57 protein-coding genes and 1 tRNA gene (2 of these 58 cut by a window edge) are annotated in these 55,130 nt (G+C 64.0%); 20 read left to right on the top strand and 38 right to left on the bottom strand.

The genetic code is table 11. The features are described from left to right. Together JJE66_RS17180 and chrA are read left to right on the top strand one after the other, a co-directional pair. Positions 1–518: the 3' portion of a chromate resistance protein ChrB domain-containing protein gene (locus JJE66_RS17180; RefSeq protein ID WP_200515505.1), read on the top strand. 301 nt of this gene lie to the left of the window's left edge; only the last 518 of its 819 coding nucleotides appear in the window; the start codon falls outside the window, past its left edge; it ends in the stop codon at positions 516–518. Then, positions 518–1,903 (top strand): chromate efflux transporter, encoded by a 1,386-nt coding sequence (gene chrA, locus JJE66_RS17175; RefSeq protein WP_200515504.1) that lies wholly within the window; start codon positions 518–520, stop codon positions 1,901–1,903. Before JJE66_RS17180 ends, chrA begins: the two co-directional genes overlap by 1 nt. A gap of 99 nt (positions 1,904–2,002) precedes the next feature. Here the strand turns inward: chrA and JJE66_RS17170 are convergent, their stop codons facing one another. The 14 genes from JJE66_RS17170 to rpoZ all read right to left on the bottom strand — a co-directional run bounded on the left by JJE66_RS17170 (position 2,003) and on the right by rpoZ (position 16,335). After that, entirely contained in the window at positions 2,003–2,164 is a 162-nt protein-coding gene (locus JJE66_RS17170; RefSeq protein WP_200515503.1) for a hypothetical protein, read from the bottom strand. Positions 2,165–2,607: 443 nt separating this feature from the next. Continuing rightward, entirely contained in the window at positions 2,608–2,790 is a 183-nt protein-coding gene (locus JJE66_RS17165) for a hypothetical protein (protein WP_200515502.1), read from the bottom strand. Between the two features lie 918 nt (positions 2,791–3,708). Next, positions 3,709–5,253: a GMC family oxidoreductase gene (locus JJE66_RS17160; RefSeq protein ID WP_200515501.1), complete on the bottom strand. Its 1,545-nt coding sequence runs from the start codon at positions 5,251–5,253 to the stop codon at positions 3,709–3,711. 229 nt (positions 5,254–5,482) lie between these two features. Continuing rightward, entirely contained in the window at positions 5,483–7,741 is a 2,259-nt protein-coding gene (gene parC, locus JJE66_RS17155; RefSeq protein ID WP_200515500.1) for a DNA topoisomerase IV subunit A, read from the bottom strand. Positions 7,742–7,801: 60 nt separating this feature from the next. Further along, positions 7,802–8,080 (bottom strand): hypothetical protein, encoded by a 279-nt coding sequence (locus JJE66_RS17150; RefSeq protein ID WP_200515499.1) that lies wholly within the window; start codon positions 8,078–8,080, stop codon positions 7,802–7,804. A 123-nt stretch (positions 8,081–8,203) separates the two neighbouring features. Then, positions 8,204–8,956: a DNA repair protein RecO gene (recO, locus tag JJE66_RS17145; protein WP_200515498.1), complete on the bottom strand. Its 753-nt coding sequence runs from the start codon at positions 8,954–8,956 to the stop codon at positions 8,204–8,206. Between the two features lie 83 nt (positions 8,957–9,039). Beyond that, positions 9,040–9,420, bottom strand: coding sequence for a hypothetical protein (locus JJE66_RS17140; protein WP_200515497.1), 381 nt, complete (start codon positions 9,418–9,420; stop codon positions 9,040–9,042). Between the two features lie 21 nt (positions 9,421–9,441). Next, positions 9,442–10,368: a GTPase Era gene (gene era, locus JJE66_RS17135; protein ID WP_200515496.1), complete on the bottom strand. Its 927-nt coding sequence runs from the start codon at positions 10,366–10,368 to the stop codon at positions 9,442–9,444. Beyond that, positions 10,358–11,224, bottom strand: a complete 867-nt coding sequence (gene rnc / locus JJE66_RS17130; protein ID WP_200515495.1) for a ribonuclease III — start codon at positions 11,222–11,224, stop codon at positions 10,358–10,360. The genes era and rnc overlap by 11 nt, the downstream gene beginning before the upstream one ends. Beyond that, complete coding sequence (gene lepB / locus JJE66_RS17125; RefSeq protein WP_200515494.1) at positions 11,221–11,985, bottom strand: signal peptidase I; 765 nt, start codon at positions 11,983–11,985, stop codon at positions 11,221–11,223. Before lepB ends, rnc begins: the two co-directional genes overlap by 4 nt. A 249-nt stretch (positions 11,986–12,234) precedes the next feature. Next, positions 12,235–12,654, bottom strand: a complete 420-nt coding sequence (gene acpS / locus JJE66_RS17120; RefSeq protein ID WP_200515493.1) for a holo-ACP synthase — start codon at positions 12,652–12,654, stop codon at positions 12,235–12,237. Continuing rightward, positions 12,651–13,403 carry a pyridoxine 5'-phosphate synthase gene (locus tag JJE66_RS17115; RefSeq protein ID WP_200515492.1) on the bottom strand — a complete coding sequence of 251 codons (753 nt, stop codon included), beginning with the start codon at positions 13,401–13,403 and terminating at the stop codon, positions 12,651–12,653. The genes acpS and JJE66_RS17115 overlap by 4 nt, the downstream gene beginning before the upstream one ends. Before the next feature lie 44 nt (positions 13,404–13,447). After that, positions 13,448–15,733 carry a bifunctional (p)ppGpp synthetase/guanosine-3',5'-bis(diphosphate) 3'-pyrophosphohydrolase gene (locus tag JJE66_RS17110; RefSeq protein WP_200515491.1) on the bottom strand — a complete coding sequence of 762 codons (2,286 nt, stop codon included), beginning with the start codon at positions 15,731–15,733 and terminating at the stop codon, positions 13,448–13,450. Between the two features lie 209 nt (positions 15,734–15,942). Beyond that, entirely contained in the window at positions 15,943–16,335 is a 393-nt protein-coding gene (gene rpoZ / locus JJE66_RS17105) for a DNA-directed RNA polymerase subunit omega (RefSeq protein ID WP_014494742.1), read from the bottom strand. Positions 16,336–16,668: 333 nt separating this feature from the next. Between rpoZ and JJE66_RS17100 the strand changes: the two genes are divergently transcribed. Beyond that, positions 16,669–17,322: an NYN domain-containing protein gene (locus JJE66_RS17100; RefSeq protein ID WP_200515490.1), complete on the top strand. Its 654-nt coding sequence runs from the start codon at positions 16,669–16,671 to the stop codon at positions 17,320–17,322. Beyond that, positions 17,303–17,977 carry a uracil-DNA glycosylase gene (locus JJE66_RS17095; protein ID WP_200515489.1) on the top strand — a complete coding sequence of 225 codons (675 nt, stop codon included), beginning with the start codon at positions 17,303–17,305 and terminating at the stop codon, positions 17,975–17,977. Before JJE66_RS17100 ends, JJE66_RS17095 begins: the two co-directional genes overlap by 20 nt. A gap of 55 nt (positions 17,978–18,032) precedes the next feature. Here JJE66_RS17095 and JJE66_RS17090 read toward each other — a convergent pair whose 3' ends face one another. The 4 genes from JJE66_RS17090 to dapA form a co-directional block, all read right to left on the bottom strand. Beyond that, the gene (locus JJE66_RS17090) at positions 18,033–18,614 is read right to left on the bottom strand and encodes a peroxiredoxin (RefSeq protein WP_200515488.1); all 582 of its coding nucleotides are present in this window, start codon (positions 18,612–18,614) and stop codon (positions 18,033–18,035) included. Positions 18,615–18,618: 4 nt separating this feature from the next. Continuing rightward, on the bottom strand, positions 18,619–19,092 hold the full coding sequence (smpB, locus tag JJE66_RS17085; protein ID WP_200515487.1) for an SsrA-binding protein SmpB: 474 nt from the start codon (positions 19,090–19,092) through the stop codon (positions 18,619–18,621). 73 nt (positions 19,093–19,165) lie between these two features. Then, on the bottom strand, positions 19,166–19,582 hold the full coding sequence (mscL, locus tag JJE66_RS17080) for a large conductance mechanosensitive channel protein MscL (protein ID WP_200518512.1): 417 nt from the start codon (positions 19,580–19,582) through the stop codon (positions 19,166–19,168). 54 nt (positions 19,583–19,636) lie between these two features. Further along, positions 19,637–20,527, bottom strand: coding sequence for a 4-hydroxy-tetrahydrodipicolinate synthase (gene dapA / locus JJE66_RS17075; protein ID WP_200515486.1), 891 nt, complete (start codon positions 20,525–20,527; stop codon positions 19,637–19,639). A gap of 296 nt (positions 20,528–20,823) precedes the next feature. Here dapA and JJE66_RS17070 point away from each other — a divergent pair, with 296 nt between their 5' ends. Beyond that, a complete protein-coding gene (locus tag JJE66_RS17070) occupies positions 20,824–23,265 on the top strand; it encodes a lytic transglycosylase domain-containing protein (RefSeq protein ID WP_200515485.1) in 2,442 nt (813 codons plus the stop codon). A gap of 392 nt (positions 23,266–23,657) precedes the next feature. On the opposite strand, the gene JJE66_RS17065 is transcribed toward JJE66_RS17070, so the two are convergent. After that, the gene (locus tag JJE66_RS17065; RefSeq protein WP_200515484.1) at positions 23,658–25,193 is read right to left on the bottom strand and encodes a porin; all 1,536 of its coding nucleotides are present in this window, start codon (positions 25,191–25,193) and stop codon (positions 23,658–23,660) included. 612 nt (positions 25,194–25,805) lie between these two features. Between JJE66_RS17065 and JJE66_RS17060 the strand changes: the two genes are divergently transcribed. Continuing rightward, positions 25,806–26,519, top strand: a complete 714-nt coding sequence (locus JJE66_RS17060) for a hypothetical protein (RefSeq protein WP_200515483.1) — start codon at positions 25,806–25,808, stop codon at positions 26,517–26,519. Between the two features lie 148 nt (positions 26,520–26,667). Here JJE66_RS17060 and JJE66_RS17055 read toward each other — a convergent pair whose 3' ends face one another. After that, positions 26,668–27,468 (bottom strand): tetratricopeptide repeat protein, encoded by an 801-nt coding sequence (locus JJE66_RS17055; RefSeq protein WP_311979928.1) that lies wholly within the window; start codon positions 27,466–27,468, stop codon positions 26,668–26,670. 603 nt (positions 27,469–28,071) lie between these two features. On the opposite strand from JJE66_RS17055, the gene JJE66_RS17050 reads away from it, so the two are divergent. Further along, positions 28,072–28,164: transfer RNA gene (locus JJE66_RS17050), tRNA-Ser, on the top strand. Positions 28,165–28,291: 127 nt separating this feature from the next. Here JJE66_RS17050 and JJE66_RS17045 read toward each other — a convergent pair. The 9 genes from JJE66_RS17045 to JJE66_RS17005 all read right to left on the bottom strand — a co-directional run bounded on the left by JJE66_RS17045 (position 28,292) and on the right by JJE66_RS17005 (position 36,278). Further along, a complete protein-coding gene (locus tag JJE66_RS17045; RefSeq protein ID WP_200515481.1) occupies positions 28,292–28,513 on the bottom strand; it encodes a hypothetical protein in 222 nt (73 codons plus the stop codon). A 95-nt stretch (positions 28,514–28,608) separates the two neighbouring features. Continuing rightward, the gene (locus JJE66_RS17040; protein ID WP_200515480.1) at positions 28,609–28,875 is read right to left on the bottom strand and encodes a hypothetical protein; all 267 of its coding nucleotides are present in this window, start codon (positions 28,873–28,875) and stop codon (positions 28,609–28,611) included. 1,489 nt (positions 28,876–30,364) lie between these two features. Then, positions 30,365–31,843 carry an Asp-tRNA(Asn)/Glu-tRNA(Gln) amidotransferase subunit GatB gene (gatB, locus tag JJE66_RS17035; RefSeq protein ID WP_200515479.1) on the bottom strand — a complete coding sequence of 493 codons (1,479 nt, stop codon included), beginning with the start codon at positions 31,841–31,843 and terminating at the stop codon, positions 30,365–30,367. Next, on the bottom strand, positions 31,840–32,142 hold the full coding sequence (locus JJE66_RS17030; RefSeq protein ID WP_200515478.1) for a hypothetical protein: 303 nt from the start codon (positions 32,140–32,142) through the stop codon (positions 31,840–31,842). The genes gatB and JJE66_RS17030 overlap by 4 nt, the downstream gene beginning before the upstream one ends. Then, positions 32,133–33,608 carry an Asp-tRNA(Asn)/Glu-tRNA(Gln) amidotransferase subunit GatA gene (gatA, locus tag JJE66_RS17025; RefSeq protein WP_200515477.1) on the bottom strand — a complete coding sequence of 492 codons (1,476 nt, stop codon included), beginning with the start codon at positions 33,606–33,608 and terminating at the stop codon, positions 32,133–32,135. The genes JJE66_RS17030 and gatA overlap by 10 nt, the downstream gene beginning before the upstream one ends. Then, positions 33,605–33,820, bottom strand: a complete 216-nt coding sequence (locus JJE66_RS17020; RefSeq protein WP_014494728.1) for a hypothetical protein — start codon at positions 33,818–33,820, stop codon at positions 33,605–33,607. Before JJE66_RS17020 ends, gatA begins: the two co-directional genes overlap by 4 nt. Before the next feature lie 21 nt (positions 33,821–33,841). Then, entirely contained in the window at positions 33,842–34,129 is a 288-nt protein-coding gene (gene gatC, locus JJE66_RS17015) for an Asp-tRNA(Asn)/Glu-tRNA(Gln) amidotransferase subunit GatC (protein WP_200515476.1), read from the bottom strand. 77 nt (positions 34,130–34,206) lie between these two features. After that, positions 34,207–35,283, bottom strand: coding sequence for a nitronate monooxygenase family protein (locus JJE66_RS17010; RefSeq protein WP_200515475.1), 1,077 nt, complete (start codon positions 35,281–35,283; stop codon positions 34,207–34,209). 17 nt (positions 35,284–35,300) lie between these two features. Continuing rightward, positions 35,301–36,278: a nitronate monooxygenase family protein gene (locus JJE66_RS17005; protein ID WP_200515474.1), complete on the bottom strand. Its 978-nt coding sequence runs from the start codon at positions 36,276–36,278 to the stop codon at positions 35,301–35,303. Between the two features lie 96 nt (positions 36,279–36,374). On the opposite strand from JJE66_RS17005, the gene JJE66_RS17000 reads away from it, so the two are divergent. The 3 genes from JJE66_RS17000 (at position 36,375) to JJE66_RS16990 (ending at position 38,753) form a co-directional block, all read left to right on the top strand. After that, complete coding sequence (locus JJE66_RS17000) at positions 36,375–37,265, top strand: LysR family transcriptional regulator (RefSeq protein ID WP_200515473.1); 891 nt, start codon at positions 36,375–36,377, stop codon at positions 37,263–37,265. A gap of 69 nt (positions 37,266–37,334) precedes the next feature. Beyond that, positions 37,335–37,826, top strand: a complete 492-nt coding sequence (gene ruvX, locus JJE66_RS16995; RefSeq protein WP_200515472.1) for a Holliday junction resolvase RuvX — start codon at positions 37,335–37,337, stop codon at positions 37,824–37,826. A gap of 3 nt (positions 37,827–37,829) precedes the next feature. Then, positions 37,830–38,753: an AEC family transporter gene (locus JJE66_RS16990; protein WP_200515471.1), complete on the top strand. Its 924-nt coding sequence runs from the start codon at positions 37,830–37,832 to the stop codon at positions 38,751–38,753. 3 nt (positions 38,754–38,756) lie between these two features. On the opposite strand, the gene JJE66_RS16985 is transcribed toward JJE66_RS16990, so the two are convergent. The 4 genes from JJE66_RS16985 to JJE66_RS16970 all read right to left on the bottom strand — a co-directional run bounded on the left by JJE66_RS16985 (position 38,757) and on the right by JJE66_RS16970 (position 42,833). Further along, entirely contained in the window at positions 38,757–39,509 is a 753-nt protein-coding gene (locus JJE66_RS16985) for a CPBP family intramembrane glutamic endopeptidase (protein ID WP_246756444.1), read from the bottom strand. Between the two features lie 109 nt (positions 39,510–39,618). Next, on the bottom strand, positions 39,619–40,383 hold the full coding sequence (locus JJE66_RS16980; RefSeq protein WP_200518508.1) for a CPBP family intramembrane glutamic endopeptidase: 765 nt from the start codon (positions 40,381–40,383) through the stop codon (positions 39,619–39,621). Between the two features lie 23 nt (positions 40,384–40,406). Next, entirely contained in the window at positions 40,407–42,050 is a 1,644-nt protein-coding gene (locus JJE66_RS16975) for an acyl-CoA dehydrogenase family protein (RefSeq protein WP_200515470.1), read from the bottom strand. Positions 42,051–42,068: 18 nt separating this feature from the next. Beyond that, positions 42,069–42,833: a M15 family metallopeptidase gene (locus JJE66_RS16970; RefSeq protein WP_409362847.1), complete on the bottom strand. Its 765-nt coding sequence runs from the start codon at positions 42,831–42,833 to the stop codon at positions 42,069–42,071. 199 nt (positions 42,834–43,032) lie between these two features. Here JJE66_RS16970 and JJE66_RS16965 point away from each other — a divergent pair, with 199 nt between their 5' ends. The 4 genes from JJE66_RS16965 (at position 43,033) to JJE66_RS16950 (ending at position 47,284) form a co-directional block, all read left to right on the top strand. Continuing rightward, positions 43,033–43,980, top strand: a complete 948-nt coding sequence (locus tag JJE66_RS16965; protein WP_200515468.1) for an aspartate carbamoyltransferase catalytic subunit — start codon at positions 43,033–43,035, stop codon at positions 43,978–43,980. A gap of 5 nt (positions 43,981–43,985) precedes the next feature. Further along, positions 43,986–45,287, top strand: coding sequence for a dihydroorotase (locus tag JJE66_RS16960; protein ID WP_200518506.1), 1,302 nt, complete (start codon positions 43,986–43,988; stop codon positions 45,285–45,287). Between the two features lie 32 nt (positions 45,288–45,319). Beyond that, positions 45,320–45,916 (top strand): glycerol-3-phosphate 1-O-acyltransferase PlsY, encoded by a 597-nt coding sequence (plsY, locus tag JJE66_RS16955; protein WP_200515467.1) that lies wholly within the window; start codon positions 45,320–45,322, stop codon positions 45,914–45,916. Between the two features lie 150 nt (positions 45,917–46,066). Next, entirely contained in the window at positions 46,067–47,284 is a 1,218-nt protein-coding gene (locus tag JJE66_RS16950) for a patatin-like phospholipase family protein (protein ID WP_200515466.1), read from the top strand. On the opposite strand, the gene JJE66_RS16945 is transcribed toward JJE66_RS16950, so the two are convergent. Continuing rightward, on the bottom strand, positions 47,276–48,520 hold the full coding sequence (locus tag JJE66_RS16945; protein WP_200515465.1) for an amidase: 1,245 nt from the start codon (positions 48,518–48,520) through the stop codon (positions 47,276–47,278). The genes JJE66_RS16950 and JJE66_RS16945 overlap by 9 nt on opposite strands. 322 nt (positions 48,521–48,842) lie before the next feature. Here JJE66_RS16945 and JJE66_RS16940 point away from each other — a divergent pair, with 322 nt between their 5' ends. From JJE66_RS16940 to dprA, 3 genes are all read left to right on the top strand, one after another. Further along, positions 48,843–49,268: a DoxX family protein gene (locus JJE66_RS16940; RefSeq protein ID WP_200515464.1), complete on the top strand. Its 426-nt coding sequence runs from the start codon at positions 48,843–48,845 to the stop codon at positions 49,266–49,268. A 135-nt stretch (positions 49,269–49,403) separates the two neighbouring features. Beyond that, positions 49,404–49,892 carry a cupin domain-containing protein gene (locus tag JJE66_RS16935; RefSeq protein WP_200515463.1) on the top strand — a complete coding sequence of 163 codons (489 nt, stop codon included), beginning with the start codon at positions 49,404–49,406 and terminating at the stop codon, positions 49,890–49,892. Between the two features lie 46 nt (positions 49,893–49,938). Then, the gene (gene dprA / locus JJE66_RS16930) at positions 49,939–51,081 is read left to right on the top strand and encodes a DNA-processing protein DprA (protein ID WP_200515462.1); all 1,143 of its coding nucleotides are present in this window, start codon (positions 49,939–49,941) and stop codon (positions 51,079–51,081) included. 229 nt (positions 51,082–51,310) lie between these two features. On the opposite strand, the gene JJE66_RS16925 is transcribed toward dprA, so the two are convergent. Next, positions 51,311–51,721 carry a helix-turn-helix domain-containing protein gene (locus JJE66_RS16925; RefSeq protein WP_200515461.1) on the bottom strand — a complete coding sequence of 137 codons (411 nt, stop codon included), beginning with the start codon at positions 51,719–51,721 and terminating at the stop codon, positions 51,311–51,313. An 83-nt stretch (positions 51,722–51,804) separates the two neighbouring features. Here JJE66_RS16925 and JJE66_RS16920 point away from each other — a divergent pair, with 83 nt between their 5' ends. After that, positions 51,805–52,413 (top strand): FMN-dependent NADH-azoreductase, encoded by a 609-nt coding sequence (locus tag JJE66_RS16920; RefSeq protein ID WP_200515460.1) that lies wholly within the window; start codon positions 51,805–51,807, stop codon positions 52,411–52,413. A gap of 73 nt (positions 52,414–52,486) precedes the next feature. Here JJE66_RS16920 and JJE66_RS16915 read toward each other — a convergent pair whose 3' ends face one another. After that, positions 52,487–52,669: a hypothetical protein gene (locus tag JJE66_RS16915; protein ID WP_200515459.1), complete on the bottom strand. Its 183-nt coding sequence runs from the start codon at positions 52,667–52,669 to the stop codon at positions 52,487–52,489. Positions 52,670–52,845: 176 nt separating this feature from the next. Beyond that, positions 52,846–53,619: an SDR family NAD(P)-dependent oxidoreductase gene (locus JJE66_RS16910; RefSeq protein ID WP_200515458.1), complete on the bottom strand. Its 774-nt coding sequence runs from the start codon at positions 53,617–53,619 to the stop codon at positions 52,846–52,848. A gap of 142 nt (positions 53,620–53,761) precedes the next feature. On the opposite strand from JJE66_RS16910, the gene JJE66_RS16905 reads away from it, so the two are divergent. After that, entirely contained in the window at positions 53,762–54,229 is a 468-nt protein-coding gene (locus JJE66_RS16905) for a helix-turn-helix domain-containing protein (protein WP_200515457.1), read from the top strand. A 105-nt stretch (positions 54,230–54,334) separates the two neighbouring features. Next, on the top strand, positions 54,335–54,943 hold the full coding sequence (locus JJE66_RS16900; RefSeq protein WP_311979927.1) for a flavodoxin family protein: 609 nt from the start codon (positions 54,335–54,337) through the stop codon (positions 54,941–54,943). A 176-nt stretch (positions 54,944–55,119) separates the two neighbouring features. Here JJE66_RS16900 and JJE66_RS16895 read toward each other — a convergent pair whose 3' ends face one another. Beyond that, on the bottom strand, positions 55,120–55,130 hold the final stretch of the coding sequence (locus JJE66_RS16895) for a hypothetical protein (protein ID WP_409362838.1). The gene runs 274 nt beyond the window's last position; 11 of the gene's 285 nt are visible here — the last part of the coding sequence; the start codon falls outside the window, past its right edge; the stop codon is at positions 55,120–55,122.

The raw sequence follows: 55,130 nt of genomic DNA, 5'->3' as shown, positions 1-55,130 counted from the left end.
CAAAGCTGCCGCTGCTCGACACTCGCAAGTTGCCACCGCGCGACGCCAACGGACGCACCGTCTGGGTGACGCGGGCGCGGCCGAAGGTCGACCGTATCGCCTGTCCCTGGCTAATCCGCCGTTTCGTCGATCCCAACGCGGTGTTTCTCTATGTGGCCCCGTCCGAGGTGGTCGCCGTCGGCGAGCGCTTCAAAGCCGCGCCCTTCGACATCGAGAACGTGTTCTGGAGCCACCGAGGCGAACTCTGCACCTTCGACGTCATGATCGAGGAATTCGGGATCGCGACCCCGGCCCTGCTCCGGCTCGCGACATTGGTACGCGGCGCCGACACCGCGCGGCCGGACCTCGCACCGGAAGCGCCCGGACTGCTGGCGGCCTCGCTCGGGCTATCGCGGATGTACGATGACGACCTCGAACAGCTCGAGGCCGGTATGCTGCTCTACGACGCTTTCTATCGCTGGTGCCGCGACGCCACGGGCGAGACCCACAACTGGCCGACCAACAAAGTGAAGGCGTAATGGATATCCGCGCCAATCAAACGAGAGCTGATGCCGGTCACGGCATCAGCTTCGGTGAAGCTTTCCGCGTCTGGCTCCGCGTCGCCTGCCTCAGCTTTGGCGGGCCCGCGGGCCAGATCGCGGTGATGCATCGCATTTTGGTCGAGGAGAAGAACTGGATTTCCGAAGGCCGCTTTTTGCATGCGCTGAACTACTGCATGCTGCTGCCGGGACCCGAGGCGCAGCAGCTCGCGACCTATGTCGGCTGGCTGATGCATCGCACCGCTGGTGGGCTGATGGCGGGCGGGCTGTTCATCCTGCCCGGCATCATAGCCATCATGGGCCTGAGCTATATCTACGCCGCGTTCGGCAATGTCAGCTTCGTCGAGGCGCTGTTCTTCGGCCTGAAGGCCGCCGTGCTCGCCATCGTGGTCGAGGCCGTGGTGCGCGTCGGCAAGCGCGCGCTGAAGAACCGCATCATGATCGGGCTCGCCGCAATCGCCTTCGTCGCGATCTTCTTCTTTGAGGTCCCCTTCCCGATCATCATTATTGCTGCCGGCGTGATCGGCTATGCGGGTGCGCGGGCGGGCTGGCCGGAGTTCGCGCCTGCCAGTCACGGCCATGGCGGTAGCAGCGCCGCGATCGACAGCATGCTCGGTGACGCCGTGCCCGATCACGTCCGCGCCAATACGGCGCGCGCAATCCGCGTCGGTGCGCTCTGGCTCGCGCTATGGCTGGTACCCGTGATCGCGCTGCTCCTCGCGCTCGGCCAAGCCAGCGTGTTCAGCCAGATCGCGCTGTTCTTCTCGAAGATGGCGCTGGTCACCTTCGGCGGCGCCTATGCGGTGCTGGCCTACGTCGCCCAGCAAGCGGTCGAGCATTATCACTGGCTCAAGCCGCACGAGATGCTGGACGGCCTCGGCATGGCCGAGACCACGCCGGGCCCGCTGATCATGGTGCTTCAGTTCGTGGGCTTCATGGCCGCCTATCGCGACCCGGGCGGACTATCGCCGATGCTCGCCGCGACGCTCGGCGGTCTGCTCGCGACCTGGGTCACCTTCACGCCCTGCTTCCTCTGGATCTTCGTCGGCGCGCCCTATGTCGAGCGCCTGCGCGGCAACAAGGGCCTTGCCGGCGCACTCAGCGCGATCACCGCCGCCGTCGTCGGCGTGATCCTCAACCTCTCGATCTGGTTCGCGCTGCACACGCTGTTCCGCGAGACCGTGCCGGTACACGCGTTTCCGCTGGACTTCGATAGACCGGTGCTGACCAGCGTCGATATTCCGGCACTCGTGCTGGCGATCGCGGCCGCGACTGCGATCTTCCGGTTTAAGCTGGGTATGCTGACGGTGCTGGCAGGCAGCTGCGCGGCGGGTTTGGCGTTGCGGATGGTCGGGGTGATCTAGGGCATGTACTACGCGTGGGCTCGTCGCATCTGACTTGCCATCAGGAGCCGGCGTTGACGCCCACAGCGCTGCATGGCGGCCTTAAGCCATGTGGGGACATCAGGGCGCGATGCGCATCGGATGTTTTGGGTTGCGGCGCATGAAATCATCAACGTCCTGCATTCGGTCGGGCAATGGTTCGGCGTCGGGGTAGCTCCGGTAGCTCCAGAAGCGGAAACCTGCTGACCAGAGGGCCTGCACTTTCTGCCCACTGTTCGGCATCGGACCGCTTCGAAGCCTTGAACAAGCGGCCCATCTCATGGAGACAAGAGCTGCACTGTGGACAAGCCGCGCTCGTGTCTGCCCGGACCTTCCATGATTTCTGACACTCGAAGCAAGCATGGGCTATGAGGTAGTCGGGTCCCCGCACCGCTTTAGGCGCACGCGCGTCGGCGCGTGCCTGTGGAACGCCGCAAATGCATTCGCCGAGCTTTTTCCGCGCCGCCTACCATCCGAACAGAATGACAGCAGACCTTAGTGTCCGCAACGGGTCAAAATGCGCCACTGAGGGCTTCGGATCACCGCTTCCGGTCTACCCTGAAGAGCCGACCAGCAGTGAGCCTTGCGGCGTGGCCGCGAAGGGCCACAAAAAAGAGACATCAGCTAAGACGGATATCCACAGTGGGAAGTCGTCGCGCTGATATTCGACGACACTTCAGGTGGTATTACTTTTTTGGCAGCAGCCCCAACACGAACCATTGAGCTGGAAAGAGGGGGAAGAACAGCGCTCCCAAGATGAACCAAATGCGCTTAGACCGTCCTCTCTCTGCCGCGAAGCTAGCGGTTACGCCGCCGCACCAAAACATCAACGCGATAACGACCAAACTAAACATGATCGAGCCGGGCATGACTAGCTCCTGCTGATGGGTCTCTCCCAGATAATATAGGATTGGTCTCTCCGCGGCCATAGGGCTCGCCCAAAATCCGCATGAGGCGTCCTCAAAGCCGACCGCTACTCACCACGCCCCGTCGACCGTCACCCGTCGGGCAAAACAGCCGCGACCGGCGCGACGCCATTGCTTGTCAAGTCCCGGGATCGTAAATATTCCACTTTACCGAAATTCGGATTTGTCGTACAAGCGAAACACCTGGCCCGAGACAAGGGGCGGATCGCGATCGTCACGAACCGCGGGCTGGGACGCGACGGCGTCGGGCGCGAGCGGCGTTGCAGGGCGGCTTTGGCCGTGAGCAGCAGCTCTCGTGCCGACGACACGACGCTGACAGCGTCTTCGCATGGCTTCGGGTGTGAGCACACGCCAGCACTCGGAGTCCCAGCGAAGATGTGCGCGGACGAAGAAGTCGTGTGGTCCTGACGCCTGGAGCCTGTGCGTCAAGCCCTGTGGTGATGTGGCGGCCCGACCGGACCGCGCGCATCAGCCATCCGCAGGACGACGGGGGCAATAGTGCATCGCTCCCCGGGGAGAGCACGAAGTAAGCCGTAAACCATCGCGCAGGGAAGGCCGGGCGATCCGGCGAACCTGTGGTCCACCCCGTGTGCATTTCTACGGCGCACGGACCTGCGGGTGCCAGCCGGCGCCCAGCCTTCCCTGCGCCCCTCGTCTCTGCGAGGGCGCTGCGAGAGACATAACTCGGGCGAAGGCGCCGCGAGAACGCGAAGATGTGTCTGCTGTTTGAAATGTGAATTGGTGAGCAATGGCCTCGCCGCTTGCTCCGTCATTGCGAGCGGAGCGAAGCAATCCAGACTGTCTCCGCGGAAGGATTCTGGATTGCTTCGCTCCGCTCGCAATGACGCGGATGCAGTAGAACTACCCCATCATCATCCGCGCGATCGCTTCCCCAATCACTACCGTCGTGAAGTGGGTATTAGCCCGGCAGTCGGACGGCATGATCGAGGCGTCGGCGATGCGCAAGCCCGAGATGCCCTTCACCGTGCCGTCGGGATTGACCACGCCATCGGCATCCCCAGCGCCGCTCATGCGGCAGCTGCCGGCGGCATGCTGGATGTCGCCGGTTTCGCGGCGCAGCAGCGCATCGAGTTCGTGATCCGGCAACGCCGATGCCTGCGGCAGCGTCAGGTCGGTGTCGGTCAACCTGATCCAGTCGGCGATGCCGGCGAGCGCCGGCTGCGAGGTGATCACCGCGAGCCGTTTCACTGCGTCCTTCATGCGCAGCATGTCGCGGGGATCGGCCAGCATGTTTTCCTCGACGACGGGATCGACGGAAGGATCGGTCGAGGCCAGCTTGAGCGTGCCGCGCGAATAGGCGTTGAACAGCCCGGCGCCGATGGCTCCGGGCACGCCGATGCCGCGGTGGTTGAAGGCGATCAGGATCATGTCGCGCTTGCCGCCATTGGCCAGGCCCGACGAATAGGTCACGCAGCAATTGGTGTGGCGGGTGTCCGGATCAGTAGGACGCAGATTTTCGTGAAGCTGGATCGTTGCGCGAAACAGCGGATGATCGAAGAAGTGGCGGCCGACGGGCAGATCGCGCTCGACCGCAATCCCCATCGACGTCAGCTCATCCGCAGGTCCAATGCCCGAGCGCAACAGGATCGCCGGGCTGTGGATGGCGCCGGCGCAGAGCACGATCTGGCGGGCGCTGATCACGTGGATGCCCTGCCCATCGATGTGAACCCGGAGGGCGGTCGCCCTTCCGTCGCTGATCAGCACGCGATCGACGAGCGTCTTGCCCCGGATCTCCAGATTGGCGCGGCCGCGCGCGGGCTCCAGATAGCCTTCATTGGTCGTGATACGGCGGCTGTCGCGGCTGTTGATGGGATAGCAGGCGACGCCCTCGCCATCAGGCCCGTTGACGTCGGCGCACCAGGGATGGCCGCTCGCCAGCGCCGCATCGCGCAAGCCGCGATCGACCGGGCCCCATTTTTCGGGCGGCGCGCGATAGACCGGCAACGGGCCGCCGCGTCCGTGGCCTGCGGCGTCGCCGAACTCAAAATCGTCCTCGATCACCGAGAACAGCGGCATCACGTCCTTGGCCGACCAGCCGGTGCAGCCATTGGCGGCCCATTCGTCGAACGCATCGGCAACGCCGCGGATCGCGATCTGGCCGTTCATCATCGATGAGCCGCCGAGCCCCTTGCCGCGCCAGTAGAAGCGCGGCTCCTGCCCCGCCACGCGGCGCGTCAGGAGATCGGGCCACTGCCATTTCTCCTGGTATTCGCGCTTGTGGATGATCGGGATCGGATTTGGTGTCCGCACTTCCCAGGGCGCTTCATCAGCGCGCCAGTCGAGGCCTGCTTCGAGCAGCAGGACGCGCCGTGCGGGATCCTCGGAGAGCCGGGCCGCAACCGCGGCGCCGGCCGAGCCGCCGCCGACAACAATGACATCGTACATCGCACTATTTCTCAACGTTCGAGAACATCGGGATGATGAACGATATCAGACCAGTGGCGGAATGCGAATTGGAGAGCAATGCTCGCTCGTGCCCCGGACCCAGCGCAGCGTCACTTCGACGGTGCGCCGCTGAGCCAGGCCCATGTCGCCAAGCAATCCATGTGGCGTAGGTCCCGGCTCCGCGCAGCAACGCGAAAAACGTTGCTGCGCGTCCGGGCAAAGAGTGCCCCTACCCGATCACCCGGCCGAACTTGTTCGACTTCGGGAATCCCTTCGGCGGCAGGCGGCCGGCGTCGGCGCGGGTGCCTTGCCACTCGGCGAGCTCCTTCATGGTCGCCGAAAATTCGCGGCCGGCAGAGTCCTTCCAGGTCAGGCCTGCCTTGGCCTCGAACACGGCGATGTCGGAGAGGCCGCCGTCCTTGTACTTCTGCAGGCGCACGCCGCGACCGCGCGCCATCTCCGGCACCTGGTCGAGCGGGAAGATCAGCATCTTGCGGTTCTCGCCGATGACCGCGACGGTGTCGCCGATCACTTCGGTGACCGTGCGCGCCTCGTTCGGCATGTCGACGTTGAGGACCTGCTTGCCCTTCTTCGTGGTGCCGACGCAATCGTCCTCGTTGACGACGAAGCCCTGGCCCTCGTGGCTCGCGACCAGGAATTTGCGCCCGCCTTTGTTGACGAACAGCGTGACCGGCGCAGCTTCCGGCTCGAGATCGATGAACTGGCGGATCGGCTCGCCGTGACCGCGGCCGCCCGGAAGCTTCGCCACATCGATCGAGTAGAACTTGCCGTTGGTCGCAAACAGCAGCAGCTTCGAGGTCGTCTCCGCAAAGAACGCGAAGCCGAGCTTGTCGTCCTGCTTGAAGGCGAGGCTCGAGAGGTCCTCGACATGGCCCTTCATGGTGCGGATCCAGCCCTTGTCGGAGACCACGACCGTGACCGGCTCGCGCTCCACGAGGGCCTCCTCCATCGCGGCGAGATCGTGCTCGGGCGCATCGGCAAAGGTGGTGCGGCGCTTGCCGAGCGGCGTCTTCGGTCCGAACATGTCACGGACTTTGCCGACCTGCTCGGCGACCTTCTTCCACTGCTCGGGCTCGGACGCGAGCACCGCATTGATGCCCTTGAGCTCGGCACGGAGGTTCTTGTCCTCGGTGCGGATCTCCATCTCTTCGAGCTTGCGCAAGCGGCGCAGGCGCATGTCGAGGATGGCTTCAGCCTGGACTTCGGTGAGCTTGAATGTCTTCATCAGAACCGGCTTCGGTTCGTCTTCGGTGCGGATGATCCGGATCACCTCGTCGATGTTGAGGAATGCGATCAGATAGCCACCGAGGACCTCGAGCCGATTCTCGATCTGTGTCTTGCGGTAGTTGCTGCGCCGGATCAGCACGTCGCGCAGATGGTCGAGCCATTCGCGCAGGCACTCCGCGAGTCCCACCACCTTGGGGACGCGGCCCTTGATCAGAACGTTGAGGTTGAGCGGAATCTTGTTTTCGAGCTCGGTCAGTCGAAACAGCGATTCCATCATCAGCGCCGGATCGACGTTCTTCGACTTCGGCTCGATCACGATGCGGACGTCTTCCGCCGACTCGTCCCTGATATCGCCGACCAGCGGCAGCTTCTTCTGGTCCAGCAGCTCAGCGATCTTCTCGATCAGGCGGGACTTCTGCACCAGGAACGGGATCTCGGTGACGACGACGACCCAGGTGCCGCGCGTACCCTCTTCCTGCTCCCATCGGGCGCGGACGCGAAACGAGCCGCGGCCGGTCGTATAGGCTTCAGCGATCGCCTGCTTGGAATCGATGCAGATGCCGCCGGTTGGGAAGTCCGGTCCCTTCACCCACTTCAAAAGCGCCTTGGACTTCGCGTCGGGCTTCTCGATCAGGTGCAGCGCGGCGTCGCAAAGCTCGGCGGCGTTGTGCGGCGGGATCGAGGTCGCCATCCCGACCGCGATGCCCTGCGCACCATTGGCGAGCAGGTTCGGAAAGCCGCCCGGCAACACGACTGGCTCTTTCGACTGGCCGTCGTAATTGGGACGGAACTCGACGCCGTCCTCGTCGATGCCGTCGAGCAGAAGCCGCGCGACGTCGGTCATGCGGGCTTCGGTGTAGCGGTAGGCGGCGGGGTTATCGCCGTCGATATTGCCGAAATTGCCCTGGCCGTCGACCAGCGGATAACGCGAGGAGAAATCCTGCGCGAGGCGCACCATGGCGTCGTAGATCGCCTGGTCGCCATGCGGATGGAACGAGCCCATCACGTCGCCGACGATCTTGGCGGATTTCTTGAAGGCCGTGCCGGGGTCGAGCCTGAGCAGGCGCATGCCGTAGAGGATGCGCCGATGCACCGGCTTCAGGCCGTCTCGCGCGTCAGGCAGTGCGCGATGCATGATGGTGGAGAGCGCGTACGCGAGATAGCGCTCTTCCAGCGCTTCACGCAGCGGCACATCATGAATTTCGGCGGGTTCTTCCGGCGGAACGATTCGTTTTCCCATGCCGCCCGGTTAAACCGTGGAAGCGAATCGGGCAAGGATGGATTGGTTCCCTGCGGGCCTCTACCGCCCCGCCCAGCCGGCCGTGACAGCCGGCTGGACCTTGGGTTGCGCGTTGACCGGCGCATTGGCCAGGCAACGCCGGGCGGCCTCGATTTCGGCCTCCGTCGCTCCCTTGGATCTCGCCCATGTCTCTGCAGCCGCAGCCGAATATTTCGCGACATAGTATCTGACGACAGTACAGGATGCCCGCCGAAAGACCCCCGGCTGCGGCTCGCCAGCCATCGCGTCCGGCGCCAGCGCGAAGAGGGCTGCCGACAGCACAAATCCTTTGATCAACATTTAGGCTGTCCCCCGTGATGGAACCTGCTCGGGCCAACTCAAGCTAGCCGATTTGGTTCCGGGGGAAGGCCACGAAGCAGGGCAGAGCCGCCGCCAGTTCATGGCGCTGGGAGCGCCGAACTTTTATGGCGCTGGGAGCGCCGCCTTGGCCTGCTGCCGCGTCAGGGCGTTGATGAATCCGGCACGCGCGTCGGAATGGCCCTGGCCCCGCGGCTCCAGCACGTGGCGCAGCAGGAACAGGCCGGTGAGCCGAAAGCCGTCGTGGAGATCGTCGTCGGTGAGATCGTTGGTGGCCTCGCCCTGGCGAAGGAACGGCGGCAGCCGCAGCAACCGGTCGCGCCACGGCTCGCCGGCGGTGCGCGACACCGCGCCGCCGGATTTCGGCGAGACGTAGATCAGGTCGGAGGTCTCCCCCGACACCGCGCAGTTTTCGAGCGCTAGCCCGAAGCCGAGTTCTCCGAGCATGGCCAGCTCGAAATGGATCACGTGCACGGCAGCACTGCCGATGTCGTCGAAATCGTCGAGCGAATGCTCGAGCATCGCGAAGATCTGCTCATGCGGATCGCGCTCCGGCAGCAGCCGCGCAATCGAGGCAAGATGAGTGACGCCGTAGACGCCATGGGAGGATCCAAGCAGCGTCGCCGCACGCAACTTCAGGCCCTCGATAGCATAGGTACCGAGATGCTCGTCGAGCCGCGCCCGCCACACCGCGCTGATGCTATTGCCGGGCTGCAGCAGCGGCCGCATCCGCGAGCCTGCGCCGCCCCGCACGAGACCGAGATGCCGGCCGTGCGCGCGGGTCAGGAGCTCGACAATGGCGCTACTCTCGCCATGCCGCCGCACCCCCAGCACGATGCCTTCGTCGGTCCATTCCATGTGTGAAAGTCTAGCGGATTTCAGCCCTGAATCGTAGGGCGGATTAGATTAGTAGCCGAAGGCGTGATCCGCCCTACGCAACCTCACGCGTTGAACCAGCCCTGCGCGTCGCCAGAGAATGAGAAATACAGCCCGAACGCCGTCAGCACGCAGGAAACGATCTCGATGACACTGTCGAGCTCCAGGCCGCGCTCGCCGATGATCTGGGCGAGCGAGATCACCGACAGCACCAGCGCCGCCGCCAGCACCCAGCGCGGCCAGTTCTTGCGCCAATGCGCAGCCAGCCAGACGAAATAGACTAGCAGCAGGATCATGCCTCCGGCGAGCAGCGTCGCCGTCATGATCATCTGCTCGGTCATCTCGATGCTGGGCGTGCGGTCCTGCACGGCGACCGACAGGGCATCCAGCATCAGCGAGGCATAAAGCAACGCTTCGAAGCGCTGGACGTTGCGGGGCACGCTCATCGGTTACCGATCTGTTCTTGCTTATTGTTTGGGAAATTCCAGGCCCATCTCGCGGTAGCGATCGGGATCGTCACCCCAGTTCTCGCGCACCTTGACGAACAGGAACAGATGCACCGGGACGTCGAGAATCTGCATCAGTTCTTTCCGCGAGTCCGCGCCGATCGACTTGATGGTGGCGCCGCCCTTGCCGAGCATGATCTTGCGCTGGCTCTCGCGCTCCACGAAGATCGTCTGCTCGATGCGCACCGACTTGTCCTTGCGCTCCTCCCACTTGTCGGTCTCGACCGTGGACTGGTAGGGCAATTCCTGGTGCAGCTTCTGATAAATTTTCTCCCGCGTGATTTCGGCCGCCAGCTGCCGCATCGGCGCGTCCGACATCTGGTCCTCGGGATAGAGGTACGGGCCAGGCGGTACCATTTCGGCCAGCGTCGTGCGGATATCGTCGACGCCATCGCCCGAGATCGCCGCAATCATGAAGGTTTTCGCGAAGGTCATGCGCTCGTTGGCGGCCTGCGCCAGCGCCAGCAGCTTCTCGCGCTGGACCAGGTCGACCTTGTTGATCACCAGGATCTTCTCGTGCTTGACGCTCGCGGCCTTGGCGAAGATCGCCTCGGCCTCTTCATCAATGCCGTTCTTGGCGTCGAGCAGCACGCAGACGAGATCGGCGTCATGCGCCCCGCTCCAGGCAGTCGAGACCATGGCGCGGTCGAGCCGGCGCTTGGGCAGGAAGATGCCGGGCGTGTCCACCAGGATGATCTGCGCGTTGTTCTCGATGACGATGCCGCGGATCAGCGCGCGCGTGGTCTGCACCTTGCGCGAGACGATCGTGACCTTGGCCCCGACCAGCGCATTGACCAGCGTGGACTTGCCGACGTTCGGCGCGCCGATCAGGGCAACGAAGCCGCAGCGCGTAGCAGTGGGCGCTTCGCCGCTTGTTTCAGCCGTCATTGCCGCCGCCAACACCTTCACGTTCGATCATCACTGAAGCAGCCACCTTCTCTGCCGCGCGTTTGCTGCCACCGGTGCCTTCGGCCGGTGCCAATCCCGGCAGGTCCACTGCAACGCGGAACTCCGGATCGTGATGCGGGCCGGTGCGCTCGACCTCGCGATAGACAGGCGTCGGCAGCCCCTTCCCCTGCGCCCATTCCTGCAGCACGGTCTTGGGATCGCGCAGCGGACGCCGCGGCTTGTGCATGCGCTCGGTCCAGTTGCGCTTGACGAAATCGTCCGCCGCCGCATGACCGCCATCGAGGAAGATCGCACCGATCACGGCTTCGCAGATGTCGCCGAGGATGGATTTGCGCAGGCGCGCATCGGCGCTGGAGCCGACCGAGCCGAGCTTGATGTCGTCGAGCAGACCGAGCGACTTGGCGACGTCGGCGCAGCTCTCTTTGCGCACGAGCTCGGCAAGCCGCTTGGACAACTCGCCTTCGTCCGCGTTCGGGAAGGCATGATATAGCATGTCGGAAACGACGAGCCCGAGCACGTGGTCGCCGAGGAACTCCAGCCGCTGATAGCTGTCACCACGCTTGCGCCCGGACTTCAGCGCCGAAACATGCGTAATCGCCTGCATCAGCAGGTTCGGATCGGCAAAGCCGTGTCCAATACGCGCCTCGAGCGCCGCGTTCGCATCAGCCGCCGCCTTTGCCTTGTCCTGGGCCTTGCTGCCCCGCGTGCGCTGCTTCTTCGCCGGCGTCTTGGTTGCAAGCGCCTTGGTCGCAGCCGTCTTGGTCGCAGCCTCGCCCTCAGGAGCGGCTTGCGCCTCGATCGATTGGGTCGCGATGTCCTTGGCTTCGTCTTTCATCGGACGATTTTGAAGAAACGATTCCAGCGCACCGCCCACGGCCAGCGCCAAAACATCCAGGCATGCTCGCCCTCGCCGATGGAGAAAAAGATCATCTGCGCGCGGCCGATCAGGTTTTCCTGCGGCACGTAACCAACCTGGCCGAGGAAGCGGCTGTCGGTTGAGTTGTCGCGGTTGTCACCCATCATGAAGAAGTGACCGGGCGGCACGGTGTAGACGTTGGTGTTGTCCATGTAGCCATTGTCGGCGCAATCGAGCGTCTCATAGGAGACGCCGTTCGGCAGCGTTTCCTTCCAGCGCTTCACCCGCGAAATGCCGCCGCCTTCGGAGCCGCAGGGGTCCTCACCGACATACTCGCTCATGCGCTGCCGCTCGACCGGCGTGTCGTTGATGTAAAGCAACCCGTCCTTCATCTGGATGTGGTCGCCGGGAAGGCCGATCACGCGCTTGATGTAGTCGGTGGAGTCGTCTTTCGGCAACCGAAACACCACGACGTCGCCACGATTCGGATCCGAGCCCCAGATCCGTCCCGAGAACAGCGGCGGCGAGAACGGGATCGAGTAGTGGCTGTAGCCGTAGGAATATTTCGAGACGAACAGATAGTCGCCGACCAGCAGCGTCGCCTTCATCGAGCCGGACGGGATGTTGAAGGGCTGGAACAGGAAGGTGCGGATCACCAGCGCGATCAGCAGAGCATGGATCACGACCCGGATCGTTTCGCCGACGCCGCTCTCAGTTTTCGTTCCCGAAGTCACGCTCATTGCTCTCTCAATTCCGACCGGCGGTCACGGAGCGCCCTCCTCCCGCGAACCGCCCATCGCTGCGCGGCGCAAGGAGATTGTCCTGATTCTGATAGTGAGGGCCAATTCCGGCGTAAAGCCGAATTTGCCCAGGCTGATTTGCGTTCGCGGACTTTTAGACGGTTGTCGGGGGGCACGCAATCAAGGATCGCATCAAAAACCAATAACACTTTGATTTTCAATGAGAATCATAAAATAGCTGCCAGGCTGTCAGGGCTTGAGCAGCGGGACGGCGGAAATGATCACGAAGGCCTGCGCCAACGGCCAGTCGTCGGTGATCGACAGATCGATCTGAGCCTGGAATCCCTCCGGCGTCAGGGCCCGGAGCCGGGCCAGCGCCCCCCCGGTCAGCCGCATGGTCGGACGCCCCCCGGGCAGGTTGACCACCCCCATGTCGCGCCACCACACGCCCTGCCTGATGCCGGTGCCGAGCGCCTTGGAGCAGGCCTCCTTGGCGGCAAAGCGCTTGGCGTAGGTCGCCACCACCATCTTCTCGTTCTTGGCCCGCCGCTCCGCCTTGGCCCGCTCGGCCGCGGTGAAGATGCGGTCCAGGAAACGCTCGCCATGGCGCTCGATCACCTTGCCGACGCGGGTGATGTCGATCAGGTCGGAGCCGATGCCGATGATCATGCCCGGCTCCGGCCGCGGTCCATCGCCGCGCGCATGCTGCGCACCGTCTCGGCAAGACCGACGAACAGCGCCTCGCCGATCATGTAGTAGCCGATGTTGAGTTCCATGATCTCCGGCAGACCCGCGATCGTCTCCGCCGTCGCGTAGTCGAGCCCGTGACCGGCATGGACCTCGAGCCCTGCGTCCGTCGCGAGCTTGACGCCCGCCACGATCCGCCGCCATTCGGCCTCGGCCTTGTCGGTGTGGCCGTCGACCACCGCGTCGCACCAGGCGCCGGTGTGGATCTCGATCACCGGCGCGCGCAGCTGCGCCGCCATCGCAATCTGCGCAGGGTCCGCGGCAATGAACAGCGAGACGCGGATGCCGGCATCGTTGAGCCGCGCGATATAGGGCGCGAGCGCATTGTGCTGGCCGACCACGTCGAGGCCGCCCTCGGTCGTGACCTCCTGCCGCCGCTCCGGCACCAGGCACACCGCATGCGGCTTGGTGGCGAGCGAGATGCGCATCATGTCGTCGGTCGCCGCCATCTCGAAATTCAGCGGCTTGGAGATCTCCGCCTTCAGCCGCGCCATGTCCTCGTCGCGGATGTGCCGACGGTCTTCGCGCAGATGCGCGGTGATGCCGTCGGCGCCGGCCTCGATCGCGAGCAGCGCAGCGCGCACCGGATCGGGATGGCGGCCACCGCGTGCGTTACGGACGGTCGCGACATGGTCGATATTGACGCCGAGGCGGAGCGGAAGAGCGGGCATTTGAGGACTCACGAAATCGGAAGACAGGCGAATGCGAAAGACGCCTATCCATTAACACGTTCGACGCGGGCGACGACCGCCTTCGCGCGCAGCTGGGCCAGGATCGCGCTCAAATGCTTGAGATCGTAGACTTCGAGGTCGATCGTCGTCTCCGTGAAGTCGGGCGAGCGGCGCTGCATGCTGATGTTGTCGATATTGCCATCGTGCTCGGCGATCACGGTCGCGATCTGCGCCAGCGCGCCGGGCTCGTTGACGTTCTCGACCTTGATGCGCGCCGGAAAGCGCTGCGGCGCAGAGTCCTCGATGTCCCAGCGGACGTCGAGCCAGCGCTCCGGCTCCTCCTCGAAATCCTTCAGCGCCGGCGACTGGATCGGATAGATCGTGATCCCCTCGCCCGGCGTGACGATGCCCACGATGCGATCGCCGGGCACAGCGCCGCCGTTCGGCGCGAACTTCACCGGCAGGTCGGAATTGTTTCCGCCAATGGGGATCGCAACCGGGCTGCGCGACGGCTCCGACGCCTTCTCCTTGAGCTTGGCGGCGAGCCCCTTCTTGACGCCGTAGCGCGCGACGCGTTCCTCTTTGTAGTCGGGATACATCGCGCGCGCGACATGGGACGCCTTGATCTCGCCCCGGCCGACCGCCGCCATGACGTCCTCGATCGAGGTCCGCGCCAGCCGCGGCAGCGCGCCCTTGAGCTTGTCGTCGGCGTATTCAATCTTGGCGCGCTCGAACAGGCGCTCGACGATGCGCCGGCCGAGGCCGACATATTGATCGCGCACCGCGGTACGCGTGGCGCGGCGGATCGCAGCGCGCGCCTTGCCGGTGACCGCGAGCGTTTCCCAGGCCGAGGGCGGCGCCGATTGGGCTTCCGAGGTCAGCACTTCGACCTCGTCGCCATTCTGAAGCTCCGAGGACAGCGGCGCGAACTGGCCGTTGATCTTGCAGCCGACCGCACTATTGCCGACGTCGGTGTGCACGGCATAGGCGAAGTCGATCACGTTGGCATGGCGCGGCAGCGCGATCAGCTTGCCCTTCGGGGTGAAGCAGAACACCTGGTCGTGGAACAGTTCGAGCTTGGTATGCTCGAGGAATTCCTCGGGGTTGGCGCTCTCCGAGAGAATGCCGATGGTGTGGCGCAACCAGGCGAATGCGTTCGACTCGCGCTTGAGGAATTCGGTCGGCGAGCCCACGCCTTCCTTGTAGAAGACGTGCGCGGCAATGCCGCGCTCGGCGATCTGGTCCATCGCCTCGGTGCGGATCTGGAGCTCGACGCGCTGGTTGCCGGGCCCGATTACCGTGGTGTGGATCGAGCGATAGTCGTTCTGCTTCGGTGTCGAGATGTAGTCCTTGAAACGTCCCGGCACCACCGGCCAGGTGGTGTGGACGATGCCGAGCGCGCGATAGCAGGCCTCGATGTCGTTGACGACGACGCGGAAGCCGAAGATGTCGGACAATTGCTCGAAGCCGACCGACTTTCTCTCCATCTTGGTCCAGATCGAAAACGGCTTCTTGCGGCGCCCATAGACCCGCGCGCCGAGACCCCTGTGGCGCAGATTGTTGGAGAGCTGGTCCTCGATCTCGCCGATCAGATTGCGGTTGCGCTCGGCGAGCGCATCGAGCCGCTGCATCACCACCGAATAGGCTTCGGGATCGAGGGTGCGGAAGGACAGATCCTCCAGCTCCTCGCGCATTTCTTGCATGCCCATGCGCCCCGCCAGCGGCGCATAGATGTCGAGCGTCTCCTCGGCGATGCGCCGCCGCGATTCCGTCGGCACGAAATCCAGCGTGCGCATGTTGTGCAGGCGGTCGGCGAGCTTGACCAGGAGCACGCGGACATCGTCGGCAATGGCCAGCAACAATTTGCGCAGGTTCTCGGCCTGCTTGGCCTCGCGCGACACCAGCTCGAGCCGCTTCAGCTTGGTCAGGCCCTCGACCAGCGCGCCGATCTCGGGGCCGAAGATCTGGTCGATCTCGGCGCGAGTGGCTTCCGTGTCCTCGATCGTGTCGTGAAGCAGCGCGGCGACGATGGTCGCGTCGTCCAGCTTCAGATCGGTGAGAATCGCCGCCACTTCGAGCGGGTGCGAGAAATACGGATCGCCAGAGGCGCGGGTCTGCGAACCGTGCGCCTTCATGGCGTAGACGTAGGCGCGGTTCAGCAGATCTTCATTGGTATTCGCATTGTAGGACCGGACGCGCTCGACGAGGTCATATTGACGCATCATGCGCGCACGCGGCTTCGCTGGCCGTGCCACCGGCGCAGTCGGGACCACGGCAACCGATTCGGTTGCGGCCTGCATCTGCGTGTGTCCGCGGCGTCGATACACCATGCCGTCCTGCCTTCAAACGGACCATGAAACAGCCCGTTGTATACATCCTAGCTCCGATTGCGGACGCGGCCGATCAATTCAGTGACAGACACGCGGCGCGAACCGGCCGCGCTATGGTAACCACGAAAACGCCAACAAAAGCAAAGGCCCGAACGCGGGTTCGGGCCTTTGATGAGATCACAAGAGTTCGGCGATCGCGAGTAAGACGATTACTCGTCCTCCTCGGGCTGCTCTTCCGGCGGCGCGAGGCCCTCGAGGCCCTTCAGGAGCTCCTCTTCGGTCATGCGCTCGACAGCAACTTCGGTATCGTCCGCATCGACGCTGGCGCCGGCGGAACCGATCAGCGGCACCGTATCCGGCTCGGGCTCGTCGACCTCGACGAACTTCTGGAGAGAGTGCACCAGCTCCTCGCGGAGATCCTCCGGCGAGATGGTCTCGTCGGCAATTTCACGCAAAGATACAACAGGGTTCTTGTCGTTATCGCGGTCAACCGTTAGTTGTGAACCGGACGAAATCATGCGGGCACGGTGGGCGGCCAGCAGGACCAGGTCAAACCGGTTGTCGACCTTGTCGATACAATCTTCTACGGTGACGCGAGCCATGGACTGTCGCTCCGTTGTGGGTGGGACGAAATATGTGGATGATTGGGGCTAGTTATAGGGACCAGGGCGATTTCGCAAGGCCAATTTGTGATTTGGCCTCGCCAAACGGCTCTGCTACCCCCACATTGGGGCTGGGATGGGTGGTTTCCCGGGCTGCCATTGTGGGCGGCGCCGGGTCTATGAAAGTCCGCCATAACTATACCTTGATTGCCCCGGCTTCTCCGGATTTGCGGTTTCGACGGGTTTCGGCAGAACTTTGAACTGCGCGGCTTGCTGCCGCCGCGCCAACAATCAACAAACGATCAATCACGAAACACTACGCGAGCAAACTGAATGTCACCTTCCCCTGCCAACAAGATTGCGCTCTTCATCGATGGAGCCAACCTCTACGCGACGGCGAAAACTCTAGGCTTCGATATCGATTACAAGCGCCTGCTGAAGGAATTTCAGAGCCGCGGTACGCTGTTGCGGGCCTTCTACTACACCGCGATCATCGAGGATCAGGAATACTCCTCGATCCGCCCCCTGATCGACTGGCTGGACTACAACGGCTACACCGTCGTCACCAAGGCGACCAAGGAATTCATCGACGCCTCCGGCCGCCGCAAGGTCAAGGGCAACATGGATATCGAGCTGGCCGTCGACGCGATGGAGCTCGCCGAGCACATCGACCAGATGGTGCTGTTTTCGGGCGACGGCGACTTCCGCTCCCTGGTCGAGGCCGTGCAGCGCCGCGGCGTGCGGGTCACGGTGATCTCTACCATCGCCAGCCAGCCGCCGATGATCGCCGACGAACTGCGCCGCCAGGCCGACGTCTTCACCGATCTCGTCGAATTGCAGTCCAAGCTTGGCCGCGACCCGTCCGAGCGCCCCGCCCCACGCGATCGCGGCGAACGCGAAGCACGTCACCACGCCCCGCATGCCCCGCAATTCCTCCAGCGCGCGACCACGATGGCGCCGAGGGGCGATGACGACTTCGAGGAGTGAGGCGGTCCGGTCAAGCGACCGGGCCCCCATCCTCGTCCCCGACCGTGACTGTCCGCTCTGCCCGCGCCTGGTCGCTTTTCGCGAGGCGAACCGCGCGCGCGAGCCGTCCTGGCACAACGCTCCGGTCCCGCCGTTCGGCGACGTCACGGCGCGCCTGCTGATCGTCGGTCTCGCGCCGGGGATGCAGGGCGCCAACCGCACGGGCCGGCCGTTCACCGGCGACTATGCCGGTGACCTGCTCTACGCCACGCTGCTCGAATACGGCTTTGCCAAAGGCACCTATCAGGCCCGGCCCGATGACGGCATGAAGCTGGTCGACTGCCGGATCGCCAATGCCGTGCACTGCGTACCGCCGCAGAACAAGCCGCTGCCGGTGGAGATCAACACCTGCCGGCAGTTTCTCGCCGCCACCCTCGAGACGATGCCCAAGCTGCGCGCGATCGTGGCGCTCGGACGGATCGCGCACGACACCGTGCTCAAGCCGCTGAAGCTGAAGGCCTCGCAAGCCCCGTTCGGTCACGGCGCGGTGCACCAGGCCGGCGCGTTCAAGCTCTACGACAGCTATCACTGCTCGCGTTACAACACGAACACCGGCGTGCTGACGACGGACATGTTCCGCAGCGTGTTCGCCAGGATAAAAGCTGACCTCGATTAGAGCATTTTCGAGAGAAGTCGATACCGGTTCGCGTAAAGAAAACGCGTCAAAATAATCAGCCTTTGGCGGGATTGGCCTTCAGCCAGTCCAGGACGTCGCCGGCATTCCGGTCGGGTGGAAACACCGGATAGAAGACATGCGTGATCCTCGCATCGTCGATGATCAGCGCGAGCCGCTTGATCAGGGTCAGCCCCGCAATCTCCATCGTCGGCAAATTCAGCGCGCGCGTGAGCGACAGCTTTTCGTCCGACAGCACCGGGAACGGCAGATGCAGCCGCGACGCCATCTCGGTCTGATAGGCATTGCTCTGGGTCGAGAGACCAAACACCTGCGCGGCGCCGGCGGCTTTCAGCTCGGCAAACAGGTCGCGAAACGCGCAAGTCTGCGGCGTGCAGCCCCGCGCGCCGGGGATCATGTCCCAATCGTCGACCAGCGAGATCTTGCCGGGCTCGCCGGTACGCGGATAAGCAAACACCACGGTCCGCCCCGAAAGCGCCGCCAGTGTCACCGAATTATCGTCAGTCGCGAGCAGACTGATCGCGGGCAGCGTCATACCCTCGAGGTGCGCGGCGCCGCCATCGTCGGCCGGCGCAGGAATCTGACTCCAATCGACTTCGAGCAGATTTTTCTGATTCATCTCGCTATCCCCGCGCCCGCATCAGCCGGCCCTTCTCCCTGCTCCAGTCCCGCTTCTTCTCGGTCTCACGCTTGTCGTGAAGCTTCTTGCCCTTTGCAACGGCGAGCTGCAGTTTGGCGCGACCGCGCTCGTTGAAGTAGAGCTTGAGCGGGATCAACGTCATGCCCTCGCGGTCGACCGCACCCATCAGTTTGTTGATTTGTTTGCGGTGAAGCAGCAGCTTGCGCGGCCGCTTTGGCTCGTGATTGAAGCGGTTGCCCTGAAGATATTCGGGAATGGTGGCGTTGATCAGCCAGATCTCGCCATCCTTCGAATCGGCATAGGATTCCGCAATCGTGCTCTTGCCGTTGCGGATCGACTTGACCTCGGTGCCGGTCAGCGCGATGCCCGCCTCGACCGTATCCTCAATCGCATAGTTGAAGCGGGCCTTGCGATTCTCCGCCATGACCTTGATAGGACGTTCGTTCTTATCGGCCATGACCTTCAAAACCTGACAGACAAACCTGATCGAGATGAGCGCGGACGCTAACAGTTAGGATGAAGCGCGCGCGTCAAGACTTCTTGAGGAGATCGCGGATCTCGGTCAGCAGCTCGACCTCCGCCGAGGGCTTCGGCGGCGCGGCGGGCGCCGCCTCCTCCTTGCGCTTCAGCCTGTTCATGGCGCGGATCACCAGGAACAGCACGAAGGCGACGATGATGAAGTTGATCGTCAGCGTGAGGAAGCTGCCCCAAGCAAGTACGGCCCCTTGCTTCTTCGCGTCAGCTAAATTGGTGGCGGTGACCTTCGCAGACAAGGGGGTGAAGTAGTTCGAGAAGTCGAGCCCGCCGGTGGCAGCACCAATCATCGGCATGATCACGTCGCCGACCAGCGAGTTGACGATGGCGCCGAAGGCCGCGCCGATGATGACGCCGACCGCGAGGTCGACGACGTTGCCCTTCATGGCGAAATCGCGGAACTCCTTGAGCATCCGCCTACCGCTTTCGTCGACTGCGCTCATGACGAGCTCCCGATAGCCAGTGCGTCAGTTGATCAGGCCGGCGTGCACCATGGCGCTGCGCACCGCGACGCGCGTCGGCTCGGAGACCGGCACCATCGGCAGCCGCAGCATCTCGTCCAGCTTGCCGAGCAGCGACATCGCGTACTTGATCGGCGCCGGATTGCTCTCGATGAAGAGGTTGTTGTGCAGCGGCATCAGCTTGTCGTGGATCGCGAGCGCCGCCTTGGTGTCGCCCTTAGCCCAGGCGGCCTGGAATTCCGAGCACAGGCGCGGCGCGACGTTTGAGGTCACCGAAATGCAGCCATGGCCGCCATGCGCCATGTAGCCGAGGATGGTGGCGTCCTCGCCGGAGAGCTGGTTGAAATCCTCGCCCATCGCGGCGCGCTGCTGCGAGACACGCACCATGCTGGCGGTGGCATCCTTGACGCCGGCGATGTTCTTCAGCTCCCACAGCCGCGTCATGGTGTCGACCGACATGTCGATCACCGAGCGCGGCGGAATGTTGTAGATGATGATCGGAATCCCGATCGCGTCGTTGATCGCCTTGAAGTGCTGATACATCCCTTCCTGGGTCGGCTTGTTGTAGTAGGGCGTCACCACCAGCACGGCGCTGGCGCCCGCCTTCTCGGCGTGCTGAGCCAGCTCGACCGCCTCCTTGGTCGAATTGGAGCCGGCGCCGGCAATCACCGGCACCCGGCCCTTGGCCTCCTCGATGCACCATTCGACCACCCTCTTGTGCTCGTCATGGCTCAGCGTCGGACTCTCGCCGGTGGTGCCGACCGGGACCAGGCCGTTGGTGCCCTCGGAAATCTGCCAATTGACCAGCGACCGGAACGCCGCCTCGTCCAGCGAGCCGTTCTTGAACGGCGTGACCAAGGCGGTGAACGACCCCCGGAATTTCGTCTTGGCTGCCATGGACTTCCTCCGTACGCGGCAAGTTTTTCGAGCAAGCCCCCTTCATATCGGGTCTCCCCCGCCGGTAAAAGGGCTGCATCCGTGTGACGCACCGTTTAAGCCGCGATTTTGCCGCGGTGGTGGTGCAAACCGGGCGGAGGTAAGCGGCTGTTGGTATTTTGTCCGCATATTCAATCAAATACAGCCAGATCTTGTACAGATAGGTCTTGAGCCAATTGACTGATTCGGGGCGACGAACGGCCGTGACCTCCTTATCCCGTGCCGCATGGCGATCTGCCGGTCTGGCCGTATGTCTGATGGCCAGCCTGTCGATCGGCTGCGTCGCTTTGGCCAAGTCCAATGAGACGACCGAGGACACCGCGAAGGAACCCGCCAAGGGAACTGAGAAGGGAACCCAGAAGGGAACCGCAAAGCCGGCCACCAAGCATTCCCCAAAGGACACTGCGAAGGGATCTACCGAGGGACCTGCCAAGGGACTTGCCAAGGGACTTGCCAAGGGATCGGCAAAAGGATCGGCCAAGGAAACAGCCAAAGATGCGGCCAAGGGTCCAAGCAGGGGAGCAGCTGCCGCCCCAGCCAAGGATGCCGCAAAGAAGGCTGGCAAGGACGCCGCGAAGGACAAGCCGAAGCCCGCAGCGAGCGGCCCCGCGCCAAAATCCCGACCGACCGCCAGTGCTCCGGCTTCCCGAACCGCGCCGGCCGTGACAACCACAGTCAGACCTTCCGCCCCGGCCCCCGCCCGACCCGTCGCGACGCCCGTGCTGGCGCCTGCGACACGCCAGCACGCCGCGCCGCGCAAGCCGGTCACGCCGGCAGCGGTCGCTGCGACCTCGTCGACGTCGCAAGCCGACAAGGACACGCTGGAGACTGTTATCGAGCTGGTGCGCAAGCGGAAGCCGGGCGACGCCACCAGTTACGCAGATACGATTTCCGATCCCGTCGCGCGAAAGCTGGCGGAATGGATCATCCTGCGCAGCGAGGACAATGGCGCGAGCGTCGAGCGCTACCGCGCCTTCCTCTCTGCCAATCCGAGCTGGCCGTCGCAGACGTTCCTGCGCCGGCGGCTCGAAGCCGCCATGTGGGACGACAGGCGCGACGATTCAGTTGCGTGGTCGTGGTTCGAGAACGAGTCGCCTGTTTCCGCGAAGGGCCGCTTCACGCTCGCCAAGGCGATGCTGGCGCGCGGCGACCGCGCCAATGCCGAGCGGTTGGTGCGCGAGGCCTGGCGCAGCGATCCGATGTCGGAGGAGACCGAGAACAACGCACTCGACCAGTTCGGCGCCCTGCTCACGCCGGGCGACCAGAAGGCGCGGATGGACACGCTGCTTTATGGCAGCGAGCACGAGGCGGCACTGCGCGCGGCGAAACGGCTCGGCGCCGGCTACGTCGCGCTCGCCAAGGCCCGTATCGCCTCGTTCAGGAAAGCACCGAACACGCGCGCGCTGCTCGAACAAGTGCCGCGCGAGCTGCACAGCGATCCCGGCTTCATCTTCAGCAAGATCCAGCTCCTGCGCCGCGAGGAGAAGTTTGCGGAGGCCGCCCAGCTCATGCTGTCGGCGCCGAAGGATCCGGGGCGGCTCTACAATCTCGACGAATGGTGGATCGAGCGGCGCCTGTTGGCGCGCAAGATGATTGACACCGAGGAATTCCGCAGCGCCTACCTGATCGCACGCGACGCCGCGCTCCCCACACGGGACATCTACAAGACCGAGCAGGAGTTCACGGCCGGCTGGATCGCCCTGCGCTTCCTCAACGATCCCGCGGCAGCCAGTCAGCACTTTGCCCGCATCGGCGTCGGCAGCGTCAATCCAACCACGCTGGCGCGTGCCGGTTACTGGCAGGGCCGCGCCGCCGAGGCCGCCGGCCGCCAGCAGGAGGCACGCAACGCCTATGCCCGCGCAGCCGAGCAATCGACCAGCTATTACGGCCAGCTCGCGCGCGCCAAGCTCGGCCTGCCGCAGATCGCGCTGAACAGTCAGCCGCGCGGCCGCGGCGCCGAACGGCTGGAGATCGTGCGCGCCGCGCAATTGCTCTACGAGCTCGACGAGCGCGAACTTGCCGTGCCCATGCTCGCCGACATGGGCGAGAACGGCGATCCGGAGGCGCTGACCGGCCTCGGCGAGCTGACCCAGCGCTACGGCGACGCACGCGGCATGCTGCTGGTCGGCAAGGCGGCACTCAATCGCGGCCTGCCGTTCGACTTCTACGCCTACCCCGTCAACGGCATTCCACAGTTCACGCAGATCGGCCCCGAGGTCGAACGCAGCATCGTCTACGCCATCGCGCGGCAGGAAAGCGCGTTCAATCCCTCCGTGGTCTCTCCGGCGCAAGCTTATGGGCTGATGCAGGTAACCCCGGACGCCGCGCGTTATGTCTGCAAACGGCACGGTGCGACCTACGACCTGTCGCGACTGAAGAACGATACGTCCTACAACGCCACGCTCGGCGCGGCCGAACTCGGCGGGCTCATCGAGGATTATCGCGGCTCCTACATCATGACCTTTGCCGCCTACAACGCCGGTCGTGGCAGCGTGAAGAAGTGGATCGACCGTTACGGCGACCCGCGCGACCCGAAGGTCGACGCGGTCGATTGGGTCGAGCTGATCCCGTTCTCCGAGACGCGCAACTACGTGCAGCGGATCATGGAGAATCTTCAGGTCTATCGCGCCCGCTTCGGCGGCGGCACGCGGCTCCAGATCGAGGCCGATTTGCGCCGCGGCGCCGGCAGCGTGGAGTAGCGGCGGCCCTGGCTCGAACCGCCGAGGAGCGCACCGGTGCGGGTGCAGCATCTGTTCTCCGCCGCCCTCCGAGCGAAGCCCTTCGGCTCAACGTGATCCTCGAGCGAGCCTTATCGAGGCGAGCCTCGATAATTGCGGCTGGGTGGCCGGATCGGCGTCAGGTTCGCGGGTTGTCAGTCAGCCACAGGTGGGCCATGCGCAGACCGGCGCGGAGCTGGCATGCGGCCGGGATGGACGCCGCCTCTCTCTCTCTTAAGGCGAGGCCGGAAGCCACCAGCTCAACGGCGTGCCAGCTTGACCCCGGCATCCGCGGGACACCAACAAGCCACTCCGACAAGAAAAAGCCCCGGCGGTTTCCCGCCGGGGCTCTCTATCAGGTCGTTAGACTGAACTTACCAGTTGCGCTGAGCGCGCAGCAGCAGCGAGACAGTGCCCTGGTTCTTGATCTCGTAGAGCCCAGGCGGCTTGGCGGTACCGGCAGAACCCGCGTAGGCGACCGAGCCCGCGTACTTGGTGTCGATCTGCGCGTAGTTGACGTCGGCCGAGAAGGTCAGGTTCTTGACCGGAGTCCAGCCCGTCTTCGTGCCGATCACCCAGTAGTTGAAGTCCGGGTTACAGGTCGAACCCGCCGTCAACAGACCGACCATGCCAGCGCTGCCGCAGATGTAGCCCTTGGCCGTGCTGTTGTAGCGAACCGCACCGTACGAACCGTAGAGCGACGTGTTCCAGTAGGGATCCCAGTTGTGGGTGTAACCACCGGCGAAGCCGTAGGTCGTGGTCAGCTCCTGGCCAGCGCCCGGAATGAACACGCTGTCGGTCACGGTCGCAAAGCCGACGCTCTGGGTTGCGCCAGCCAGGCTGGTGCCTCCGAACATCGACCAGGCATGCGGCGCTAGATCCTGGAAGACATAGTAGCTAGCACCGTTGGCGTAGACGCCCGACATGTTGATCGTGTCGCCTGCACCGGTCGGAATGTTCTTGATCGACAAGGCCAGCTGCCCAGCCCAGCCCCATTTGTCATCGGGGTGACCAGTCAACTCGGTTGCGCCGTAGTAGGCAACGTGGTTGTCATGCGCGGCAACCGACGCTTGGAACAGACCCCAGGCCTGATCGGCGCGGAACATCGCGACGAGGTCAGGAGACCTCGTTCCACCATAGGCGGAGCCGCCGAGCGAACCACCAACGATGCCAGCCGAGGTGGCGAGCGAAGCGTTGACGACACCACCCTGGTAATAGACCGTCGGATCCTGAGCCGACAGCGCGAAGGTCATGCCCTGACCGAAGTCCGCGGTGTAGGTGAACTGAGCAACACCCGTGACGGTACCGCCGGCGCCGACCAGACCGTCGAAGTTGTTGGCCGGATAGTTGGTCCAGGGAGCGCTGAACTGCGAGACGGCCTTACCCATCGTGAAGCCAGCGAACTGGATGAAGGCGTAGTACACGCCGAGCGCACCGCCAGCGACGTTGCCGCCGGAGGAATTGCCAGGCGCAGACGACGTCGTACCAGCAATGACGTCGTAACCAGTCGCACCGCCCGCCGTGCCGCTGTAGTTACCGGTCGTCCAGGAGAAGGTCAGATCGGCAAACGTACGCACAACGCCGTATTCGGTCGCGGTGCGCGTATCGATGTTGAGGTCTTCGCGGCCGCGAACGATGTAGTAGTTCGACAGCCGGTTTTCAGCGCCAGCCGTGCTGCTGAAATAGCCGTTGAAGTCGTTCGCATGGATCGCGGCTTCAGCGCGCAGGTAACCACCCAGCTTGATGCAGGTGTCGGTGCCCGGGATGTAGTAGAAACCCGCACCGTACAGGGAGCAGATCTTCACGTATTCGACCGCTTTGGCCTTCACGGGGAGATCGGCTGCCTGCGCTCCGCCCACGGCGATGAGACCCGCCGCTGAGCCGAGCAAAAGGCTCTTAACCAACTTCATGTTAAACCTCCAAGTTGCTCTTCAGGGAAGGTCACTGACCCGAACGGCCAATTCCCCAACCCCCTTTAAATCACCGCTTCGGTCACCTTCGCGTCTTCGGACACACCCGCATGAACGCGAGGGACTTAAGCGAAAGACCTAAACGGGACGACCTTGGGATGCCCCCCTCCGTCGCCCGATCACAATTACCGAACGTCCTTGCACACACAACAAGAGAACGCTTCAGAACGGGCCTATGAAGTTTGTTTTCCGACGGGTGTTGCACAAATAACACGCAGTTGTGATCGAGGCGGCCTTGGAAGCCTTTGTTTTTGTTGCAGTTTCTTATCGAGTTCCATTTGCCGCCAGATTTCCCCATCTGAGGCGGGCCCGCCGGTTCCCTGCGATGTGACCGATCCGACGCGTTCGAATCGTGGAATCACCCGGCGCAAGAACGCCGGTCGCGCCGGTTCTTGGCAGCTTGGCATCCTGAGTGGCTATATGGACATTTGAGCGACGATCGCGCCCTTGCAAATCGGGCTTGGCGCACCTGACATATCGCGCGGGCCTCCGACAATCGTCCATTCCTCGCTGGCCACGCCGAATTCACCACTTGGAGCATAGGCAGGAACAGTGCCCGATAATGACAAACCGCTCGCCCTCAAATTCCGCTGCCCCGCGGAACTGGAAGGACGACTGCCGCCGCCGATCGCAGCCGCGACGGGCATCCCAGCCTGGCTCAAGACGATGCCGATGCAGGTCTTCAGTCCCACCGACATGCGTATGGAGGACACCGTGAAGCGCTGCCCGCCATTCGTGGATGCCATGACCTCGGGATTCCTGATTCCGCTAATCTGCGATCTCACGGTCAAGAACGGCGAGTTCACGTGGGACAACGACATCCCGCCGGGCGGCGCACTGGATTTTCAGAGGTCGCCGATCAGCTTCCACGACGCGAGTCAGGTGACGGGTTCTCCGCTGTTCGAGCCCGATCGATTCGTGATCAAGTTCCACAATCTCTGGACGATCGAGGCGCCCGAGGGCTACGCGCTTCTGTTCACGCATCCGATCAATCGGTTCGATCTGCCTTTCACGACCCTCAGCGGACAAGTCGACTGCGACGTCTATCGCGACAGCTGGATACACTTTCCCGCATTTTGGCATGACATCAACTTCGAGGGAGTTCTTCCCAAGGGCACACCTGTCGCGCAATGCATTCCCGTGAAACGCGAGCGCTGGGCGGTACAAACAGAATCGTTCACGGCTGAAGACACCCAGCGCGTCCACGAGCTGACAAGATCGCTCAACCTCGAGCGTGGACTCTATCGCCGAAAATTCCGAGCCTAGAGCGCGATGACGATTCATCCTGATCGGCATAGCGCTTTGGAGTCATTTCCATTCCGATCGAGTCGGAATGGGGCTCCGGATTCTTGTTTTGACGCGTTTTCGCGATGCGTCCCCTACCCACTTCGCTCAAAACCGCTCTGACGCGAAGTCAAGCCGGCTTGCTCTGAAGAAACTTCGTAAGCGCACTGGGACGCAGAAAGAATCGCCCGCGCGATGTGCCAACGAGCGCACGACTGGTGCGGCCTAGCATGTGATTTCGCCCGCCGTAAGCCAATCGGAGGCAGGCCTCGGCGGCAGTCCGCTCTCCCATTTCGAAGAGGCAGGCCGCAAGGTCCGCGCGCGTCATTGCGTCATCGGGATTGAGCGCAAGCGCGTGCCTGAAGGTGTCAGTCGCGGCTTGATATTCGCCATCGAGGAAAAGGAGACGGCCAAGCGCGGTGTAAACATCCGACCGCCCCGGTGCGATCTCCCTCGCCTCGGTGAGGACTGCCCGTGCCTTCCGACGATCATTGCCGTAAAGATGAAGGCGCGACATATCCAATCGCAGCTCAACGACGCCGGGCGCAAGCCCGATTGCGCCGTCAATGACCGCAATTGCCTCGGCGATCCGCGCTGCCATCGCAAGCTGCCCCGCGAGTTCCTGAAATGCTGGCAAGAATGGCGGACGACGTTCGGTCGTACGACGCAACCGCTCGACGGCTTCTTCAGCCCGCCCTGCTTCCGACAGCGCACCGGCCAGCAAGGTCTCGAGCCCCGGATCGTCGCCGCGACGGACCGCCTTCTCCAGCGGCGCGATGGCCTCCTCGCCACGGCGCTGGGCGATCAAAGCCTGAGCCAGGATGGATATGGCGGCGGCATTGGTCCGGCTTGCCTTGAGCACCTCGGCAGCAAGCCGTTCCGCCTCAACGAATTGCTGCATTCTCAGCGCCAAGCCGGCGCGCTGGAGCACGTCGGCCGGCGACGCATTTCGTTCCTGAGAGGCAGATGGACGTTTTGACACGCTTTGGCTGGACCGGGAAGCAACGAGGGCACCTGACCGTATATCGCGGAGTGCGCTTCGGCATCAATCGCGCCGATGGCGGCATGGGAAGCTCGCAACCATGTTTATGTTCTTGAGACGTTTCCACCTGCCATCAAAGTTCAGCACTTAAGGCATGCAGGCGAGAGCCGGGAGGGGCTTTGACGCGCTCGCATCGCAGAATCAAAGGGAGACCCAACGAGGAGGCGTCGACCTGGCCGACTCCCCGGTCCGAGAGCTATTGGAGCTGGCTGGTGGGGATGAAGCGATTTGAACTTTCGACCGGTCTCGTCCGGCGCTACATCGAATTATTTAGTAAATTCAGTCTCTTACACGCGCAAAGACGTTCTGATCCGATGTCCCGCCGTCCGACCTCGGGCCTGACTTTCCAGCTTCCCGTGCCCGTTCTCCCAACGTTACGCTTAGGCCCAGAGAGCAAACCATCCTCTTTCGAAAATCGCTGGGAATATTCAAGCAAAAACACACGCTTCCAAATTGACCGGCCCAAGCAATTAGATGCATAAGGCTCGCACCGGAGAGGTGGCCGAGTGGCTGAAGGCAACGCTTTGCTAAAGCGTCATACGGTCTCAAGCTGTATCGAGGGTTCGAATCCCTCCCTCTCCGCCACCCAGCGGCAGAATTAAGGCCTGTTCATCTGAAAGCGATCGTCGCAGGGCTGCGAAAGCCTGGCGCCAGGATTCGCGCGGCTGAGCTCAGCCCGATTCGCGCTCTCCTTATATATGTGTGAGCGCACCTAGACGCGGGATCGCCAGATCCGCCAGTGCGAGGGCGATATCAGCACGGCCTCGTCCGCCCAGACATTGAACCAGACGCCAGCCCTGCGGCGGCATGGAAAAGTCAGCGGTAGTATGCCGGTCTTGTGCGGCTGTCCGAGTTCCAGATCGCAATCGTCGGGCGCGATCTGAATCGGCAGCCATTGCCTCAGTCCAGGGTCATTCTCGTCGGGATTGCTCATGCCGCACGGGTCTAGGTGGCGGCACGACGCGGGAACTTGATTCAGCGCAACCAGACCGCCCCGTGAGACCACGGGGGCCGGATGCGATTCTGAGTTCAGCGAGCCGACACCCACGCCCTCGCCTCGCGCTGCGCGGCCGAGATCTCGGACTCCGACATCTGGCCGGCCACTTCCTGGCGCAGCGCCACGGCGTCCTTGCGGCCCTTCAGGGCGGCGAGGTTGAACCATTTGTGCGCGGCGACGAGGTCGACCAGGCCCGCGCGACCGCTCGCCCAATAGATTCCGCGCTCGAACAGAACGTCCGACAGCGCCCTTGCGTCGATCGGCGTCGCCGCATCGAGATCGAAAGTACCCTGAAACATCACGCATCCCCTTTTTCTTGTGCCGTCTCGTTCCCCCGAGCGCGGCCCCCGTCCAACTCTGATTTGCATGACCCCTTCTGGGATCGTGCGCTGTTCAACTCATCCCCAAGTCTCGTGTCGAAGTCTTCTTGTTGAAGTCTTCTTGTCGAAGTCTTCTTGCCCAAACCGTTTGCCGGCTTGTTGAGACGATGATGGCGGGCAAATTTGAATGGCAGTTTAAGTATCGCGATGAAGCAGACGTAAACGCGAGCGCCCGCCACGCGCGCAGAAAATTCAAGAAGTCGCTGATTTGCAGGCACTTCCGCGATTCGTTAGATTTGGTTTACCGTGGGATTTTGGGACATCGATAACCATCGCGCGCGGTGGCGTGCGTCCTGTGGTTACAATTTGCGGGGGCGGCGCGCCGGAAAGACCGCCTGACAGCTCGGGCTGAGCACCCGACTGTCGCGGCAACGACTGTTCGCCGCAGCCTCGCCTGCCTCCGGGCCGATCGGCCAAAGCAAGGCAGCACGACGACATCGCGACCAGATCAGCAATGTGGGGAGATGGGATGCCGGCAGTACCCCGGCCTCAGGGAACGAGGGCGTCGGCGAACACGTCAGGACCAGATTCCACCGTGGCCCGAAGGCCGCTTGTGAAATTGCGGAGCTCGTTTGAAGGAGACCCGCACCGAACGAAGAAAACTTGTTTCTTCTGCCGGACCGTAAAGTCGAACGATCCGACCGTTGACCTGATGTCTCGCCGACACCCTCTATCGTCGACCAGAACCTCTGGGAGGCGCTGATGACGTGCCGGCTCTCTAGGAGCCGGCAACTTCAGAAGCGAAGTTACTTCTTCTTGGCGACCTTGCGGGTCTTCTTCGCAGTCTTCTTCACTGCGCTCTTCGCCTTCTTCGCCTTCTTCGCCTTCTTAGCTTTCTTGGCCATGTTGCCCTCCGATGTGTGAGATGGCTTAATCGCTGCGCGCATTCGGGGATCGAATGCACTCACCCCGAATACACCAACACGACGAAAAAAACATCTTCTCACTTAAGGAAGTGTTGACGGCGCAACGCGCGTGCGCCAGCAGCGCCTGATTTGCCAACACGCAGAGACACGCGTCTACGATTGCAAATGCGTCTCGCTGCATTGATGCCGGCGCGACAGCGATTGCAGGAAAACCCTATGCAGCAAGTATTATTCTGCACGCGCACATCACGCGCGATCAGCGCGATGACGCACGCTGCAAAGCGCGCGATCACGTCGCGGAGGCGAGTCGCGGACTCTGAGTCGCGAATTTTGGCAACGAAATTATTTTCATGCTTAACGGCGGAAGCGCTCGTCAGAGCCTGTGCAAGTCGCCGTTCTGCGCGAATCGCCGAACCGCGATTCGCATGCGCGTCGTGACCTCGACGGGATGAGGTTCGGTGTCAGCGATGCCTGCGCGCGTCTCATCTCGCGTCGCGCGCGATGACGGCGAGCGTCTCGCCGCCTCGTCCGAACGCGTGAGATCAGATGCCGAGCTTGGACTTGAGCAGCTCGTTGACCGCCTGCGGGTTCGCCTTGCCACCCGACGACTTCATCACCTGGCCGACGAACCAGCCGAGCGACTGCGGCTTGTCCTTCACCTGCGCCGCCTTGTCGGGATTCGCCGCGATGATGTCGTCGACGACCTTTTCGATCGCCGAAAGATCCGTGACCTGCTTCATGCCGCGGCTCTCGACCAGCGCACGGGGATCGCCGCCCTCCTGCCACACGATCTCGAACAGATCCTTGGCGATCTTGCCGGAGATCGTGCCCTCGCCGATCAGGTCGATGATCGCAGCGAGCCGCTCGGACGAGACCGGAGAGCCCGTAATATCCCGGCCTTCCTTGTTGAGACGGCCGAACAGCTCGTTGATCACCCAGTTCGCCGCCATCTTGCCGTCGCGCGCGCGGTTGGCGAGCCTGTCGAGCACGGTCTCGTAGAACACCGCGCTCTCGCGCTCGGCGACCAGCACGCTCGCGTCGTAAGCCGACAGGCCGAAATCGGCGACGAAGCGCGTCTTCTTCTGGTCCGGCAGCTCGGGCAGCTCAGTCTTCAGCTCGTCGACGAACTCTTGCGAGAACTCCAGCGGCAGCAAATCCGGATCGGGGAAGTAGCGATAGTCGTGCGCCTCTTCCTTCGAGCGCATCGAGCGCGTCTCGCCCTTGTTGGGGTCGTAGAGCCGCGTCTCCTGGTCGATCTGGCCGCCGTCCTCGAGGATTTCGATCTGGCGGCGCGCTTCGTACTCGATCGCCTGGCCGATGAAGGTGATCGAGTTCATGTTCTTGATCTCGCAGCGGGTGCCGAGCGGCGCGCCCGGCTTGCGCACGGAGACGTTGACGTCGGCGCGCAAGCTCCCCTTCTCCATGTCGCCGTCGCAGGTGCCGAGATAGCGCAGGATCGAGCGCAGTTTTGTCACGTAAGCCTTGGCCTGCTCGGCATCGCGGATGTCGGGCTTGGAGACGATCTCCATCAGCGCCACGCCGGAGCGGTTGAGATCGACATAGGTCATGGTCGGCGACTGGTCGTGCAGCAACTTGCCGGCGTCCTGCTCAAGATGCAGGCGCTCGATGCCGACGGTGACGCTGCGGCCGCCATCGAGCTCGACCACCACCTCACCCTCGCCTACGACGGGCGACTTGTACTGGCTGATCTGGTAGCCCTGCGGCAGGTCCGGATAGAAGTAGTTCTTGCGGTCGAATACCGAACGCAGATTGATCTTTGCGTTGAGGCCGAGCCCGGTCCGGACAGCCTGCCTGACGCATTCCTCGTTGATCACGGGCAGCATGCCGGGCATCGCCGCATCGACCAGAGAAACGTGACTGTTCGGCTCACCGCCGAACGTGGTCGAGGCGCCCGAGAACAGCTTCGAGTTCGACGTCACCTGGGCATGGATCTCCATGCCGATGACCATCTCCCAGTCGCCGGTGGCGCCTTTGAGAAGCTTGTGCGTGGCCGTGCTCATGTCGTGCTCCCGAGCAGCGTGGCAGCGATCCGCTGCCACTCCGCTTCCAATGAATCCTTTGCCGCCGGCTGGCCGGCCTGGCGATACCAGTAGCCGGCATTGCCGAGATCGCCTTCGACGCGGTGCAGATAGGCATGCACCCAGGCGGCGTCGCGGCCATTGTCGTCCTGAACGATCTTGTGCGCCTGATCCCAGTCGCCCTTGCCGGCCCACCAGAGGCCGGCAAGCGGCGCGTTCAGGCCAGGCGCCGGCGTCGCGCCGTCGAGGCTTGTGATGAAATCGGCGACATTCACCACCACCTCGCGGGCGTGAAGCGGCCGGCGGCCTGCTCGATCACTTCGCCGAGCGAGAACAGCGTCTCCTCCTCAAAGGGACGACCGATCAGCTGCAGGCCGAGCGGCAGACCCTGCGCGTCCTTCCCGGCTGGCACGGCGATGCCCGGCAGGCCCGCCATGTTCACGGTCACCGTGAAGATGTCGTTGAGATACATCTCGACGGGGTCGGCGCCACCCTTCTCGCCGATGCCGAAGGCGGCCGACGGCGTTGCCGGGGTGAGGATCGCGTTGACGCCCTTGGCGAAGCAATCCTCAAAATCCTTCTTGATCAGCGTGCGCACCCTTTGGGCGCGCAGGTAATAGGCGTCGTAATAGCCGGCCGAGAGCACGTAGGTGCCGATCATGACGCGGCGGCGCACCTCCGCGCCAAACCCCTCGGCGCGGGTGTTCTCGTACTGCTCGATGATGGTCTTGCCCTGCTCGCGCAGGCCGTAGCGGACGCCGTCATAGCGCGCGAGATTGGAGGACGCTTCAGCCGGCGCCACGATGTAATAGGCCGGCAGCGCGTATTTGGTGTGCGGCAGCGACACCTCGACCAGCTCCGCGCCCGCCGCCTTCAGCCAGACCGCGCCCTCGCTCCACAGCTTCTCGATCTCGGCCGGCATGCCGTCGAGACGATATTCCTTGGGGATGCCGATCTTCATGCCCTTCACGGATTTTCCGATCGCCGCCTCGTAGTCCGGCACGGGAATGTCGACCGACGTCGTGTCCTTCGGATCGTGGCCGGCCATCGAGCGCAGCAGCATCGCCGCATCGCGCGTGCTGCGCGCGATTGGCCCTGCCTGATCGAGCGAGGATGCAAAGGCGACGATGCCCCAGCGCGAGCAGCGGCCATAGGTCGGCTTGATGCCGACGGTCGCGGTGAACGCCGCCGGCTGACGGATCGAGCCGCCGGTATCGGTCGCGGTCGCGCCCATGCACAGCAGCGCCGCCACCGCCGAGGCCGAACCACCGGACGAGCCGCCCGGCACCAGATTCGTGTTGCTTCCCTCGCGCCGCCAGGGGTTGGCCACGGGACCGAAGCACGAGGTCTCGTTCGCCGAGCCCATCGCGAACTCGTCATTGTTGAGCTTGCCGAGCATCACGGCGCCGTCACGCCAGAGCTGCGAGGTTACGGTGGACTCATAGGTCGGCACGAAATTGCCGAGGATTTTTGAGCACGCCGTGGTGCGCACGCCCTTGGTCGCGAACAAATCCTTGATGCCGAGCGGGATGCCCGCGAGCGGTCCCACGTCACCCTTGGCGATCTTGCCGTCGGCCTCGCGCGCCATGGCGCGCGCCTGGTCGGGCGTCTCCATCACGAAAGCATTGAGCACGCGCGCTTTCTCGATCGCGCTCAGATGCGCGTCGGTCAGCTCGAGTGACGTGAAAGTCTTGGCCGCGAGACCCTTGCGGGCCTCGGCGAGCGTCAGCGATGTCAAATCGGTCATTTATTGATCGGGCTGCAGAAGAACGGGGACAGGGTCTTGTCGTTGGCCGGGTCGTCTTTTTTCTTGGCGGCGGCATTCGCAGCGGCCTCGATCTCGTCGAGCACGGCATTGACGGCGACGTTGGGATCGGCAGCCTTGCCCTGCCGCTCCATCTTGTCGAGATAGTTCATATAGGCCTGATAGGCCTTCTCATCGTCGCAAAGCATGCACATCGGACGGCGTCCTGAATTGAACTATTCAACAACCTTCGGCACCAGAAAGAAGTGACCTTCGGTCGCGGGCGCGTTGGCAACGATATCGTCGGCGATCTCGCCGTCATTGACCACGTCTTGCCGCTTCTTCATCTGCATCGGGGTGACCGAGGTCATGGGCTCCACGCCCTCGACATTGACTTCCGAGAGCTGCTCGACAAAGGCGAGCATGGCGTTGAGCTCGCCTTGCAGATGCGGAACTTCGTCCTCGGCAACCGCAATGCGCGCCAGATGCGCGATGCGGCGGACGGTAGCGGCGTCGACGGACATTATATAAGGCCTCTCACGGCAAAACCCATGTGCCGTATAGCAGAGGCCGGTTTTGCGCCGCAACCGGCGCTTCCCGCCTATCCAGCCAGCGCTTTCATGCGGGCCAACGCCGATTTGGCAAGATCCCGGGTCAGTTCGGCCGCAGGGACCTCACGACCTAGGGCCACGGCCTGTCCGGCCCACAGATTGGTGAAATCCACCCTGCCCTGCTTTTCGGCAGCCGACTTCAGCGGCCCCAGCGCGGTCGCGGCATGGGGAAACGGCGGCGCATCGGCTGAGATCGGCCCGGCCTCGCGCATCAGGCGGTTCTGGACACCACGCGCCGGGCGGCCGGTCATGACATTGGTGATGACGGTGGAATCGTCCCGCGCCTCGGCAAGCGCCTTGCGGCCGCCCGCGCTGACCTTGGACTCCGGACAGCGCAGATAGGCGCTGCCGATCTGCACGCCGGAGGCGCCGAGCGCAAAGGCTGCCGCGATGCCGCGGCCATCGGCGATACCGCCGGCCGCAATCACCGGCACCTTCACGGCATCGACGACCTGCGGCACCAGCGCGAAGGTGCCGGGCTGCTCGGCAATCTTCTCGGTCAGGAACATCGCGCGATGGCCGCCCGCTTCGGCGCCTTGCGCAATGACGGCATCGACGCCACGCTGCTCCAGCCAGACGGCTTCCTTCACCGTCGTGGCGGACGAGATGACGAGACAGCCGGCCGCCTTGACCCGCTGGAGCAGCGCCTGCTCCGGCAGGCCAAAATGGAAGCTGACGACCTCCGGTTTCAGCTCCTCGACGACCTCGCAGAAAGAGGCATCGAACGGCGCGCGGTTCGCCGCATTGATCGGCGCCGCCGGATCGAGGCCATGCTCGGTGTAATAACCCGTAAGCCGCTGCTTCCAGCGCGCGTCGGCCTCGGCCGTCAGCTCGATCGGCGTATGGCAAAAGAAGTTCATGTTCACCGGCGCCTTGACGCGCTGGCGAATGATGTTGACCTGCTCGCGCGCCTTCTCCGGCGACAGCATCGCGCTCGGCAGCGAGCCGAGCCCGCCGCCTTCCGCCACGGCGATCACCAGCTCCGCATCCATCACGCCGGCCATCGGCGCCAGCACGATCGGGAATTCGGTCTTGAAGAGATCGATCAGTCGACGGTCAGGCCACATGGTTATTCTCTCTTGGTTCAGGCGAGCGACGCGATGGAATTGCGCCGGCCGGCAAGAAGCTGCTCGGCCTCGGTCGCAATCCGCTCGACGATCTCGGCAGCCGGTGGAATATCATGGATCAGGCCGACCGCTTCTCCTGCAAAGACTGCCGCGATTTCGAAATCGCCCGCCATTTTCGCCGCGGCATATTCCTTGGCGACTTCCTCTGCGCGCTGCATGAGTTCGACCTCGCGGCCGGTCCAGCTCTTGATATGACCATTGACCAGCGTACGCGCGGTAAACGGCACAGGCCAGAACAGCTGCCGCGACCAGTCGGGAACGACGCCGCGCACCGTGTCGTTTGGATCGGCCGTGCGAATGCGCTCCTTCGCTTCCGCGGCGCCGTTGGCCTCCATGCTCGCATAGAAGCGCGTACCGATCAGCACGCCGGAGGCGCCGAGCATCATCATCGCCGCCAGACCGCGACCGTCGGCGATGCCGCCGGCCGCGACGACCGGCACACGCCCGGCCGCGAGATCGACGATCGCAGGCACGATATCGACGGTGGTACGCGATGCGCCGTGACCGCCCGCCTCCGTCCCCTGCGCGATCAAAATCTGCGCGCCGGCATCGAGCGCCTGTTTCGCCATATCCTCGCTCTGCACCTGGCAGATCAATCGCGCGCCAGCCGCTTTAATCCGTGGCGCGAACGGCGCGGGATCGCCGAATGACAGCATGATCGCTTGCGGACGAGCGTCGAGCGCGATCTCGAGAAGCTCGGGCTGCTTTGCCAGGCTCCACGTGATGAAGCCGATCCCGAACGGTGCAAAGCCCTTCAGCTCCGCGGCCTCAGCCCCGAGTCGGGCGCGGTCGCCGTAGCCGCCGCCGAGGATGCCAAAACCGCCGGCCTCACTGACCGCGCGGGTCAGCCGGCCGCCCGCGATCGTATCCATAGGCGCCGACAGGATCGGATGCCTGATCCCGAGAAGCTCGGTCAGCGGCGTGGCAATCGGCATGGGGTCTTCACCTCTGGACAGGAGCATTAGGCGCGACTAGCATTCTCGAAAAATGAATTGTTGCGAACGCTGCCATCTCAAAAGCGAAACGGTGCCATGGAACTGAATGACATCCAGACCTTTGCCGCGGTCGCCCGCACCGGCGGCATCACCCGCGCCGCCGAAGAGCTCAACACGGTCCAATCCAACGTCACCCAGCGCGTCAAGGCGCTCGAAGCCGAGATCGGCACGCCGCTGTTCGAGCGGCACTCGCGCGGCATGACGCTCACCGGCGCCGGCAAACGCCTTTTGCCTTACGCGCAACGGATGGCGGCTTTGTCGCGCGAAGCCGTGCTTGCGGCCCGCGACGACGGCGAGCCGAAGGGGCCGCTTTCGATCGGCTCGATGGAGACGACGGCCGCGGTGCGGCTGCCGCCGCTGCTGGCCGATTTCCACCGTCGCTTCCCGGCCGTGCGCCTGAGCCTGCGCACGTCGCCGACCGCCGATCTCGTCGCCGGCGTGCTCGAAGGCACGCTCGATGGCGCCTTCATCGCAGGCCCCATCGCGCATACCGACCTCACCGCGACCAGCGCGTTTCGCGAAGAGCTGGTACTGGTCAGCGCGCGGCGCTGGGCCTCGCTCGCCGAGCTGCGCGCCGGCACGCCCGAGTCAGGCCCGACGACGCTGGTGTTTCGCACCGGCTGCACCTACCGCCAGCGGCTCGAGCAGATCTTCGTCGAATTCGGTTGGCCGTCGGCAGCCCGCTTCGAGCTCGGCACGCTCGACGGCATGATCGGCTGCGTCGCCGCCGACATGGGCGTGACACTCTTGCCGCGCGCCGTGGTCGAGCGCAGCGCGATGACCGGCAGCGTGACCATGCACGCGCTGAGCCCGTCGCATGCGCGCGTCGAGACGCTGTTCATCCAGCGCTGCGCCGGACACCAGTATAGCGCTCTGCAAGGCTTCGTGGCGTGTCTAAAGGGCGACGATCAGGTCATCGCGGCCTGATCCAGTGCAGCCGAGGGCCCAGATTCTCTGGTTCACTCCGCGGCGCATCGCGTGTTATGCGCTAAGACCATGCCGGCTCTTATCCTCCCACTGATCGATGCTGCAACCCACTGGCCCGAACGCGGCGGGTTGATTGGACTTGACCTCGGCACCAAAACCATCGGCGTTGCCGTTTCCAACCCGGATCGCCGGCTCGCAACCGGCGTCGAGACCATCCAGCGCAAGCAGTTCAAGCAGGACGCGGCCCGGCTGCTGGCGATCGCCACCGAGCGTAAGGCGGTTGGCTTCGTGCTCGGCCTGCCCATCAACATGGACGGCAGCGAGGGCCCGCGCGCGCAATCGACCCGCGCCTTCGCCCGCAATCTGGCTGGCCTCACCACACTTCCGATCGGCCTGTGGGACGAGCGCCTGTCGACCGCGGCGGTCGAGCGTGAGCTGATCGGCATGGACGTCAGCCGCGCCAAGCGCGCCGAAGTGATCGACGAGCACGCCGCGATCTTCATCCTGCAAGGCGCGCTCGACCGCCTCGCCAATTTTCGCGCAGCTTCGGGGAATGACTGATCCATGGCCGTCGTGATCGCGGCGCTGCTGCCGGTCTTCATCCTCATCGTGCTCGGAATCGTGCTCAGGCACAGCCTGATGCGGCTCGACACGCAATGGCACGGGCTGGAGCGGCTGACCTATTTCGTGCTGTTTCCGATGCTCTTGATCCAGACGCTGGTGAAGGCCGACCTCACAAAAGTTCCGGTCGCCGGCGTCGGCGGTGCGCTGCTGCTATCTGCGCTTGCGATGTCGCTGTTGTGCCTGGCGCTCCGCCCGGCCCTGGCGCGGCTCGACATCGACGGCCCGGCCTTCACCTCGATCTTTCAGGGCGCGACGCGCTGGCAGACCTATGTGGCGCTTTCGGTGTCCGCCAATCTGTATGGCGATATCGGGCTGGCGCTGGCCTCGGTCGCCATGGTTGCGATCATCCCGCTCGTCAATGTGTTCAGCGTCGCCGTGCTCGCGCACTACGCATCGCCCGAGAAGCAGTCGGCGCGCGCCATTGTCATGACCGTGATCCGCAATCCCCTGATCTGGGCCTGCGCCATCGGGCTCTTCGTCAACGTGATTCATTTGCCGCTGCCAAAAATCTGGCACGAGGTCGCCGATGCGCTCGGCCGCTCCTCACTCGCCATCGGCCTGCTCGTCACCGGCGCCGGTCTCCAGCTCAAGGGCTTGTTCCGCCCGAGCCTGGGCGCGACGATGGGCGTGGCGTTCAAACTGGCGCTGATGCCGGTGCTCGCGCTGGCGCTCGCCGTCTGGTTTGGCCTGTCAGGTACCAACCTCGCGATCGTCGCGATCTGCGCAGCGGTGCCGACCTCGCCCAGCGCCTACGTGCTGGCCCGCCAGATGGGCGGCGATGCGCCGCTCCTGGCACAAATCATCACGCTGCAAACGATTTTGGCGGCGATCACGATGCCGATCGCGATCGCGCTGGTGGCGTGAGCATTAGACATACGGTCCGCCCAAAAACAGGATAGCCATATTCATGGCTGAATGAGCCACGACTGTCAGCCATGTGGAATTGGAACGAAGGCGAAAGTAACCGAGTACGAGACCTTCAACGAATATCCAGGAGCGCTCATACCAACCGTATTGGCTGTGCAGCATCGCCCATAGCGCCGACGTAAGCACGATCGCACCAATCGGACCCAGGAAAGACTGCGACCACCCTCGAAACATAAATCCACGAAAAACGAATTCCTCAAGGACCGGAGCAGCTACGCAGATGATCACAGCGAATATTATCAGTCCCTTTGCACCTCCAACTACGAAATCTGAGTTGGTTTGAGGTCGCGTTATTCCAAGTTTGATCGTTACGAAGGCTTCCACCGTCAAAAAAATGGTCATGATGCCAAGAACAACTACGATGTCGTCTCTGCTTGGCCAATTCAGAGCTAAATACTCGGTGAATTCCCTTCCCATCCGCCGGATCGCGACCCAAAGTACGGCGATTGCAGCCGGAGTCGCAAAAATCACCGCCGCGCCCTGCCGAACCGGTTGCTTCCACAATATGTCGACCTGCTCCGACGATAATCCGTTCATGAAAGCCGGTAAGCTCAACATGATCGTGAGCTGGGCTGCGAATAGGAACACGGCATAGGTTATCAGGGCGACCAACAAGGTCTCGAAGAAATCGAATGTGCGAGGTTGCGGGGATGGGTCTGCCCCTAGAGGGCGAGCATTTTCGAGTTCGGACATGCAGGGCTTTCGCGACAACTTCGCAGAGAAGGAAGGCTCGACTGCTACCCAACATACTGGAGCTCGATGGAGCGGGCAATCGCGATGCCCTCGAAGGTTTTCCTCCGCCTCAGCTCCCCAGCCACATCGTCAGCACCACCGCGGTCATGTTGTTCAGCGCATGCAGCACGATGGTGAGCCAGAGCGAGTTGGCGCGGTAGCGCATGTAGCCGAACCAGAGGCCGATCGAGAACACCTCGGCGAGGAAGTACAGATCGTACTGCAGATGCACCGACGTCCACACCAGCGACGACAGGATGATGGCGCCGGGCACGCGCAGGAAGCTCGCCGACCAGCCGCGGAACAGGAAGCCGCGCGCAAGCACCTCTTCCGACATCGGCGCGGCCACGCTGAAGGCGAACAAAAGCAGCAGCGCGCCACCCTTGTCGCGGCCGGATTTCAACAGGTCGGTCATGAAGCCCGGCGTGGCCTCGCGGCCGAGCGAGCGCGAGACCACCTCCCACGTCAGCACGATCAGGATCAGACCGACCGCACCCAACAGGATTTGCTGCCATGACGGCCAGCGCAGCGCGAGATAATCGACGAAGGAGGCTTTCTTGATGCGAATGGCGAGCCACGCGACCGCAAGCGTCGCGGGCAGACCCATGATGACCGATAGCGCGAGCGCCTGAGGCTCGGCGCCGACGATCTGCATCGATGCAAGGGTGAGCGGCAAACCGCGATGCACCACGAGCAGGACAATCGCGCCGATCTGTCCAACGAACATTGCGACAAAGAGCAGGATGCCCCACAGCGCCGTGCCCCAGAATTTCCACACGCGCTGCGGCGCAGGCGCCATGGTCAGCGGCGGATGGTCGGGATTGAGGGAGTCCATCAGGAGACTTTCGGTTGGAAGACTCACGGCAGCGCACGCCCAAGCAGCGCGCGCACGTCGCCACTGTCGAGCTCGACTGCGCCATACATGCTGGCGTGATTGGTGGCGAGGCGGGTGGCGGCGAACAGTTCAGCGTTGTGAGGTGACACGTCGTTGAGCGCTGCGGCCGCAGCCAGCAGTGCGAGCTTCTCGACCGCGAGCCGCGCAACGCGTTCACCATCGGCGCGGCGGAAGGTCTTGCCGATGAGGGCGACGGCCTCGCTTACCCCGGGAAGACCTTTCGTCTCGGCCGCGAGGGCTTTTAGCACAGCCATCGCCGCGTCAGGCTCGCGCGAGAGCGCGCGGAGCATGTCGAGGCACATCACGTTGCCCGAACCTTCCCAGATCGCATTGACCGGCGCCTCCCGGTAATGGCGCGCCAGAATGCCGTCCTCGACATAGCCGTTGCCGCCGAGGCACTCCATCGCCTCGTAGAGGAAAGGCGGCGCGCTCTTGCAGGTCCAGTATTTGATCGCAGGTGTCAGCAGCCGCATATAGGCGGCCTCCGCCGCATCATGCGGCGTGCGGTCGAAGGCGCGGCAGAGCCGCATCACCAGTGCAGTGCTCGCCTCCACATGCAGGGCCATGTCGGACAGCACGGCCTGCATCAAGGGCTGATCGGCGAGATGCTTCTGGAACACGCTGCGGTGACGGGCGTGATGCAGCGCATGGGCGAGGCCTGAGCGCATCAGGCCGCTAGAGGCAATCGCGCAATCCTGCCGGGTCAGCTGCACCATCTGGATGATGGTGCGGACACCCTTGCCCTCCTCGCCAACGCGTTCGGCATAGGCGCCGACAAACTCCACTTCTGAAGAGGCATTGGATCGATTGCCGAGTTTGTCCTTCAGCCGCTGGAACTGGATCGCGTTGACCGATCCGTCAGGCGCAAAGCGCGGCATAAAAAAGCAGGTCAGTCCCTGCTCGGCCTGCGCCAGCACCAGAAACGCATCGCACATCGGCGCCGACATGAACCATTTGTGGCCGGTGATACGATAGTCGCTCCCCTCGCGCACCGCGCGCGTCATGTTGGCGCGCACATCGGTGCCGCCCTGCTTCTCGGTCATGCCCATGCCTAGGGTCATGCCGCGCTTCTCCCACCACGGTGCAAAACTGGGATCGTAGTTTTTCGTCGACAGCACCGGCATCACACGCGCGAGCAGGTCCGGTTGCATCGCCAGCGCGGCGACGGAGGCCCGCGTCATCGTGATCGGGCAGAGATGGCCCGTCTCGATTTGCGAGGCCATGTAAAACTTTGCGGCACGGATGACTTCGGCCGCATCGCCCGCCGGCGTGCCGTCCGCGGTCCACGTCGAATTGTGCACGCCCGCATGCGCGCTATGCGCCATCAGCTCGTGATACCCAGGGTGAAACTCGACCTGGTCGCGGCGATTGCCCTTGGCATCGAATGTGCGGAGCTTTGGCGTGTTTTCGTTCGCGACGCGCCCGCGATCGGCCATCGCCGCCGAGCCCCAATGCTCGCCGAACTCCGACAGCTCCCGCTCCGCGGCGGCGCCGCCATTGGCCTTCACGGCGTCGACCAGAGGACGGTCCACGGCAAACAGGTCGACATCCTCAAAGGGTGGCGACTGGTTGAAGACCTCGTGGGTCGCGAAGCTCGGCTGGGTCATGACGTGTCTCGGGCCGGATCAGTTCCGCCGCGGCTGAATCGGGAAATCATAGGCCGCCCCGCCCGCCCCCGGCAGGGAAAAATGCCACCACTCCTTCGAATAGTTCACAAAGCCTTGCTTGGCCATCGCAGCGACCAGCCGCTTGCGCCAGGCGCGCTGATCCGCCGTGATCGACGGTGCCGCGGTATGCCCCTTCATGTCAGTGCAGTCATAGCCGGTGCCCATGTCCACGCTGCCTTCCGGTAGCCGGGCCGCGACCGGCGCCGAGCAATCGGCATAGGATTTTGAAGGATCGATTTTGGCGGAATTGTCCGCCTTGAGCTCGACCAGAGTGAGGTCGAGCGCCGCCCCGGTCGAATGCTGCGAGCGGCTGGCGATATAGCCGAGGCGAAACAGCTCGGTCTTCGGGATCTTCGGATTATAGCGCCGATCGGCGGCAGTCTCGTGGCCGTTCTGCGACCACTTCACCATGTCGAGCGAGGCACGCGCCGGCCGATAGCAGTCGAACATTTTGAGCGACAAATTCTGTGCCGCCAGATCCTGCTGCACCGCCTTCAGCCGCAACCCGACCTCTTGCTTCACCACGCATTCGCCGGCGCCGTAGCCGGCAAGCGGGCGGCCGACGAAATTGTTCGGTGTCGCGTAGCGAATGTCCTGGATGATGCTGGGATCGACGTCGCGCAGATAGACGAAGCCGCCGGGGAGCGATTGGGCGTGGGCTGGCGTCACTATGGTTATCGCTATGGCCGCAATTAGAAATGATCTCACGAGATGCCTCCGCATCGTCATGGCCGGGCTTGTCCCGGCCATCCACGCCCTTTTTGCGGCGAGCGTGCAAGGATGCCCGGGACATCTAGCGCGAAGACGCGCTTCGCGCTTCTGCCCAGGCATGACGGAGAGAGCAGGACTATCAGGGGATAACTCCCCGCCCCGGCATTGGCCCTTGCCCCCTCGGCCGTCCCCGCCTATAGCTCTCGCTTTAATGACATCGAAATCGACCTTTGTCCTCGGCCACCGGCATTTGCTGGGCATCGAGGGCCTTTCCGCGGCCGACATCAGCGGCCTCCTCGACCTGTCCGAAGAATATGTCGAGCTCAACCGCCAGGTTGACAAGAAGCGCACCGTCCTGCGTGGACGGACGCAGGTAAACCTGTTCTTCGAGGCCTCGACCCGGACCCAGTCCTCGTTCGAGCTTGCGGGAAAACGCCTCGGCGCCGACGTGATGAACATGTCGGTCTCATCCTCGTCCATCAAGAAGGGCGAGACGCTGGTCGACACCGCGATGACGCTGAACGCAATGCACCCGGACATCCTGGTGGTGCGCCATCACGCCTCCGGCGCCGTGGAACTGCTGGCGCGCAAGGTCGACGGTTCCGTGATCAATGCCGGCGACGGCGCGCATGAGCATCCGACGCAGGCGCTGCTCGACGCGCTCACCATCCGCCGCAACAAGGGCCGGATCGAGGGCCTTGTGGTCGCGATCTGCGGCGACGTTCTGCACTCGCGCGTGGCCCGCTCCAACATCATCCTGCTCAACACTATGGGCGCCCGCGTCCGCGTCGTCGGCCCCTCCACGCTGCTGCCACCCGGCATCGAGCGGATGGGCGTCGAGGTGGCGCGCGACATGCGCGAAGGGCTCAACGGCGCGGATATTGTGATGATGCTGCGGCTGCAGCGCGAGCGCATGAACGGCTCCTTCGTGCCGTCCACCTCCGAATATTTCCACTATTTCGGGCTGGACCAGAAAAAGCTCGGCTACGCCAAGCCCGACGCCCTCGTGATGCATCCCGGCCCCATGAACCGCGGCGTCGAGATCGACACCGCGGTCGCCGACGGCGCACAGTCCCTGATCCGCGAGCAGGTGGAGATGGGCGTGGCCGTGCGCATGGCCGTGCTCGAAGCGCTCGCCCGCAACCTGCCGAACGCGTGATGCTCATGCTGACTGACCGCCGCCCCATCCTGCTCGCCAACGCCCGCGTCGTCGATCCCTCGCGCGATTTCGACGGCCCCGGCGACGTCCTGATTGCCGACGGAATCATCCGCGAGACCCGCCGCGGCATTGGTGCGGCCGGTGTCCCCGAGGGCACCGACGTCGTCAACTGCTCCGGCAAGATCGTGGCGCCCGGCCTAATCGACATGCGCGCCTTCGTCGGCGAGCCCGGCTTCAGCCATCGCGAGACCTTTGCCTCTGCGAGCCAGGCGGCCGCGACCGGCGGCATCACCACCATCATCTGCCAGCCCGAGACCGAGCCCGTCATCGACAATTCCGCCACCGTCGACTTCGTGATGCGCCGCGCCCGCGACACCGCGATCGTCAACATCCTGCCGATGGCGGCACTGACCAAGAGCATGCGCGGCGAGGAAATGACCGAGTTCGGCCTGCTGAAAGCTGCAGGCGCGGTTGCCTTCAGCGACGGCGACCGAAGCGTGACCAATGCGCAGGTGATGCGGCGGGCACTGACCTATGCCCGCGATTTCGACGCGCTGATCGTGCATTACACGGAGGACCCTAACCTCGTCGGCGAAGGCGTGATGAACGAGGGTGAGTTCGCGAGCCGGCTCGGCCTGATGGGCATTCCGAGCACTGCGGAAGCCGTGATGCTGGAACGCGACATGCGCCTGGTCGCGCTGACCGGCGGCCGCTATCATGCCGCCGCCCTGTCCTGCACCGACTCGCTCGATATCCTCAAGCGCGCCCGCGACGCCGGGCTTGCCGTCAGTGCCTCGGTCTCGATCAACCATCTTGCGCTGAACGAGAACGACATCGGGCCCTATCGCTCCTTCCTGAAGCTGTCGCCGCCGCTACGCACCGAGGACGATCGCCGCGCGATGGTCGCAGCCGTCGCCTCCGGCCTCGTCGACGTCATCATGTCCGACCACAATCCGCAGGATGTCGAGGTCAAGCGCCTGCCGTTCGCGGAAGCAGCACCCGGCGCCATCGGCCTCGAGACCATGCTGCCGGCGGGCTTGCGGCTGGTTCACAATGACGAGCTCGACCTCAAGACGCTGATCCGGGCAATGTCGACACGGCCGGCCGAAATATTGGGCCTGCCCGGTGGAACCCTGCGCACGGGCGCTCCGGCCGACGTCATTGTGATCGACCCCGATGTGCCCTGGGTGGTCGATCCCGCCGACCTCAAATCGCCCTGCAAGAACACCCCGTTCGACGAAGCCCGCTTTACAGGTCGCGCGGTGCGGACCATCGTCGGCGGACGGACGGTTTTTGAGCATGTCTAATGGGCGCTGGCTATGTCAGCCATGGAGACACGATGGGGCTTGATGCATTCCTGCCGCTGGCCTTCGTCATCGGCTATCTCTTCGGCTCGATTCCGTTCGGGCTGATCCTGACCCGGCTCGCCGGCACGCAGGATCTGCGCTCGATCGGCTCCGGCAGCATCGGCGCCACCAACGTGCTGCGCACGGGGCGCAAGGGCCTTGCCGCGGCAACCCTGCTGTTCGACGCGCTCAAGGGCACGGCGGCCGTGGTGATCGCCGGCACCATCGCCGGCCCTAATGCAGCGATGGTGGCAGGCCTCGGCGCCTTCCTCGGCCATCTCTTTCCGGTCTGGCTCAAGTTCAACGGCGGCAAGGGCGTCGCCGTCTATATCGGCATCCTGCTCGGCCTGTTCTGGCCGGCTGCGGTGGTGTTCTGCCTGCTCTGGCTCGCGACCGCCTTCACCACCCGCTATTCCTCGCTGTCGGCGCTGGTGGCGTCGTTCATCACGCCGATGTTCCTGTGGTGGTTCGGCCACCTCGCACTGGCCGCGCTGGGCGCGGTGCTGACGCTGCTGCTGTTCTACGCGCATCGCGAGAACATCAAGCGGCTGCAAGCCGGCAAGGAAAGTCGGATCGGCGAAAAGACGTAAGGCCGGAAAAACTACGGATACCGCCGCGCCACTTCCGCATTATATGCCAATTCCTGTTCGCAACTCCGAGCCGACTCACGGCAGGGTGTGGCGAACGGGTTCCATGGCTGTCATCCTGACAGCGGACATGGCGTCACGCGGTTGCTCAGAATGAGCGAGAAGATTGTCGGCACGCATATCGACGGTGGTTCGCAAGGTGCGTCGCGCACTGCGGCAAGCCTGCTGCTCTCGGCCACGGACATCTGGTCCGGTGCTCCCTCGCCGCCTCCCGCGCCAGCGCCTGCTCCTGTTGCGCCGCCAGTGCCACCGCCTGTTCCCGTCGCGCAAACTCCCCGTCCGGTCGAGGTCGTAACGGTCGCCGCGCCTATCGCGCCGGCACGGACGGCTCCATCAACACATTGGCCACCGCGAAAACTGTCGCTGGCCCTCCAGGGCGGCGGCACCTTTGCCGCCTTCACCTGGGGCGTGCTGGAGCGGCTGCTGGAACAGCCGTCCATCGAGATCGACACCATCAGCGGCGCCAGTGCCGGCGCCATCAACGCGCTGCTGCTGGCCGGCGGCTTCGCCGAAGGCGGCCGTGAAGGCGCCCGCGCGCGGCTGAACCGGTTCTGGGTCCGGCTGATGCACGAGGCCTCGTTCCGCTCGCTGATGCTGGTCGGCGGCTTTTCGCCGGCGGGAGGCTCGGTCGCCTTCGGGCCGACGCTGCGCTCCGGCCAGTTCGATCCGTTCGATCTCGATCCGCTGCGGCAGGCGCTGGCGCGCGACATCAATTTTGCGGCGCTGCGCGATGCGAGGTGCCCAAAGCTCCAGATCGCGGCAACGCGGATTCGCGACGGCCAGCAGCAGATCTTCCGCAATGACGCCATCACCGCCGACGTCGCACTGGCCTCGACCTGCCCGCCACTGGTTCACTGCGCCGTCGAGGTCGACGGCGAGGCCTATTGGGATGGCGGCTATGGCGGCAATCCGCCGCTGGTGAAGCTGGTGCAGGAAACCACCGCGACCGACGTGCTGCTGATCCAGGTCACCCCGTCGCGCGACAGCTATGTGCCGATCACGCTCGCCGCGATCGATCGCCGTCTCGACCAGATCGCCGCCAACGCCGCGCTCAATGCCGAGATCGCGGCGATTGAATGGGCGCGACCGAGCGCGGCACCCGCGCTGCGGCTCTCCAAGATCGCCGCGGAAGACTCGATCGAGGGCCTCGCGCAGCGCTCCTCGACCGATCTCGGCCGCGGCTTCATCCGTTTGTTGCACCGAAGCGGCCGCGAAGCCGCCGAGCGCTGGCTCGGGCAAAGTTCGAATGTCGATGTTGCGCGGCCTGCATCGAGCGACCGCGCCATCTCCATTGAACCCGCGCTAGCCTGATTTCGCCAGCGCGTTCTCCAGGAACCACGCCGCCGCAAGCGCGCCGGGATCGTTGCCGAAGCGCGCGATCACCTGCACGCCAATCGGCAGCCCGCCGACCTTCAATGCCGGCACGTTGACGCATGGGTTGCCCATCAGCGTCCACAGCCGGTTGTAGCGGGGCGAGCCGGTCGAGGCGAGCTCCTTGGCCGGCGCGGGGCCCGGCGCCGGATAGGTCAGCAGCACGTCGAAACTCTCGAACATGTCAGCCAGCTCGCGGCGGCCACGGCGGGCGATCCGGCGCGCGTCGTCATATTCCTTCGGCGTCAGCCCGACCGTCGCATCGAGGCTGGCGCGCAGCATCGGCGCGATCTCGTCGTGATGCGCGTCGAACTCCCACGCCAGCGCGCGATGCGCCTCAAAATCCTGGATGATCGGATGGATGCGCCAGGCCTCCTGCACTGCCTCAGGCAGGTCGATGGTCTGCACACTGGCGCCGGCGCGCTCGGCGGCCTTGATCGCAGTCTGCAGTCCCTCCTCGGCCGCCGGCTCCACGGCCTCGGCAAACTCCTGCCTGACCACGCCGATACGCGGCGACTTGGCCGCGACGATACCGTCGAATTCAGTGCGGCCGGTCATCGCCAAAAGCCCGTGCGCGAGATCCTCCGCGCGCGCGCCGAACAAACCGACCGTATCGAGCGCCCATGAATAGCATTTCACTCCGACCGTTGGCAGCATCCGGAACGACGGCTTGATCGCAGCGGCGCCACAATAGGCCGCCGGCCGGATCACCGAGCCGCCGGTCTGGGTGCCCAGCGCCAGCGGGATCATGCCGGCACCGACGGCCGCCGCCGAGCCCGAGGACGAGCCGCCCGGCGTATGGCCGAGATTGTGCGGATTGAGCGTCGGGCTCGGATCGCGCGCGGCGAATGCCGTGGTCGTGGTCTTGCCGATGATGGTGGCGCCCGCGCGCTTCAGCATCATCACGACCGGCGCGTCTGCGCGCGGCTGCCAGCCGCGATAGATCTCGGAGCCCATCTCGGTCGGGAAATCGGCGGTGTCGATGATGTCCTTGATACCGACCGCGATGCCGCGCAGCGGTCCGGAGGCCTGCGCCTCGGCCGACTTGTCGTAACGGACGAAAGCGCGGACGTCTTTCTCCCTGGCCTCGATTGCCGCAAGCGATTGGGCGATGGCGGCATCGGGCGAAAGCTCGCCGCTATCGATGCGGCGCTGGAGGTCGGCGAGTGAGATCATGGCACAATCCTTCTTATTGGGATCGCTTTTAGCATTGCGATGAGGTCGCGCAAGCGAACGGCACTCTTGCCACTCTGTCAGAGGGAAGCACCGTGTCGCGCACCCGGCTGAGGCCGCAACATTCCGTCGAGCACCCCAAGCTGCGCATCTCGCCAGCGCATTCGCCTCCGCGACGCCCGTGGACGCTCGGCCCATAAGATCAAAAATGGAAACGGTATCTTTCAACCATTTCTATTTATGCCGCGATCCGATCGGGCCAGTTTGAGACCACAACGAAGGCCTTACCGCCGTCGGACCTCAACCAAGCACAGGAGCGACTACCATGGACCCCACCCGTTATGCTTCCCTCGTTGGCCGGCTGCTGATCGGACTCCCGTTCGCAATGAGCGGCTTCGGCAAGCTCGCCGCCTATGGCGCGACGACCGCCTACATCGCCTCCGCAGGGTTACCGGTGCCGCCGCTGGCGTATGCGATCGCAGTTCTCGTCGAGCTCGGTGGCGGTCTGCTGCTGATCGCGGGCTATCAGGCCCGCTCGGTCGCACTGGCGATGGCCATATTTTCGCTGGCAGCGGCAGCCTCGTTCCACAACAACTTTGCCGACCAAAATCAGATGATCCATTTCCTCAAGAACGTGATGATGGCGGGCGGCCTGCTTCAGATCTATGCCTTCGGCGCCGGTGCGATCAGTCTCGACGCTCGCCTCCCGCGCAGCGGTGCCGCTGTCGGTCAGGCGGCGCACGCGCGCTAAGCGGGCGACTTCGCGGAAGACCCGCCGATCACGGCGGGTCTTCCGGTCGCGCTCTTGAAGCATGATCAAGCGTACGCCGCTGTTGCTCACGCCCTCAGGTTGTTCCATGGTTGGAGCGAGAGGAGGAGGCAGTCAATGGGAACGACCCCCTTAGGGCCATTTCAGGTCAAACGTGACGGCGACCGACACGCAGTGCATCGCAACGTTGGCATTGGCACCCTCTCTTTCAAGGTCACGACTGCGGACAGCAACGGGGCATTTCTGGTGGCCGAGATCGCACATCATGCCAAAGGTGGCCCTCCCCGACATTTACATCGCCATCAGGACGAGTGGTTCCACGTCATTGAGGGTGAATACATTGTCGAGATTGGCGACGAGCGGTACCTGCTGGGGCCGGGCGACTCGGCCTTCGGGCCGCGTGGCGTACCACACTGCTGGGCCAACGTAAGCGAAGGGCCGGGGCGGATCACTTTCGTGTTCGCACCCGCGGGTCAAGCGGAGGCGTTCTTCTTGGAAATCACCAAGGCGAACGCGATGGCGCCAACGGACCCAGCATTTTGGTTATCATTCGAAATGGCATTGGTGGGGCCACCCCTCAAAGCGGAATCCCCATCGCGTTTTTGACCGCGCAAAGCGCACGCCCCTGTTGCCCACGCCCTCAGGTTGTTCCATGCTGCCCCCGCAAGGAGACGCCGTGGACGCCATCAATCCCAGCGTGGAGCTGACCGAGCTAGAGCGGATCGACCGGCTGCGGCTGATCCGTTCCGACAATGTGGGGCCGCGCACATTCCGCTCGCTGGTCGATCATTTCGGCACGACGCGGGCCGCGCTGGAGCGGCTGCCGGATCTGGCGCGACGCGGCGGTGCGTCGCGATCGGCGCGAATCTGTAGCGCGGATGAGGCAACGACCGAGCTCGCCGCGAGCCGCAGGTTCGGCATCACCTGGCTCGCACCCGGCGAGGACGGCTATCCGGCGCGGCTCGCGACGCTCGACGATGCGCCGCCGCTGCTCGCCGTGCGTGGCGACACAAAAACCTTGATGCGGCCGATGATCGCGATCGTCGGCTCGCGCAACGCCTCAGGCGCCGGCTTGAAATTCGCAGGTCAGCTCGCCCGTGAGCTTGGCGAAGCCGGCTTTGTCATCATCTCCGGGCTCGCGCGCGGCGTCGACCAGGCCGCGCACCGCACGAGCGTCGAAACGGGCACGATCGCCGTGCTCGCCGGCGGCCACGACTGCATCTATCCGCCCGAACATGGCGATTTGCTCGCCTCGATTCTCGATCACGCAGGTGCTGCGATCTCCGAGATGCCGCTCGGCCACGAGCCGCGCGCCCGCGACTTTCCCCGCCGCAATCGGTTGATCTCGGGAGCTGCGCTCGGCGTGGTCGTGGTGGAGGCTGCTCATCGCTCGGGCTCGCTGATCACTGCGCGCATGGCGGCGGAACAGGGCCGCGAGGTGTTCGCAGTCCCCGGCTCGCCGCTCGATCCGCGTGCCGCCGGCACCAACGACCTGATCAAGCAGGGCGCAACGCTCGTCACCGAAGCGTCCGACATCGTCAACGCCGTCGCACCGATCATGGAGCGGCCGCCGATGCATCCGGCGAGCGAGCCCGACAGCGAACCGTTCGAAAGCGATCCGCACGGGCACGACCGCGAGCAGATCACCGGCCTGCTCGGCCCCACGCCAATTTCGATCGACGATCTCGTGCGAATGTCCGGCGCCTCGCCCGCGATCGTGCGCACGGTGCTGCTGGAGCTCGAGCTTGCGGGGCGGCTCGAACGTCATGGCGGCGGACTGGTGTCGTTGCTGTGAGCGATGGAGTGAGGCTCGTTCGACCGGGCGGGTCACCTCTCCCCGACGGAGAGAGGTCGGATTGCGCCCGGCGATGCGAAGCATCGTCCAGAGCAATCCGGATGAGGAGCTGCAGCGCTCAGTGAGACCAGACCCCCCTCACCCGGATCGCATCTTACGATGCGATCCGACCTCTCCCTTCGGGAGAGGTGTCGGAGTTCTCGGCTCGCGTCTCACAAAAGCTCACGCGCTATCCGCTGTTGCGCTCGTCGAAGCGCGAGCGCGCCGACGCGATCTGCTCCTGATGCGTGATCGCCCACTCACCCAGCGCCTTGACCGGTTGCTGCAGCCCGCGGCCGAGATCGGTCAGCTCGTAATCAACGCGCGGCGGAATGGTCGGGAAGATGGTGCGCGTGACGAGGCCGTCGCGCTCGAGCCCGCGCAAGGTCAGCGTCAGCATCCGCTGCGAGATGCCGTTGATCATGCGCTTCAGCTCGTTGAAGCGTTTCGGCCCGCCGCTCAGCATCATGATGACGAGCACGCTCCATTTGTCGCCGACCCGGGCCAGGATCGAGGCGACGCCGCGACAGTCGGCATGGTCGCGATCCGGCATCGGCGCGGCAGGCAAATCGACGTGCGCAGGTTTCAAAGATGTGCCCATGGCTCAAAAAAGTGCGTTCTTGCGAGGTTTTTGATAGTCACTCATGTAGTGCGGGTTACAAATCTATACCATGGGTGACCCAAATGAAACTCCTCCATATCGACTCCAGCGTGCTCGGCCCCCATTCCGTCAGCCGGCAGGTTTCGGCTGCCATCGTCGACCGGCTCAAGCAGGCGACGCCGTTGCTCGACCTCATCTATCGCGACCTGACCCAGACCCCGCTCGCCCACTTGTCCGGGTCGCACCTTGCGGCGGCCCAAGGCGCGCCGGCGCCCGCGGAACTCGGACCTGATCTCGCCGCGAGCGCGGCCGTGCTGAACGAGTTCCTCGATGCCGATGTCGTGGTAATCGGCGCGCCCATGTACAATTTCACGATTCCAAGTCAGCTCAAGGCCTGGATCGACCGCGTGTTGGTGGCGGGGAAGACGTTCAAATATGACGCGAACGGCCCGCAGGGCCTGGCCACCGGCAAACGCGTGATCGTCGCGATCTCGCGCGGCGGCTATTACGGCGCGGGTTCACCGGCCGCATCGCTGGAGCATCTCGAATCCTACTTGCGCGGCGTGTTCGCGTTCATGGGCATCACCGATCCGGAATTCATCGTCGCCGACGGCATCCAGGTTGGCCCGGACCACCGCGAGAAGTCGCTCGCGAACGCTCTCCAGGCGGCAACGAGCCTGCGCGCGGCCTGAGGCGACGCCAGCCTCATCAGCCGCTGCGAGATTGCCACGCGGCGGCTGATCGGCTGGCGAACGTTCGACGAAGCTAAAACCAGGCGCCTTGCACGCCCAGAATGACGGCGAGCAGCGAAATGAAAAGGCCGATGCCGGAGAAGATGGCCACGCCGATGAACTCGGCCGTGTCGGAATGCTTGGCCGGAACCACCGATTGTTCGGTGTAAATACGCGGTGCTGAAATCGGTGCAAGAATGCGAGCTGCCTTTGGCATTACGGGCTCCCTTAAATAATGAGTCTTATAACCCCCGCCCGTAGAAGGGTCTTGGCAGCACCCGCGAAGGTTCAACGCATCACACAAGCTTCAGGAAATACATCTGCAGAGATGCGGGAACCGGGCGGCGCAACCATGTTCAGCGCGCCGACCGATTCAATTTGCACCTGAATTGATCAACCGCGATAGATCGGCGCGCCGCTCGGAGACGCGGTAGCGCCGCCGTCGACGAAGATCTCTTGGCCTTGAATGTGCGCGGCATCATCTGAGGCGAGGAACAGCACCGTCTTTGAAATGTGATCTGGTTCACCAATGCGCCCGAGTGGCGTCGACAGCCCGATGCGCTTCTCGAACGCCTTCTCCGCTTCAGGCGTTGCGATCGCAGCACCCCAGATCGGCGTACGAATCGCACCCGGCGCCACGACATTCACGCGAATGCCGCGCGGCGACAGTTCCGAGGCCATGATCCGCGCCATCGCGCGCACGCCGGCCTTCGCCGCGCCATAGGCCGAGTAGCCGGGGATGCCGAGCACGGAGATCACCGAGCCGTTGAGGATGATCGAAGCGTTGTCGTTGAGGTAGGGCAGCGCCGACTGCACCGTGAAGAACACGCCGGTGAGGTTGGTGCTGATCACCTTCTCGAACACCTCCAGCGTCGCCGAGCCGAGCGGCGTGCCGCCGGGGATGCCGGCATTGGCAAAGACGATATCAAGCTTGCCGAACTTTTCCGCGCCCTTCTTGATCGCAGCCTCGGTTGCGCTGATGTCGGTGGCATCGGCCACGACTGCGAGCGCGTTCGGACCGAGTTCCTTCGCGGCGGCCTCCAGCGTTTCCTTGTTGCGCCCGGTGATGATCACGTTGGCACCCTCGGCCACGAACAACTTTGCCGTCGCCAGTCCAATGCCGCTGTTGCCGCCCGTAATCAGTGCCGTCTTGTTCTTCAGCCTCATGCTCGCCTCCGGTGGTTTCATAATGAAACTAGATTGCCATCTAGGCCGATTGGTTTTATAATGCAACCACACAAACGCGTGATCGCCTGCCAGATGCGCAGGCGCGACGGGACTTGGACCGGACCTGGACGGGACTTGGATCATGGTGAAACGAACGAGCTTCGAGGGCGATGCCTGCCCGGTCGCGCGCGCGCTCGAGGCGCTGGGCGACTGGTGGTCGCTGCTGATCATCCGCGAGGCGCTGGTCGGCCTGCGCCGCTTCGGCGAATTTCAAAACAAGCTCGGGATGGCGAAGAACATCCTGGCGGTGCGTCTGCGCTCGCTGGTCGACCACGGCATTCTGGCAACAGCACCCGCTTCCGACGGCAGCGCCTATCAAGAATATGTATTGACGCCGAAAGGCCGCGGCACCTTCCCGATCCTGGTCGCGCTGCGGCAATGGAGCGAGGAGTTCGACGATCACCCCGAGCAGATTGCAACAATCCTCGTCGATCGCGACAAAGGCCGCCCGGTGAAGAAGCTCGAAATGCGCGCCGAGGACGGCCGCTTGCTCGCCCCCGCCGACACCATGCTGAAGCCACGGCCCGCGCCGCGCCGGCGCTCGGCGTGACGGATCGCCTCGTAGCCCGGATGGAGCGCAGCGCAATCCGGGAATCTTTCCGCGGAGACAGCATGGATTGCATCGCTATCTCGCAATGATGGTTCGGCGGGACTTGTGCAAAATCTCGGCGACGTCAAAGATGGCCAGGCATCCGAAAGTGGCATCACCATGCCCCTGCTCGCCATTGTCTATTTTTCCATCTCCGGTACCACCGAGACGCTGGCGCATGCGGTGGCGCGCGGTGCGGCTGGAATTGCGGACATCGCGCTTTGTCGGATTGCCGGCGATGACATCGTGTCAGGCCGATTCCAAAATGAAAGACTATTGGAGACGATCGACCGCGCCGACGTAGTTGCGTTTGGCAGCCCGACCTACATGGGCGGACCAGCGGCGCAATTCAAAGCCTTCGCAGACGCTTCAAGCGACCGGTGGAGCGAGCAGCGATGGGCCAACAAGATCGCGGGCGGCTTCACGACGGGCGCCTGCGCAGGCGGCGATCAACTCCACACGCTGACCTACTTTTCCATTCTGGCTGCTCAGCACGGCATGCTCTGGTGCGGGATAGACATTCCAGGCGGAGAGGATCCGAGCGGCCGGAATCGATTGGGCAGCCAGCTCGGCCTTGCGACGCATTTGGTTGAAGGCGCGTTACCGCCGAGCGACCTGACTACGGCCGAATATCTCGGCCAACGGTTGGCGAAAATGGCAGGCCGTAAGGGCTAACCGTGCTCGCCCCTTCGGCGAGTCTCACACCTCCAGCGACGAGCGCCACGCGCTCGCGCGGGCATGACGGAGTCGCGTAGCCGGATGGAGCGAAGCGAAATCCGGGGCCGCTTTATCCGCGGAGCGAATCCCGGATTGCGCTTCGCTCCATCCGGGCTACAGCCGCGAAAGCGCGGCTACGACAGCT

The sequence above is a fragment of the Bradyrhizobium diazoefficiens genome, from assembly GCF_016612535.1.
Classification (GTDB): domain Bacteria; phylum Pseudomonadota; class Alphaproteobacteria; order Rhizobiales; family Xanthobacteraceae; genus Bradyrhizobium; species Bradyrhizobium diazoefficiens_C.
The sequence above is the reverse complement of the archived record's forward strand: the minus strand, read 5'-3'. Positions and strand labels throughout refer to the sequence as shown.

Bases quoted from the DNA above. Each gene is read 5' to 3' on its own strand.
- chrA (WP_200515504.1), top strand. From the start codon at position 518: ATGGATATCCGCGCCAATCAAACGAGAGCTGATGCCGGTCACGGCATC.
- JJE66_RS17170 (WP_200515503.1), bottom strand. From the start codon at position 2,164: ATGCCGAACAGTGGGCAGAAAGTGCAGGCCCTCTGGTCAGCAGGTTTC.
- JJE66_RS17165 (WP_200515502.1), bottom strand. From the start codon at position 2,790: ATGCCCGGCTCGATCATGTTTAGTTTGGTCGTTATCGCGTTGATGTTT.
- JJE66_RS17160 (WP_200515501.1), bottom strand. From the start codon at position 5,253: ATGTACGATGTCATTGTTGTCGGCGGCGGCTCGGCCGGCGCCGCGGTT.
- parC (WP_200515500.1), bottom strand. From the start codon at position 7,741: ATGGGAAAACGAATCGTTCCGCCGGAAGAACCCGCCGAAATTCATGAT.
- JJE66_RS17150 (WP_200515499.1), bottom strand. From the start codon at position 8,080: ATGTTGATCAAAGGATTTGTGCTGTCGGCAGCCCTCTTCGCGCTGGCG.
- recO (WP_200515498.1), bottom strand. From the start codon at position 8,956: ATGGAATGGACCGACGAAGGCATCGTGCTGGGGGTGCGGCGGCATGGC.
- JJE66_RS17140 (WP_200515497.1), bottom strand. From the start codon at position 9,420: ATGAGCGTGCCCCGCAACGTCCAGCGCTTCGAAGCGTTGCTTTATGCC.
- era (WP_200515496.1), bottom strand. From the start codon at position 10,368: ATGACGGCTGAAACAAGCGGCGAAGCGCCCACTGCTACGCGCTGCGGC.
- rnc (WP_200515495.1), bottom strand. From the start codon at position 11,224: ATGAAAGACGAAGCCAAGGACATCGCGACCCAATCGATCGAGGCGCAA.
- lepB (WP_200515494.1), bottom strand. From the start codon at position 11,985: ATGAGCGTGACTTCGGGAACGAAAACTGAGAGCGGCGTCGGCGAAACG.
- acpS (WP_200515493.1), bottom strand. From the start codon at position 12,654: ATGATCATCGGCATCGGCTCCGACCTGATCGACATCACCCGCGTCGGC.
- JJE66_RS17115 (WP_200515492.1), bottom strand. From the start codon at position 13,403: ATGCCCGCTCTTCCGCTCCGCCTCGGCGTCAATATCGACCATGTCGCG.
- JJE66_RS17110 (WP_200515491.1), bottom strand. From the start codon at position 15,733: ATGGTGTATCGACGCCGCGGACACACGCAGATGCAGGCCGCAACCGAA.
- rpoZ (WP_014494742.1), bottom strand. From the start codon at position 16,335: ATGGCTCGCGTCACCGTAGAAGATTGTATCGACAAGGTCGACAACCGG.
- JJE66_RS17100 (WP_200515490.1), top strand. From the start codon at position 16,669: ATGTCACCTTCCCCTGCCAACAAGATTGCGCTCTTCATCGATGGAGCC.
- JJE66_RS17095 (WP_200515489.1), top strand. From the start codon at position 17,303: ATGACGACTTCGAGGAGTGAGGCGGTCCGGTCAAGCGACCGGGCCCCC.
- JJE66_RS17090 (WP_200515488.1), bottom strand. From the start codon at position 18,614: ATGAATCAGAAAAATCTGCTCGAAGTCGATTGGAGTCAGATTCCTGCG.
- smpB (WP_200515487.1), bottom strand. From the start codon at position 19,092: ATGGCCGATAAGAACGAACGTCCTATCAAGGTCATGGCGGAGAATCGC.
- mscL (WP_200518512.1), bottom strand. From the start codon at position 19,582: ATGCTCAAGGAGTTCCGCGATTTCGCCATGAAGGGCAACGTCGTCGAC.
- dapA (WP_200515486.1), bottom strand. From the start codon at position 20,527: ATGGCAGCCAAGACGAAATTCCGGGGGTCGTTCACCGCCTTGGTCACG.
- JJE66_RS17070 (WP_200515485.1), top strand. From the start codon at position 20,824: ATGGCCAGCCTGTCGATCGGCTGCGTCGCTTTGGCCAAGTCCAATGAG.
- JJE66_RS17065 (WP_200515484.1), bottom strand. From the start codon at position 25,193: ATGAAGTTGGTTAAGAGCCTTTTGCTCGGCTCAGCGGCGGGTCTCATC.
- JJE66_RS17045 (WP_200515481.1), bottom strand. From the start codon at position 28,513: ATGAGCAATCCCGACGAGAATGACCCTGGACTGAGGCAATGGCTGCCG.
- JJE66_RS17040 (WP_200515480.1), bottom strand. From the start codon at position 28,875: ATGTTTCAGGGTACTTTCGATCTCGATGCGGCGACGCCGATCGACGCA.
- gatB (WP_200515479.1), bottom strand. From the start codon at position 31,843: ATGAGCACGGCCACGCACAAGCTTCTCAAAGGCGCCACCGGCGACTGG.
- gatA (WP_200515477.1), bottom strand. From the start codon at position 33,608: ATGACCGATTTGACATCGCTGACGCTCGCCGAGGCCCGCAAGGGTCTC.
- JJE66_RS17020 (WP_014494728.1), bottom strand. From the start codon at position 33,820: ATGTGCATGCTTTGCGACGATGAGAAGGCCTATCAGGCCTATATGAAC.
- gatC (WP_200515476.1), bottom strand. From the start codon at position 34,129: ATGTCCGTCGACGCCGCTACCGTCCGCCGCATCGCGCATCTGGCGCGC.
- JJE66_RS17010 (WP_200515475.1), bottom strand. From the start codon at position 35,283: ATGTGGCCTGACCGTCGACTGATCGATCTCTTCAAGACCGAATTCCCG.
- JJE66_RS17005 (WP_200515474.1), bottom strand. From the start codon at position 36,278: ATGCCGATTGCCACGCCGCTGACCGAGCTTCTCGGGATCAGGCATCCG.
- JJE66_RS17000 (WP_200515473.1), top strand. From the start codon at position 36,375: ATGGAACTGAATGACATCCAGACCTTTGCCGCGGTCGCCCGCACCGGC.
- ruvX (WP_200515472.1), top strand. From the start codon at position 37,335: ATGCCGGCTCTTATCCTCCCACTGATCGATGCTGCAACCCACTGGCCC.
- JJE66_RS16990 (WP_200515471.1), top strand. From the start codon at position 37,830: ATGGCCGTCGTGATCGCGGCGCTGCTGCCGGTCTTCATCCTCATCGTG.
- JJE66_RS16985 (WP_246756444.1), bottom strand. From the start codon at position 39,509: ATGTCCGAACTCGAAAATGCTCGCCCTCTAGGGGCAGACCCATCCCCG.
- JJE66_RS16980 (WP_200518508.1), bottom strand. From the start codon at position 40,383: ATGGACTCCCTCAATCCCGACCATCCGCCGCTGACCATGGCGCCTGCG.
- JJE66_RS16975 (WP_200515470.1), bottom strand. From the start codon at position 42,050: ATGACCCAGCCGAGCTTCGCGACCCACGAGGTCTTCAACCAGTCGCCA.
- JJE66_RS16970 (WP_409362847.1), bottom strand. From the start codon at position 42,833: ATGCGGAGGCATCTCGTGAGATCATTTCTAATTGCGGCCATAGCGATA.
- JJE66_RS16965 (WP_200515468.1), top strand. From the start codon at position 43,033: ATGACATCGAAATCGACCTTTGTCCTCGGCCACCGGCATTTGCTGGGC.
- JJE66_RS16960 (WP_200518506.1), top strand. From the start codon at position 43,986: ATGCTGACTGACCGCCGCCCCATCCTGCTCGCCAACGCCCGCGTCGTC.
- plsY (WP_200515467.1), top strand. From the start codon at position 45,320: ATGGGGCTTGATGCATTCCTGCCGCTGGCCTTCGTCATCGGCTATCTC.
- JJE66_RS16950 (WP_200515466.1), top strand. From the start codon at position 46,067: ATGAGCGAGAAGATTGTCGGCACGCATATCGACGGTGGTTCGCAAGGT.
- JJE66_RS16945 (WP_200515465.1), bottom strand. From the start codon at position 48,520: ATGATCTCACTCGCCGACCTCCAGCGCCGCATCGATAGCGGCGAGCTT.
- JJE66_RS16940 (WP_200515464.1), top strand. From the start codon at position 48,843: ATGGACCCCACCCGTTATGCTTCCCTCGTTGGCCGGCTGCTGATCGGA.
- JJE66_RS16935 (WP_200515463.1), top strand. From the start codon at position 49,404: ATGGGAACGACCCCCTTAGGGCCATTTCAGGTCAAACGTGACGGCGAC.
- dprA (WP_200515462.1), top strand. From the start codon at position 49,939: ATGCTGCCCCCGCAAGGAGACGCCGTGGACGCCATCAATCCCAGCGTG.
- JJE66_RS16925 (WP_200515461.1), bottom strand. From the start codon at position 51,721: ATGGGCACATCTTTGAAACCTGCGCACGTCGATTTGCCTGCCGCGCCG.
- JJE66_RS16920 (WP_200515460.1), top strand. From the start codon at position 51,805: ATGAAACTCCTCCATATCGACTCCAGCGTGCTCGGCCCCCATTCCGTC.
- JJE66_RS16915 (WP_200515459.1), bottom strand. From the start codon at position 52,669: ATGCCAAAGGCAGCTCGCATTCTTGCACCGATTTCAGCACCGCGTATT.
- JJE66_RS16910 (WP_200515458.1), bottom strand. From the start codon at position 53,619: ATGAGGCTGAAGAACAAGACGGCACTGATTACGGGCGGCAACAGCGGC.
- JJE66_RS16905 (WP_200515457.1), top strand. From the start codon at position 53,762: ATGGTGAAACGAACGAGCTTCGAGGGCGATGCCTGCCCGGTCGCGCGC.